The organism is Thalassococcus arenae (assembly GCF_019104745.1).
Lineage (GTDB): Bacteria > Pseudomonadota > Alphaproteobacteria > Rhodobacterales > Rhodobacteraceae > Thalassococcus_B > Thalassococcus_B arenae.
Genome location: NZ_JAHRWL010000002.1, coordinates 676488 through 730187, shown reverse-complemented (window position 1 = coordinate 730187; position 53700 = coordinate 676488). Strand labels below are relative to the sequence as shown.

The window sequence follows — 53700 nt, the reverse complement described above, 5'->3', positions numbered from 1 at the left end:
CAAGGCCGACGACATCCTGGCCACCATGACCGAAGGCCGGTTCCGGCACATGCCGGTGGTCGAGGACGGCAAGATGGTCGGGCTGATCACGCTGGGCGACGTGGTCAAGGCACGGCTGAGCGAGCTGGCCATGGAGAAAGACGCGCTGCAAGGCATGATCATGGGCCACTGAGCCGGGGTTGCAATCACGCGCGCAATATTGTTGCGTGCGCCTGACGCAGACCGACAGGAAAGACCCATGCGCATCGGCCTTTATCCCGGCACCTTCGATCCGATCACCCATGGCCATATCGACATCATCCGCCGCGCGGCGGGATTGGTCGACCGGCTGGTGATCGGCGTGGCGATCAACCGCGACAAGGGTCCGCTGTTTCCGCTGGAAGAACGCGTCGCGATGATCGAGGCGGAATGCCGTTCGCTTTCGGAACAGACCGGCACCGAGATCGTCGCACATCCCTTCGAGAACCTGCTGATCGACTGCGCCCGCGACGTGGGCGCCGGCGTCATCATCCGCGGCCTGCGCGCGGTGGCGGATTTCGAGTATGAATTTCAGATGGTTGGCATGAACCGGGCGCTGGACGACAGCATCGAGACGGTGTTCCTGATGGCCGAAGCCCGGCACCAGGCGATCGCCTCCAAGCTGGTCAAGGAAATCGCCCGGCTGGGCGGCGACGTGTCCAAATTCGTCACGCCGCCCGTGCGCCGGGCGCTTCAGCAGCGGTTCGGAACCGCCTAGCCGCCGTAGACGGCCTTGTAGGCGATCTTTTCCGCGTCTTCCGGAAAGATATTCAGATCCAGCGCCACATCGCGCGGCATCCGGCGGATTTCACCGACGGTCCGGTTGTAGAGAGTGCGCTTTTCCATCGAGCTGCGGATGGTCGAAAGGAACGATTGCATGGGGTAACTCCTTTCCTCGATACGAGTTCCTGATGCCGCTAACATATGATTGCTGCGACGCAGCACAATTGCAGCCTGGCAAGACCCGCCATGCAAAAGGTGCAAGGGAGACGCGGGTTTGTCCGGACAGGACCGGCCGGTCACCGCGTCGCCACAAACGCGATCGGGCGCCGCGATACTGCGCGGCGCCCGACCAATCCGTACGAAAATCGCCGATTTCAGGTCAGATCAGCTTGGCCATCGCCACGGCGGTGTCGGCCATCCGGTTCGAGAACCCCCATTCGTTGTCATACCAGCTGAGCACCCGGCACATCGTGCCGTCCATCACCTTGGTCTGGTCGGTGGCGAAGATCGAGCTGTGGGGGTCGTGGTTGAAATCCATGCTGACCAGCGGACGGTCGGTGAAGCCCAGAATGCCCTTGAGCGGGCCGTTCGCGGCGGCGCGGATCGCGTCGTTGATTTCCTCGGCGCTGGTGGCGCGGTTGGATTCGAAGGTCAGGTCGACGACCGACACGTTGGGGGTCGGCACCCGGATCGCGACGCCGTCCAACTTGCCGTTCAGTTCCGGCAGCACCAGGCCCACGGCCTTGGCCGCACCGGTCGAAGTGGGGATCATGTTCATCGCCGCGGCGCGCGCGCGATAGAGATCCTTGTGGAAGGTGTCCAGCGTCGGCTGGTCGCCGGTATAGGAATGGATCGTCGTCATGAAGCCGCGCTTGATGCCGACGGTGTCATTCAGCACCTTGGCCACCGGCGACAGGCAGTTAGTGGTGCACGACGCGTTCGACACCACGATGTGGTCGGATTTCAGCGTGTCGTGGTTGACGCCGTAGACGATGGTGGCATCCGCGTCCTTGCCCGGCGCCGAGATCAGCACCCGGCTCGAACCGTTTTCCAGATGCGCCTGGCAGGCTTCCTTGGAGGTGAAGATGCCGGTGCATTCCATGACGATGTCGACATCCGACCAGGGCAGGTCGGCGGGGTTGCGCAACGCCGTCACGCGGATCGGGCCGCGGCCCACGTCGATCGTGTCGGCGCCGGTCTTGACCTCGACCGGGAAACGGCCATGCACGCTGTCGTATTGCAGCAGGTGGGCATTGGTTTCGACCGGGCCCAGATCGTTGATCGCGACGACCTCGATATCGGTGCGCCCCGACTCGATGATCGCGCGCAGGACATTGCGGCCGATACGGCCAAACCCGTTGATGGCAACCTTCACACTCATGGCAGATCCCTTTCTCGCCTGGGGCGCGTTGTTAACGCTAACAATCAGATCGGGCAGGCCAAGTCAAGGCGACGCAGCGCGCGCCGCTAGCGCCAGAAAGCCAGCCATTCGATCAGGCTCATGAACTTCTTGGCCAGGAACACCAGGTGCTCCGTGCCGAAAAACAGGTAATCCACGCCGATCGCGGCCACGATCAGGACGCCCAGGATGATGGCGAGGGTGTTGGTCATGGCCCGCTCCGCGTTCACGGCCCCGTTCTGCCAGAGCCGCGGCGCGCTGTCACGGCTTGTCGAGGGCGGGATGGTCGAGCAGCGACTCGATGAAATGCGCCAGAAGCGCGCCGCGCCCCGACAGCCCGGCCTTGCGATAGACCGAACCCAGATGCGATTTCACCGTGCCCTCGGCCGATCCGCGCAATGCCGCGATTTCCGAGATCGTCATGCCCTTGATGGCCAGCGTGGCGACATCGGCTTCGGACGGGGTCAGCGACCAGTCGTTGAATTGCGCCTCCATCACGGCATGCAGCGCGCCCGCCGCGACCGAAACCTGCCGTTCCAGCCAGGCCTTGCGCCGCAGCAGCCGCATCAGCGCCCCGGCCTCGAAGACGACACCGGCGATCAGCGCCAGCACCGCGAACGCCTCAACCATGAAATGCCAGTGAACGAAGGGCGGCCAGCCCAGCACGAGTCCGTCACGCAGCACGTCCCACAGAAAGAACGCCGCGCAAAGGCTTTGCGCGACGATCAGGACAATCAGCGTGGCCGGCGTGTCATGCACTTTCATGGGTCGATTATTACGCCGTCCGGAACGGTTTTCACACCGGTCACCATGGCGCGGGGCAGGTTGATCCCGGTGCGCCGCGATTCCCAGATCACCGCGGCGACATGCAGCCCTATCGACAGGCCCGCCCAGACCACCAGGGCTTCGTGCAGTTCCTCGACCCAGGCGCGGCCCCAATAGGCATCCAGCGTCATCATGTGGCCGGTCAGCGCGATGGCCGCCACCGACAGCAGCAGGTTCCAGATCATCGCGGCACCCAGCGGGGAATGGCCCAGATGGGCCCGCCGGCGGGCCGTGGCGATGTCGGACAGGTGCCGCAGGATCCCCGCGGGGCTGAGCGGGAAACTGGCGAAACGCGCGTGGCGCGGGCCGACCAGGCCCCAGAGCAACCGCAGGCCGAGAAGGGCCGCGATCGCATAGCCCAACTGGGCGTGCAAGCGCGAGTCGTCTTCGATGACCAGGGCATTGGCGGCGAAACCGACCGCCAGGGCCCAATGAAAGACCCGAAGCGCCGGGTCCCAAACCTTGTGTTCGATCATGGTGGGGTTCTCCGTGGCGGGCGGCCGTTCGGCCGCCCGCAGGGCGCTCAGTCGTCGATCTTCTGGCGGACGATTTTCAGATCGGCGTCGAGATACAGTTCGAGCCGCTGGCCGTTCTTGACGGCATAGACCTCGATCAGGCCGTCTTCGGACTGGATCGACCGGACGTCGTAGCCCTGTTGGGTCAGGTGCTGCCGGATCTGGTCCTGTTTCGCGGGGTCGATGACGCGGTCGCCCGAGGCATGGGCGGCGCCGGCCATCAACGCAACGGCGATCAGCGGAAAAACGATGCGTTTCATGACATGTCCTTTCGGAAGTGACCCCGGGCCCGATGCCTGGGGTCGATGGTTCCGAAATGGACGGGTCGCGGCAAGCGCACCATTGCCCGCAAGGCCCAGACGGCCCGTCTGCGACCAAGGTTCAGGCGGCGGCGGGCGCCTTGGCGCGCATCAGCATCCCGAACAGGTCGCGCGGATCGTCGGGGTCGGCCAGCAGGTCGAGCGGCTGGTAGAGCCCGGTCTCGCGCGCCAGCCGATGCACCACGCGCAGGGCGCTGAAATCCTCGATGGCGAACCCGACGCTGTCGAACAGCGTGATCTGGCGGGCATCGCGGCGGCCCGGCTCGCGCCCCGCCAGCACCTGCCAGAATTCGGTGACGGGGTGGTCGGCGGCCAGTTGCTGGATCTCGCCCTCGATCCGGGTCTGGGGCGGGTATTCGACGAAGATCGACGCCCGGTGCAGGATCGCCTCGGCCAGTTCGGTCTTGCCGGGGCAGTCGCCGCCGATTGCGTTCACATGCACGCCGGCGCCGACCATGTTGTCGGTCAGCACGCGGGCGTTGCGCTTGTCGGCGGTGCAGGTGGTGAGGATCTGCGCGCCTTCGCAGGCGGCCTCGGGGGTGTCGCAGATGGTGACGGTCAGGCCGCGGCCCTGCAGGTTGGCGGCGCATTTGCGGCTGGCCGCCGGGTCGCTGTCGAACAGGCGCACGGCATCGATGCCGACCAGCGCCTGCATCGCCAGGCACTGGAATTCCGATTGCGCGCCGTTGCCGATCATCGCCATCACGCGGGCATCCTTCGGCGCCAGATGCTTGGCCGCCAGCGCCGACATCGCCGCGGTGCGCAGCGCGGTCAGCAGGGTCATTTCCGACAGCAGCAGCGGATAGCCCGTGGTCACATCCGCCAGCACGCCGAAGGCCGTCACGGTCTGCAAGCCCTCGGCGGTGTTCTTGGGATGCCCGTTGACGTATTTGAAGGCGTAATGGCTGTTGTCGGCGGTGGGCATCAGTTCGATCACGCCGACATTGGAATGCGCGGCCACGCGCGGCGTCTTGTCGAAATCCTGCCAGCGCAGGAAATCCTCGGCGATGGCATCGGCGAGGGCGGTGAACATTCGCGTCAGCCCGATCTTGTGGACGATCTGCATCATCTGGTCGACGGACACGAAAGGAACAAGGGCCTTGTCGGACGGGGTCATGGCGGGCCTCAGTAGATGCGCGGGGTGGGGCGGTCGAAGACGCGGCGGCCAAGCGCCGAGGCGCACAGATCGACCATCAATTGCGCGGTGCGGCCGCGTTCATCCAGCATCGGGTTCAACTCGACCAGGTCCATCGAGGTCATCAGCCCGCTGTCGTGCAGCATCTCCATCACCAGATGCGCCTCGCGCACCGTGGCGCCGCCGGGAACGGTGGTGCCGACCGCGGGTGCGACCGAGGGGTCGAGGAAATCGACATCCAGCGACACATGCAGCATGCCGCCAGCCCTGTCGACCGTTTCCAAGAAAGGCTTGAGCAGCCCGGCCACGCCGGTCTCGTCGATCTGGCGCATGTCGTGGCGGCGGATGCCGGTGTCTTCCAGCACCAGCCGTTCCTGCGCGTCGACCGAACGCAGCCCGATGATGCAGAGGTTTTCCTCGGGCACAGGATGCGGCACGGGCGGGAAGACCCCGAATCCCGGCCGGCCCGAGACATAGGCCAGCGGCGTGCCATGCAGATTGCCGGATTCGGTGCTTTGCGGGGTGTGGAAATCGGAATGCGCGTCCAGCCACAGCACGAATAGCGGCTTGCCCTGCGTGGCGGCATGGGCGGCGGCGCCATGCACCGTGCCCAGTGACAGCGCGTGATCGCCGCCCAGAAAGATCGGCAGGCCCTCGGCGCAGGCGGACTGCGCCGCGCGCGACAGGGCCGCGGTCCAGCCGACGGTCTGCGGCAATTGGAACAGATGCGCGTCCTCGGCGAGATCATTGGCATCCGGCGCGAGATTGCCCAGGTCGCGCACGTCGTGGCCCAGGTTGCTCAGTGCCCGGCCCAGGCCCGCGATGCGATAGGCATCGGGGCCCATCAGGCAGCCCTGGCGGGTCTTGCCGCTGTCCACCGGGGCGCCGATCAACAGGATCTTATTCGACATGTGTGAGTCGCCTTTCGTCGTCTTTGCGGGATAGTTGCCTGCGAAACGGGCAGGAAAACAGATGACAGAATGGCCGATCCGGGCGATGTTTCTGCAAAACGAAAGAACGGACGACCGAAATGGACAAAAACGACCACCGCCTGATCGCCGCGCTGCGCCACGATGCCCGGGCGTCGCTGTCCGACCTCGCCGGGCGTCTGGGGCTGTCGCGGACGACGATCCGCGCCCGCATCGACAAGCTGCGCCAAAGCGGCGACATCGTCGGCTTTACCGTGGTGCTCAAGGACGATGTGACGCGCGACGCGGTGCGTGCGCTGATGATGATCGGCATCGAGGGACGGGGCACCGATCGCATCCTGCGCCAGCTCGGCGGGTTTCCCGAGGTGCGCGCCCTGCACAGCACCAATGGCCGCTGGGACGTGATCGCCGAACTGGGCACCGACAGCCTCGAGGCTCTGGACGGCGTGCTGGCGCGGATCCGTCGGCTGGATGGCGTGGCCAATTCCGAAACCTCGCTGTTGCTCGCCACGAAAAAGGCGGGCTGAACGCCCGCCTCTTCATCTTGCCCGGAAACTCCGGGGGAGCCCGCCATCGGCGGGCGGGGGCAGAGCCCCCGAACCCGATCAGGCCCGGCGCCGCCGCCCACCGGCGCGGCGTCCGCTGCCACGGGCTTCGCCGCCCTGTTCGCCCGCGGGCTTGTTGAACGAAATCCAGGCGCCGCCATGGGGGTCGTTGTTGGTCAGCAGGTTGGCGGCGCGGATCGCCTCCATTTCCTTGCCCGGGCGCGGTTTGGTCGAACCCAGGCCGAACAGTGTGACGAAGGTTTCGTCATCCATGTCCGGCGGCAGCACAAGGCCGGCCGCCTCGATCTCGGCCTTCTTTTCGGCGATGGCCTTTTGCGTGACCGGCAGCGCCACGGGGTTCATGATCGCGGATGTCATGCCGGCACCCATCGCCATCGGTAGAAAGGCGTTGTTGATGCCGTGCCGGTTGGGCAGGCCGAAACTGATATTCGACGCGCCGCAGGTGGTGTTGACGCCCAGTTCCTCGCGCAGGCGACGCACCAGCGTGAACACCTGGTTGCCCGCCGTCGCCATGGCGCCGATCGGCATGACCAGCGGGTCGACCACGATGTCATGGGCCGGAATGCCGAAATCGGCGGCGCGTTCGACGATCTTCTTGGCGACGGCGAAGCGCACGTCGGGGTCTTCGGAAATGCCGGTATCGTCGTTGCTGATCGCCACCACGGGTACGTTGTATTTCTTGACCAGCGGCAGGACGAATTCCAGCCGGTCTTCCTCGCCGGTGACCGAGTTCAGAAGCGGCCGGCCCTCGCAGGCCTGAAGCCCGGCCTCGAGCGCGGCGGGCACCGAGCTGTCGATGCACAGCGGCACGTCCACCAGCCCCTGCACCAGTTCGATCATCTTGCGCATCAGGGGCGGTTCGGTTTCGTTCGGGTTGGGGTTCGAGTTGTAGACCACGCCCGCGTTGATATCGAGCACGGTGGCACCCGCCATGACCTGCGCCACGGCATCGGATTCCACGGTCGAGAAATCGCCCGCCTCGAGCTCGGCCGCCAGCTTCTTTCGGCCCGTGGGGTTGATCCGCTCGCCGATCACGCAGAACGGCTGGTCAAAGCCGATGATCGCGGTTTTGGTTTTCGACTCGACGATGGTGCGGGTCATGGTGCGGGTACTCCTGTCAGGCGGTCGAGAATGCTCTCAAGCGCGGTGTCGGTGAAATCGGTGATGCTGATATGGGCGCCGGCCTCGTGAAGGCGGGCGTCGGGCAGGCTGGAGCGAATGCCGACGGTATAGGCGCCCGACCGCCGCGCCGCCCGCAATCCTGCGGGGCTGTCCTCGAACGCGACGCAGCGGTTCGGCGCCACGCCAAGCGCATCCATCGCGGTCCGGTAGGGCAGCGGGTCGGGTTTGCCGCGGGCACATTCCTCGCCGATGACGATGGTCTCGAAGGCATCGTCCAGGCCGATGGCCGACAGCATCGCCTCGGCATTCGGGCGCATCGCGTTGGTGACCACGGCCAGACCCCAGCCGCGATCGCGGGCGCGGTTCACCAGCGCCGCAGCGCCCGGCATGGCCGGGTAGGGCCTGGGCAGGCGGTCGCGAAAGGCGGCTTCCTTGGCCTCGGACAGGGCCTGCGGGTCGGGTTCGTCGGGCAGGAATTCCGCGAAGAAATCGACGTTCAGGCGGCCATGGACATGGCGGGCATAAAACGCCTCGTCGATGGTGATGCCGCGCGGTTCCATCATCTCGCGGAAAACCGCGATATGGATCGGGTCGCTGTTCAGAAGCGTTCCGTCCAGATCGAATAGCAGCGCGGCATCGGGCATCGGTCAGCGGCCGGCGGGCTGGCCCGACGCGCCGCCATTGTCGATGGCCCATTGCGCATTGGTCTTGATCCCGCCCAGCGGGAAGAAATGCACGCGCTCGATGTTGAAGTCGGGATGCGCGGCCTTGTGTGCGGCCAGCCTGGTCAGCACCTCGGTCGGTTCGTAGGGCATCAGCAGCTTGGAGACGTCCATCGCGCGCTTTTGCAGCACCTTGAGCGACGGGCCGACGCCGCAGGCGATGGCGAACTTGATGAGTGTCTGCAATTTGGCAGGGCCCGCGATACCGATATGGATGGGCAGGGTGATGCCTTCGGAACGCAGACGGTCGGCCCAGGCGATGATCGGGCCGGCGTCAAAGGCGAATTGCGTGGCCAGGGCCATCTGAGCGTCGGTGCGTTCGGAAAACGCCTGCTTCCAGCGCAGCGCCTCCATCACCGTCTTGTCGCCGCCCTTGGGGTCGATGTCGCGGTTGCCTTCGGGGTGACCGGCGACATGCAGGCGCTTGAAGCCTGCCTGGTCGAACAGCCCGGTCTCCAGCAGTTGCATCGAGCTGTGAAAATCACCGTGCGGCTTTTCCACGCCGCCTGCCAGCAGCAGCGCCTGCTCGACACCCGCCTCGCCCTGGTAGCGCGCGATCCAGTCGGCCAGCGTGGCCTTGTCCTTGATGATCCGCGCCGGGAAATGCGGCATGACGGGATAGCCGTCGGCGGACAGGCGTCTGGCCGTGGCGACCATGTCCTCGATCGGGGTGCCCTCGATATGGGCGATGTAGACGCGGGTGCCCTCGGGCAGCAGGGCGCGGAAGTCCTCGACCTTCTCGGCGGTGCGCGGCATCACCTCGATGGAATAGCCTTGCAGAAAGGCTTCGAGCGCGCCGTTGGCGGGGGCCGCGGTGGTTTCGCGCTTGCGGAAATTCAAAAGAGCCATCAGCTCCTCCCAAAGCCTCATGGGGCGGTCACGCCCAGCCATCATTGGCGATCAGCGCCTTGATGCGGTCCTGATCGTATTCAGTATCCAGCCGCGCGGCTTCGCGCGCGGCCAGTTCGGCGGGCTCGCCCTCCATTTCGACCGGATCGGCCTTGCGCCATTCCGCAAGATAGGCGTCGGTCTCGGCGGCGCCGACCTTCATCGCGGCGCGGTCGATCGCCTGCTCGAACCGCTCGGGCAGCGGCATCTTGGCGCCGTTGCGGCCCTTGCCGACGATGACCTGGGCCGGGATGTCGCGCCAGTAGACGATGGTGACCGCGGGCATGCGCCTGATTCCTCCGTTTCGGTAGGGCCTCTTTACCGCCGCACCGGCACCGCGCGGCGTCGAATTTCGACAATCGCGGCCCCATGAGCGACCTGCACGGTAGTGCGGTCCGGACGGGGGGCCAAGGCCACACTCCGCTCGAATTTCCCATAAAGACCATGAAGACGCTTCATGATTCGCCCCATTGCTGCCAGATTGGGCGGATACCCCGGAAAACGTCCGAGCAGACACCACAACAGGGGACAGGACATGGTCATCGCTATCGATGCGCACAAGATCGCCTACATGGCGTTGCCCAAGGCCGGTTGTTCATCGGTCAAGGAAGCGCTTGCGCGTCTCGATCCCGACGTCGCGGTGCCGAAGGACGACGCCATCGGTGCCTACACCTTTCATGACGCCTATCCGACCCGGCGCTTTCGTCCGCATCGCTGGCAGGCGGTGTCGGATCACTGGCGGTTCTGCGTGATCCGCGACCCGGCCAAGCGGCTGATGTCATGCTACACCAACCGGGTTCTGCAATTCGGCGACCTGCGCAATTCGCGGCGGCTTCGCAAACTGCAGAGCGGCAGCGCCGCGCTGGAGCGCGAGCCTGGCCCCGACGCGTTCTTCCGCAATCTCGAAGCGTACAAAACCGTGTCGTCCTCGATCAAGCACCACGCAATGGGCGCCTGGCTGTTCCTCGGTCCCGAACTGCGCCCGCATTACGACCGGATCTACAAGACCGACGAATTGGACGTGCTGGCCCGCGACCTCAGCCGGCGCTGCGCCCGGCCGGTGCGGCTGCGGCGGCGCAATTCCTCGGAAGTCACCTTGCGAATCGAAGCGCTGGAAGGTGCGACCATCGATGCCTTGCGGCCCTTCCTGGACCAGGAATACGCCTACTTCGAAGGGTTTTACACAAACCCCCTGGGCAAGCGGCTTCGCCCGTCTTGCGCGATCCCGATCCGGCGCGTATCGTGATCGCAACTTGAAACTCGGAAAGGCGCTTCGATCATGGCGCCACAGCGTCCCACGGGTGCGGGCGCTTTCCCGAAACCGGTCGAGAGCCCTGCGCCAGAACGGCCCGATACCGAAGCGCTGTACGCGGCGCTGGATCTGGGCACAAACAGTTGCCGAATGCTGATTGCCCAACCCAAGGGCAGTCAATTCCATGTTGTGGACAGCTTTTCGAAATCGGTTCAACTGGGGCAGGGATTGGAGCGCACCGGCCGTCTCAGCCGGGCGTCGATGAACCGGACGATTTCCGCCATCCGGGTCTGCCAGCAGAAACTGACGCGCCACAAGGTCACGCGCATGCGCCTGGTGGCGACCGAAGCCTGCCGGCGCGCCCAGAACGCCCGCGACTTCATCCGATCGGTGCGCCGTGAAACCGGCCTGACGCTGGAAATCATCCAACCCGAGGAAGAGGCGCGGCTGGCGGTGATTTCCTGCGCGCCGCTGGTGTCCACCCGCACCGAGCAGCTTCTGGTGGTCGATATCGGCGGCGGGTCGACCGAGCTGGTCTGGATCGATCTGAGCGGGGTCGAACCGCGCGAACGACCGCGCGCCATCATGCGCCTGCATGCCGGTTTCCACACGCCCGACAGCCCGTTTCCGGCGGCCAAGGTGGTCGATTGGATCAGCGTGCCGCTGGGTGTCGCGACGTTGCGCGACCAGTTCTCGGATGTCGAGGACGACGCGGCCCGTTACGCGCTGATGAGCTGGTTCTTCGAGGAAAACCTGGCCGAATTCGCGCCCTACAAGGACGAACAGGCGCGCGAGGGCTTTCAGATCGTCGGCACCAGCGGCACGGTCACGACGGTGGCGGCGTCGCATCTGGGGCTGAAGCGCTACGACCGGACCAAGGTGGACGGGCTGCGGATGACCTCGGACCAGATCGAGGCGGTGATCCGGCGATATCTGGAGCTGGGTCCGGTCGGACGACGGCGCGATCCGCGCATCGGCCAGGACCGGCAGGCGCTGATCATGTCCGGCGCGGCGATCCTGCAGGCGCTCTTGCGGCTTTGGCCGACGGACCGGCTGTCGGTGGCCGACCGCGGGTTGCGCGAGGGGTTGCTTTACGCACAGATGTCGGCGGACGGGGTGCTGGAAGACGGGCCGCTTTAGGCGGGCGGGCGGCAGGTTCGCGGGGCACCGGTGCCGGGGGCGCTGCCCCCTCAGGACCGCGTTGCGGCCCTTTCACCCCCGGGATATTTCGGAACCGGAGAAGACAGGAGCGGCGCACGCCATGGCCAAGGGGCCGAAGAACACATCGGGACGCGGGCAGCGCGATCTCAAGGTCAAGGTCAAGACCGCGCGGGGCCGCAAGCTCAGCTCGACGCGCTGGCTGCAACGCCAGTTGAACGATCCCTATGTCAAGCGCGCCCGCGACGAAGGGTATCGTGGGCGCGCGGCCTACAAGATCCTGGAACTGGATGACAAGTACCGGTTCCTGGTGCCCGGCGCCCGGGTGGTGGACCTGGGTTGCGCGCCGGGTGGCTGGTGCCAGGTCGCGGTCAAGCGGGTGAACGCCCTGGGCGAACGTCGCGACAAGGCGCAGGGTCGGGTGCTGGGCATCGACCTGCAGGAGATAGACCACATCCCCGGCGCCGAGATCCATGTGCTGGATTTCCTGGCCGAGGGTGCCGATCAACAGGTCAAGGACTGGCTGGGCGGCAAGGCCGACGTGGTGATGTCGGACATGGCGGCGGCATCGTCCGGGCACAAGCAGACGGATCACATACGCATCATCGCGCTGTGCGAAGCGGCGGCGGAACTGGCCTTCGACGTGCTCGAGCCGGGCGGAACATTCGTGGCCAAGGTGCTGGCCGGCGGGGCCGAGGGCAGCCTTCAGGCATTGCTGAAGCAGCGGTTCGAAAAGGTGGCGAACGTCAAGCCACCGGCCAGCCGGTCGGATTCTTCCGAGAAATTCGTCGTCGCGACCGGTTTTCGCGGCTAGTCGGTCGGGCGCCGGACCAGCGAATCCTGCGCACGGTCGCGCAACTGCCGGATCATCGCGGCGGATAGCACCGGCAAGTCGGGGCCGGGCAGGGCGGCGCTGTCCTGGCACAGCTTCTGGCGGTGCAGATCGAACAGCCGGGCGCGGCGGGCGCGCAAAAGCGCCGGATCGTCGGAATGGGCGGTGCGTGGCATGAGACCCCGAGCGGCAGATGGCGAAGGCAGACAAGCAGGAATCCCTTTGTCGCCGGTAAAGACGGCCATTTTTGCGCGCCGCCGGGGCGATTTCCGGGCCAAGCCCGCTTGCGCCGCGTGCGCCGCTGGCGCAGTCTCCGCCGAAAGGCATGGGGGGACGATATGCCATTGGCCATGAACCGCGAGGTCTTCATCACCTGTGCCGTGACCGGCTCGGGCGGCACCCAGGATCGCAGCCCGCACGTGCCGCGTTCGCCCCAGCAGATCGCCGACAGCGCCATCGCGGCGGCGCGCGCCGGGGCCGCGATCGTGCATTGCCATGTCCGCGACCCCGAAACCGGCGCGCCGTCGCGTGATCTGGGGTATTACCGCGAAGTGACCGACCGCATCCGCTCTGCCGACACCGATGTCGTGCTGAACCTGACCGCCGGGATGGGCGGCGACATCGTGTTCGGCGGGGTCGAGAAACCGCTACCGGTGGCGGGGGGCACCGACATGGTCGGCGCAACCGAACGCGTGGCCCATATCGCCGAGTGCCTGCCCGAGATCTGCACACTGGATTGCGGCACGATGAATTTCGCCGAAGCCGATTACGTCATGACCAACACGCCCGGCATGTTGCGGGCGATGGGCCGGATGATGACCGATCTGGGCGTGAAGCCCGAGATCGAGGCCTTCGACACCGGGCATCTGTGGTTCGCCAAGAAGCTGGTCGAGGAAGGCGTGCTGGACGCGCCCGCCTTGGTGCAGCTGTGCATGGGCGTGCCCTGGGGCGCACCCAACGATCTCAACACCTTCCAGGCGATGGTGAACAACGTGCCGCCCGACTGGACATTCTCGGCCTTTTCGCTGGGCCGCGACCAGATGGCCTATGTCGCCGCCGCGGTGCTGGCGGGCGGGCATGTGCGCGTCGGGCTCGAGGACAACCTGTTTTTGGAAAAGGGCGTGCTGGCCACCAACGCGCAATTGGTCGAACGCGCCGTGGGCATCGTCGAACGGATGGGCGCCCGGGTGCTGGGGCCGCAGGAGGTGCGCGACCGGCTGGGGCTGGTCAAGCGCGCGCCGGCATGAAGACCGTCCTGGTCTACGGCGACAGCAACAGCCACGGCACGCGGCCGATGGCGCAGGCGGGCGTGTCGGTGCGCCACGGCCCGGCCGACCGCTGGCCATCGGTCATGGCCACTGCCCTGGGGCCGGACGTGTCGGTGATCTGCGAAGGGCTGCCGGGTCGGACCACCGTGCATAACGACAGCGTCGAGGGCGGCGCGCGCAACGGCGCCGCGGTGCTGCCGGCGATCCTGCATTCGCACAAGCCCATCGATCTGCTGGTCATCATGCTGGGCACCAATGACCTGAAGGCCCGCTTTTCCGTCACCGCCTGGGAAATCGCCCGTTCGGTCGAAAGGCTGGTCCTGATGTCCCGCGCCGAGGGCGTCAGCGGCGCCGAGATGATCGTCGCTCCTCCGCCGGTCCGCGAGACCGGCACGCTGGTCGATGTCTTTGCCGGGGCCGAAACGCGGCAGACCGGGCTGGCGGATCACATGCGCGCCGTTGCTGCGCAGCTGGGCTGCGCCTTTGTCGATGCGGGCGCCGTGGTGGCGTCATCGGACACCGACGGCGTGCATTGGGAGGCCGGTCAGCATCACCGGTTCGGCGCGCATATGGCGGGCGCAGTGGCCGACGCGCTGGAGGGTCGGGCGTGAGAGCGGCCGTCGCGGCCCTGCTGCTGGCCACGGCCTGCGCCGCGCCGCCGCCGGGCGCGCTGGTGCCCGTCACCGTGCCCTTGCGCAATCCGACGGCGCCCATCGCCTCGCAGGCCGATGCGACGCTGGCGCGTCTGCAAGGTGACTGGGTCGTGGTGCAGGGCGCAGGAATGACATCGGGCACCCGGATCGCCGTTGATGGCGGTGCGCTGCGGATGGCGGAAGTGACCCTGCCGCTGGCCGATTCCGGGCGGGGGCGGCTGACGCTGGGCGACCAGGCGGTCTGGGTGCACTGGATCGACATCGACGACCGCACCGCCGCGCTTGGTGCGCCGGACGGAAGCCGTGTCTGGATCATGGACCGCACCGGGAACCCCGGCGAGCGGCTGCGCGCGGCGCGGGAAATCCTTGACTGGTATGGCTACGATCTGAAGCGGATGGAGGGCCCATGAAACGTGCGGCGATCATCGGGGGCGGCGTGATCGGCGGCGGCTGGGCCGCGCGGTTCTCGCTGATGGGCTGGGAGGTGCGGGTCTTCGATCCCGACCCCGAGGCGGAACGCAAGCTGGGCGCGGTGATGGACAACGCGCGCCGCGCACTGCCGATGCTTTATGAAGCCCGAATGCCCGAACCGGGGCCCGTCACCTTTCACGGCACGATGTCCGACGCGGTCAGCGGCGCGGGCTATATCCAGGAAAGCGTGCCGGAACGGCTGGAGTTGAAACAGAAGGTCTATCAGACGCTGCAAGCGGCCTGCGACCCCGGCGCGGTGCTGGCATCCTCGACCAGCGGTTTCAAGCCGTCGGAATTGCAGGCCATTTCGGCGCGCCCCGAACAGATCCTGGTCGCGCATCCGTTCAACCCGGTCTACCTGTTGCCGCTGGCCGAGGTTGTTCCGAGCCCGAAGACATCGCCGGAAATCATTGAGCGTGCGAAGGAAATCCTGACCGGGATCGGCATGTTCCCGCTGCATGTCCGGGCCGAGATCGACGCCCATATCGCCGATCGTTTTCTCGAGGCGGTGTGGCGCGAAGCACTTTGGCTGGTCAAGGACGGCATCGCCACCACCGAGGAGATCGACGAGGCCATCCGCATGGGGTTCGGCCTGCGTTGGGGGCAGATGGGCCTGTTCGAGACCTACCGCATCGCCGGGGGCGAGGCGGGCATGCGGCATTTCATGGCGCAGTTCGGCCCGTGTCTGAGCTGGCCGTGGACCAAGCTGATGGATGTGCCGGAATTCAACGACGACCTTGTCGACCTGATCGCCGGGCAGTCCGACGCGCAATCCGGTGACCGCACGATCCGCGAGTTGGAACGCGAGCGCGACAACAACCTGGTCGCGATGCTGCGGGCGCTCAAGGGGCAGGGCAAGGCGGCGGGACGGCTGATCGCGGCGCATGACGACAGCCTGCGCCAGCCGCTGGAGGACACCGTGCCGATGGTGACGGTGCGCCGGATCGTTCCGGTGGACTGGACCGATGTGAACGGGCACATGAACGAAGGCCGCTATGGCCAGGTGTTCAGCGACGCCTCGGAAGAGCTGATGACCCATATCGGCGCGGACAAGGCCTATATCGCCGCGGGCCACAGCTATTTCACCGCCGAGACCAACATCAAGTATCACGCCGAAACCCTTGCCGGAGAGGCGATTTTCGTCGAAACCCGCGTGTTGCTGGGGCAGGGCAGGAAACTGCGGTTGGGGCACGCGATGAAGCGCGCCAGCGATGGCGCGCTGCTGGCGTCCTGCGACCAGTTCCTGCTGCATGTCTCGCTGGAGACGCGCAAATCCTGCGACCCGCTCCCCAAGGTGCGCGAGGCCGTCGAACGGCTGGCGCAAAGACACGAGGACGCCGCATGAACGATCCCAGGGCGTTTCTGACCGATCTGTTCGAAACCGCCGTTGCCGCCGCCGATCCGCTCAAGGCGCTCAGGCCGCATCTGCCGGACCGGCCCAAGGGCCGAACGGTCGTCGTGGCGGTGGGCAAGGGCGCGGCGCAACTGGCCGCGGCGTTCGAGGAATTGTGGGGCGCGCCGGTCGAAGGCGTGGTGGTCACGCGCTACGGCTATGCCGCGCCCTGCCGGTATCTGCCGGTGCTCGAGGCCGCGCATCCGGTGCCGGACACGGCGGGCATGGCGGCGACACAGGCGGCATTCGACGCGGTCGCGGGGCTGAGCGAGGACGACCTGGTCGTCGCGCTGATCTGTGGCGGCGGATCGGCCCTGTTGCCGGCGCCGGCCGAAGGTTTGACACTGGAGGACGAACAGGCGCTGAACCGTGCGCTGCTGGCCTCGGGCGCGCCGATCGGAGTGATGAACGCGATCCGCAAGCAGGTCAGCCGGATCAAGGGCGGGCGGCTGGCTGTGGCGGCGCATCCCGCCCGCGTGGTGTCGCTGGTGGTGTCGGACGTGCCGGGCGACGACCCGGCGCAGGTGGCCTCGGGCCCGACCGTGCCGGACGCGAAAGGCGTGGCCGATGCGCTGGCGCTGGTTGCTGCGCACCGGATCGCACTGCCGCAACCGATCCTCGACTATCTGAACGGGTCGCCACCGGAACCGCCCCGCCCCGACCACCCGGTTTTTGCGAGGAATTCTGTCCAAGTCATTGCTTCAGCGCGAATTTCACTTGAATCCGCCGCTGCGCGCGCCGAGGCGTTCGGCATCCCGGCGGTGATCCTGTCGGACGCCATCGAGGGCGAGGCGCGCGATGTGGGCCTTGTCCATGCCGCCATCGCGCGGGAATGCGCGACGCGCTGCCGTCCCTTCGTGCCGCCGGTGGTGATCCTGTCGGGCGGAGAGACGACCGTCACGCTGGGCCCGGAACCGGGCCGCGGCGGGCGCAACACCGCGTTCCTGCTGAGCCTCGCCGCCGCCATCGACGGGCTGGCCGGCATCCACGCGCTGGCCGCCGATACCGACGGGATCGACGGGTCGCAGGACAATGCCGGGGCCTTTGCCGATGGCACCAGCGCGGCGCGCCTGCGCGCGACCGGCACGACCGCGGCCGCCTATCAGGCCAAGGACGACCCCTGGGGCGCGTTCGATGCGATAGGCGACCTGTTCGCGCCTGGACCGACGGGCACGAATGTCAACGATTTCAGAGCGATCCTGGTTGAAGCTCAGTAAACATAGCCAAGCGCCGCCTCTTGTGCGTCGTCGACGGATGCGCGCAGGAAATCCAGGTCGGCATCGCTGAACGCCGTCGGCGTCGCAGGGCGCGGATCGATGGCAGGCAGGAATTTCGCACCCAGCCGTTTGACCACCGGTTTGAGGGGCTGCACCGGTGGTTCGGTGCCGAATCCGGCGCAGAGATCGGCCAGAAACGCATCGGGCGCGGCTTGCACCGCTTCGAGCCGGGCCAAGACCAATGCGCAACCGCGGTTGGCGAACGAAGACAGCGCCGCCAGCTTGGCCCGGCGCAGCGCGAACAGGTTGGCAAAGGGCAAACCGGTCAGTGGATGGCGGTCCTGCTGCAGGGGCCGGCCTTCGCCGCCAAGATCGGCCACCTGCGGAAAATAACGCTTGCGGTCGGCCACCGTGGTCCATTCGGCGCGGAGGAACGCCGGGAAATCCAGTGCCTGCATCGCGGGCGGGCAGTGCCATGGTTTGGCATGCATCGACAGCGCCCAGGCGCGCGCATCGCGCACCACGCAGATCACCGCGAAATCGGCAGGGATCGCCGTCATCTGCGCGAAACCGTGCTTCCAGCCAAGGTCTTCACGCGGGGTCAGTGCGGTGTTGCGGCCGACCAGCCGCTTGACGAAATTGGTGCCCGACGACCGTTCGCCGAAGACCTGAAACCGCGTCACCGGCGGCCCGTCACGCCGGATCAGCCAGCCTTTTTCGCCCAGGGAAACCGCGTTCATGCCACTGCCCGTTATTGTTTGCGCGCAACGATAGCGGCGCCCGCGACAGAAAGCGATTCTCTTGTCGCGGGGGCTGGGATAGTCTGCGGGAAAACAAAACGAGGTGAGCAGATGCAATCGGTGGCCGCCGCGCTGACCATGGTGCGCGACGACGCGTTTTTCCTGAAGGCCTGGCTGAACCATTACGGCCGCATGCTGGGGCGCGAGAACTGCTATATCGTCAACCACGGCCGCGGTGCCGAAGTCGCCGCACTGGCCCGGGGTTGCAACATCATCGGCATTCCCGGCGATCCACACCCGAATTTCGACATGAAGCGCTGGCGCTTGCTGAACAACCTCGTGCAGGGGCTGCGCTGTTACTACGACCATGTCATCGTCGGCGATGTCGACGAACTGGTGGTGATGGACCCCCAGACCGGGCAGACGCTGCTGGATTTCCTGCGCGACGCACCGTTGCGGCGGGTGGTGACGCCGGTGGGACTGGAGGTGATCCACCGTATCGACATCGAGCCCGATACGATCGACGGCGCGATCCTGGGGCCGCGCCGGCATGTCCGGCTGGCACCGCATTATTCCAAACCCTGCCTGATCAGCCACGGCGCAAAGATCGCCCGCGGCGGCCACTTTACCCAATACGACAAGCTTCACGTGCCACCGGGGCTGTACCTGTTCCACCTCAAGTTCTGCGATTTCGCCAATTACGTCGCCACGATGAACCAGCGCAACAAGGTGACCGAAGAGGTCGGCGTCGGCGTACAGCAGGCCGCCATCGGGCGGCACTGGTTCGCCGAGGCACGGGGCGAGGACCGGGCCGTGTTCGAGGCGTTTGCCGATCTCGAGATGCAGGACGGGTTCGACCTGGGCTGGGTGCGCAAACGGATGGAGCGCAGCTGGAAGCCGCGTGGCGAAACGGGTTTCTGGAATTTCGACCGACCCGACTATCCGATGCAGTTCCGGCTGCCCGAGCGGTTCGACGGGGTGATCTGAACGGCCGGCCGGACAGCGGCAGGCAAGACAAAAGCGGCGGACCGGGGGTCGCGCCGCTTTTCGACAGGTCGGTCGTACGGGATCAGCCGCGCGACGAGACGAAGATCGCCTTGTTGAAATCGACGCCCGGCAACGCGTCGCCCAGCGTCTGGGTCGCCGATTGCAGCACGCCGCGGGAATTGCTGTCCAGCATCCGGAAGCCCGCATCCCAAACGCCCGGAGGCGTGTAGATCAGCAGCACCGCGCCAAGCGCTCCGGCCAGGACCGATCCCGAGTTGCCACGCTTGGCGGCGGATTTCGCGAAGAACCGCAGCACGTGGATGCCCAGCATCACCGCCGAGATCATCAGCAGCGCCGCCAGCGCGCCGAAGACCCAGCTGTGCAACCTGGGGTCGAGCGCGCCCTGCGTCAGCGAGATTTCGATCGTGTCGCGATTGTTCGCGACGGTGATGACGATATAGACCCAGGCGAACCCCATCAGCACCGAAAGAACCGGACGGCGCGGCGTGGTGTCCTTGGCAGGCACGAGACCACCACCCGCATACACGGGATCGATGCGCTTGACGCGCTGGCGGAAGTCATCCTGGGTTTGCTTACGGAATGAACGTTTCATGCGGTAAGGTTTACGATGGGATTGCGGCAGGGTTAGGGATCGCTTGGCCAAGTCGTGCCACATTTCCCAAGCATGACGCCACGTTAACCATGATTACCGCCACATTAATGCCGTCAATTTTCATCGAAGGCGCCGCGACCACGATCAAGCGGCTGTCCCGGCGCGAATCATCTTAAGGTTTAAGGCGGCGGCACCTTTGAGCGCCGGTCCGATCAGCCCGGTTTGTGGCAGACCGCCTCGATGTTGTTGCCGTCGGGGTCCAGCACGAAGGCGCCGTAGTAATCCGCGTGGTAATGCGGGCGCAGACCCGGAGGGCCGTTGTCGCGGCCACCGGCCGCGCATGCCGCCTTGTGGAACGCGTCGACTTCGTCGCGCGATGCGGCGGTAAAGGCGACATGGCAGGGCGGTTGCTGCGGCGCGCCTTCGGTCAGCCAGAAGACTGGCCGTTCGCGGCCATACCCGACGACGCGGACGCCGCCGGTATGCGCCATGGGCACCTGCATGAGCAGCCGGGCGCCCAACGGCGCAAAGGCGGCGTCATAAAAGCCGCGGGCCGCTTCGAAATCCGCGACGCTGATCCCGGAATGATCGATCATGCCGTCTCTCCTCGACATCGCTTGGGTCGACCGGGCCGCTTGTCCCTGCCGGATGGTCAGTCAGAAAGCGCGGCAAGGATCCGTGCCCAGCTGCGGATGCCCTTGTGAAAGCTTTCGACGTCGTATTTTTCGTTCGGCGAATGAATCTGGTCGTCGTCCTTGCCCCAGCCGACCAGCATGGCGTCCATGCCCAGATGGGTCTTGAAGTACCCCGCGATGGGGATCGAACCGCCGCATCCGGCAAAGGCCGCGGGCACCCCCCATTCCTCGGCCAGCACGGTGCGGGCGGCTTCGAACGCGGCGTGGCCGGTGTCGATATGCGAGGCGGGCGAGGCACCATGGCCCGTGAAGGACACCTGGCAATCCGGTGGCAGCTGCGCCGTGACCCAGGCGCGGAACGCGTCGCGGATCGCGTGCGGGTCCTGCTGGCCGACCAGGCGGAAACTGACCTTGGCCGAAGCCCTGGACGGCAGCACCGTCTTGAACCCGTCGCCGGTATAGCCACCCCAGATGCCGTTGATCTCGGCGGTGGGGCGCGACCAGAGCATCTCGAGCGCGCTGCGCCCTTGCTCACCGGCCAGTTGCGACAGGCCGACATCGCCCAGGAACGCCGCATGGTCGAAATTCAGCGCCTGCCATTGCGCCGCGATATCATCGGGCAGTTCGGGCACCCCGTCGTAGAAGCCCGGCACCACGCAGCGCCCGGCATCGTCATGCAGCCCGCCCAATATGCGCGTCAGCACCCGGATCGGGTTCATCGCGGCACCGCCATACATGCCCGAATGCAGGTCCTTGTCGGGGCCGGTGATCGTCAGTTCTTCGCCCAGCAGCCCGCGCAGCATGGTGATGACCGCGGGCGCGCGGCTTTCGAACAGCCCGGTGTCGCAGATCAGCGCCAGATCGGCCCGAAGTTCGTCGGCGTTGTCCTTGAGAAACGGCACCAGCGAGGGCGAACCGGATTCCTCTTCGCCCTCGAACAGGAATGTCAGGCGGCAGGGCAGGGTGCCGTGCACCGCCTTCCAGGCGCGGCAGGCCTCGACAAAGGTCATCAGCTGGCCCTTGTCATCGGATGCGCCGCGGGCGCGGATCACGCGGCCCTTGGGCGTGTCCTCGATCGCCGGATCGAACGGGTCGCGGTGCCACAGCGCCAGCGGGTCGACCGGCTGCACGTCGTAATGGCCGTAGAACAGCACATGCGGGCCGTCGCCCGGCACATGGCCCACCACCATCGGATGGCCGGGCGTCGTGCGTTTGGACGCGTCAATGCCGATGCTGGCCAGATCGCGCACCAGCCAATCCGCCGCGCGGTCGCAATCCGCGGCATAGGCCGGGTCGGTCGAGATCGAGGGCAGGCGCAGCAATTCGAACAGGCGGTCAATGGCGGCGGGAAGGTCGGAATCGATACGGGCCAGTACGGCGTCGAGGCGCATGGTCATGTCTCCGGGATGGTCGCGCGGAGCGTAGCAACCCGTCCGGCGCTGTCCAGACCCTAGTGCGTGACGACCAGCAGCCCCAGCAGAACCAGCGTCGCGCCAAAGGTCTGGCGCAGGCCGAAGCCTTCGCCGATCCAGAACGCGTATCCCAGGACAAGCGCGGTTTCTGCGGCGATGATGACCACATAGACCAGCGCCAGGTCGAAGCGCCGCAGCAGGACGATTTCGGCCAGGAATGCGGCGAAGAAGCCTAGCGCGCACAGCCCGACGCCCAGCCAGATCTGCCCGGTCGCCGTGATTTTCATCCCGACCGTGGCGACGGCATAGCCAAGCGCGGTCATCAGAATCAGGCTGAGGATTCCTGGCGTGGGAATGGCAAAAAGCGTCATGGCAAAGCCTTGCAAAAGGAAAAAGCGGTCGGGGCGAAAATTCGCGATCGGAAGGGTCGACTGGAAAATATGCGGGAATTTTACCTGTTTCGGCTCGATCCGGACAGTATGGGAAACCTGCCCCCGAAAAATCGCGCCTTTCGGGTTGACCCAGATCAAGGCTGCGACCGAAGGTCTCCCTAGAAACGGTGGACATGAAACGGCCTGCCCGCTAGCTATTCACGAACTTGAATGCGGGTCTGTGCCGCATCCGGCCGCCGGAACCGGCTCATTCCGACGGCGGCCCACTGATCGAAGGAGGCCCCGGTGGACTACACCGCGAAACTCGACACCGCGCTCAACCGCCTTCACGAGGAAGGCCGTTACCGCACATTCATCGATATCGAGCGCAAGAAGGGCCAGTTCCCGCACGCCACCTGGCGCAAGCCCGACGGCACCGAGGCTCCGATCAGCGTCTGGTGCGGCAACGACTATCTGGGCATGGGCCAGCATCCGGCGGTCCTGAGCGCGATGCACGAGGCCATCGACGCCACCGGCGCGGGTTCGGGCGGAACGCGCAACATTTCGGGGACGACGGTCTATCACAAGCGGCTCGAGGCCGAATTGGCGGATCTGCACGGCAAGGAAGCGGCGCTGCTGTTCACCTCGGCCTATATCGCCAACGACGCGACGCTGTCGACGCTGCCCAAGCTGTTTCCGGGCCTCATCATCTATTCCGACGAACTGAACCACGCATCCATGATCGAAGGCGTGCGCCGCAACGGCGGCGCCAAGCGCATCTTCAAGCATAACGATCTGGCCGATCTGCGCGCCAAGCTCGAGGCCGACGACCCGGCCGCGCCCAAGCTGATCGCCTTCGAATCGATCTATTCGATGGACGGCGATTTCGGCCCGATCGAGGCGATCTGCGACCTGGCCGACGAATTCGGCGCCCTGACCTATATCGACGAGGTTCACGCCGTCGGCATGTACGGCCCGCGCGGGGCGGGGGTGGCCGAACGCGACCGGCTGATGCACCGCATCGACATCATCAACGGCACGCTGGCCAAGGCCTATGGCGTGATGGGCGGCTATATCGCGGCCTCGTACAAGATGTGCGATGCGATCCGGTCCTATGCGCCCGGCTTCATCTTCACCACCTCGCTGCCGCCGGCCGTGGCCGCAGGCGCGGCGGCCTCGGTGGCGTTTCTCAAGACATCCGAGGGACAAAAGCTGCGCGACCTGCACCAGGAACGTGCGGCGATCCTGAAGACCCGGCTGAAAGGCATGGGCCTGCCGCTGATCGACCACGGCAGCCATATCGTGCCGGTGATCGTCGGCGACCCGGTGCACACCAAGAAACTCAGCGACATGCTGCTGGATCGCTATGGCATCTATGTGCAACCGATCAACTTCCCCACGGTGCCCCGCGGGACCGAGCGTCTGCGCTTTACCCCGTCGCCGGTGCACGGCCCGGGCGAGATGGACAAGCTGGTCAAGGCGATGGATGCGCTGTGGTCCCACTGTGCGCTGAATCGCGCCGAACTCAGTGCATGAGCCGGTAAAACCTGTCTTTTCCCCCTGTCTGTGGTACTCTGCCCGCAATAAAAGCCCTGCACGAATCGTTGTAGGTGCGATAGGGGCAGAGCCGAGGCACGTGTTCGGGGTCGAGGGACGGCAGGAATGATCGGGCGTAAATCCGACAAGAAACCCGATGTGGAAGACGCAAAGCTGCGCAGCTTTGACGATTTCGATCTGCGCCTGGGTGACATCATGCGCGGCGAACGCGCCACCATGGGCAAATCGCTGCTGGATGTGCAGCGGGAATTGCGGATCAAGGCCAGCTACATCGCCGCGATCGAAAACTGCGATCCTTCGGCGTTCGACACCCCCGGATTCATCGCCGGTTATGTCCGATCCTACGCCCGGTACCTGGACCTGAACCCGGACGAAGCCTTTGCCCAGTTCTGCGCCGAAAGCGGATTTTCCGTCGCGCATGGCATGTCGCAAAAGGCGTCGACCATCCGCAAGCCTTCCGATCCCGATCAGCCGCCGCGCCCCAAGGCGCGCGATCCCTTTACCGACGGCAAGTTGCCGTTCGCCCCGCAGGCCGACAGCGTGCTGTCGCGGATCGAACCGGGCGCGATCGGATCGACGCTCGTGTTGCTGGGTCTGGTTGCGGGCATCGGCTATGGCGGATGGTTCGTGCTGCAGGAAGTGCAGCGCGTGCAGGTCGCGCCGGTCGAACAGACGCCGATCGTCCTCAGTGATCTGGACCCGCTGAACAGCCCTTCCGAAACCCCCGTCGCAGAGGGAACCGAAGCGCCCGCGGCGGCCGGCGTCTTTACGCCGCCAACAACCGAAGCCTTCGACCGTCTCTACCGGCCGCAGGCGCTGGACGTGCCGGTGCTGGTGGCCCGCGACGCGCCGATCTCGACCCTCGACCCCGAAAGCGTGGGGGTCTTCGCCCGTGCCGGACAGCCGGACGGGTCGGTCTGGAACGGGCGCCACGACGAAGCGCAGCGCCTGGCCGCACAGGACCGCGCCGATCCGGCGCCATCCGTGCTGCAACAACATGCCGGTGTGACACTGGTCGCGGTGCGGCCGGTGTGGATCCGGGTGCGCGACGACAACGGCGCCGTGCTGCGCGAGGGCATCCTGAACGCCGGCGATACCTGGCCGGTACCCGCCACCGCCGCTGCCCCTCGGGTGCAGGTCGGCGAAAGCGGCGCGCTCTACTTCGCCGCGCAAGGCAAGGTTCTGGGGCCGGCCGGTCCGCGCGGTTCGGTCACTGCGAATCTGCCGCTCGATGCGGCCGAACTGGTGGGGCGCTATGCCGAGGCCGAGGCGCCCGAAGGATCGGATCTGTCGCGCGTGCTGGCCGATCTCGGGCACATGCTGAACACCCCCGAACAGACCGTCGTCGCCACCGGCCCGACCGTGCCGCCGAAGGTCTACGAAGACGGCCAGCCTGCGGTCACGATCGTCGCAGTGCGCGAAGCCTGGGTGCGGGTGAAATCCGCCAGCGGCGCGACGGTCCACGAGACCATCATGCAGCCGGGCGAGGTATACACCGTGCCGCAGATGGAACAGGCGCCGACGATCCGCACCGGCGATGCGGGTGCGATCTTTTTCGCCGTGAACGGCCAGACCTACGGGCCCTACGGCAGCAACGGCCAGGTTGCGGACAACCTGGCGCTATCGGTCGATACCGTCACAACGCAGTTCGCCGCGACAGACCCTGCCATCAACGCCACGCTGGCCAAGACCGTCGCCGAACTGGGGGCCGTCGCCGCCCCGGCCGATCAGAACTGACTGCGGCCAAGCGCCGGTTGAACCGGCGCGATCGCGGCGCTACCTCTCGGACGAACCGGACCGACGCCCTGTCTGGCCAGAACTCTGGGCAGGGTGTAAGGTTTTCCTGACACATGGCCTTCCGGAGACGCCGATGAGCCTCAATCACGTCCGCCCCTGGCGCAACATCTACCGCCGCAAGTCGCGCCAGATCATGGTCGGGTCGGTGCCCGTGGGCGGCGATGCGCCGATATCGGTGCAAACGATGACCAACACCGTGACCACCGATGTTCCGGGCACCATCGCGCAGATCCAGGCCGCGGCCGAGGCAGGCGCCGATATCGTCCGCGTGTCGGTTCCGGATGAAGCGTCGTCCAGGGCGCTGCGCGAGATCGTCCGCGAAAGCCCGGTACCGATCGTCGCGGACATCCATTTCCACTACAGGCGCGGGATCGAGGCGGCCGAGGCGGGCGCCGCGTGCCTGCGCATCAATCCCGGCAATATCGGCAACCAGGACCGCGTGCGCGAGGTCATCAAGGCTGCCCGCGACCACAACTGTTCGATCCGGATCGGGGTGAACGCCGGCAGCCTTGAAAAACACCTGTTGGACAAATACGGCGAGCCGTGTCCCGACGCGATGGTGGAAAGCGGGCTGGATCACATCAAGATCCTGCAGGACAACGATTTTCACGAGTTCAAGATCAGTTGCAAGGCATCCGACGTGTTCATGGCCGCCGCCGCCTACCAGGCCCTGGCCGAGGCCACCGACGCACCGATCCACCTGGGCATCACCGAGGCCGGCGGGCTGATGACCGGCACGATCAAGTCGGCAATCGGCCTGGGCAACCTGCTGTGGATGGGCATCGGCGACACGATACGCGTGTCGCTGTCGGCTGATCCGGTCGAAGAGGTCAAGGTCGGCTACGAGATCCTGAAATCGCTGGGCCTGCGCCATCGCGGCGTGAACATCATTTCCTGCCCGTCCTGCGCAAGGCAGGGCTTTGACGTGATCAAGACGGTCGAGGCGCTGGAAAAGCGGCTGGAACACATAAAGACGCCGATGTCGCTGTCGATCATCGGTTGCGTGGTGAACGGCCCGGGCGAGGCGCTGATGACCGATGTGGGCTTTACCGGCGGCGGCAACGGCGCCGGCATGGTCTATCTGGCGGGCAAACAAAGCCACAAACTGTCGAACGACCAGATGATCGACCACATCGTCGAGCAGGTCGAGAAGAAGGCGGCCGAGTTGGAGGCACAGGCATCCGAGGCCCAGGCAGCGGAATAGGCGCCTAGCGCGCGGCCCGAAGATAGCGCTCCAACACGAAATCCGGCATGTGCCCGCGGATCAGCCTGTCGGGCATGACGTAGGACGGCACGGTGTCGAGCGTGAGATCGCCGAGCAAGGCCGCGCCGTCGGGCGTGCCCGCATCGATCACCGTCGCGTGCAGGCCAAGACGCTGCACAACCGCGTCGAGCTCGTCGGCGGCGGTTTCGCAGGTCGGGCAATCCGGACCGATGAACAGGGCGATCGCTGCATCTTCGGGTCCGAAAAGCGCGTCGTATCGCGCCCCGATCCGCCCAAGATCGGCGGCGATTTCTTCGGCATAGGCATCGGTCACGGACGGCGCCGGACCAGCTGGCGCCGTCAGGGCCTGCAAGCGATCGCGCAGGCTGCCACGGTCACCGGTCTCGGCCGCCGCGGCGCTTGCCGCGACCACAAGGACCAGCGCGATGCGCACCACTGGCTCAGCCGCGCTCGCCTGCCACGATCTGGCGCATCCCGTCCAGCGGCACGTAGCCGCGCACCATGCGTTCGCCCATCACGAAGCTGGGCGTGCCATTGATCTGCAACCTCTGTGCCAGCGCGCGGGTCTCGTCGATGCGGCGGGCGACCTCGGGGCTTTCCATCTCGGCCATGATCGCGTTCGCATCCAGACCCATCGTGTCCGCGATGCGCTGCAACGTCGCCTCGTTCGGCGCGCCTTCCAGTGCGATCAGCGCCTCGTGCACCGCCTTGTAGGCGTCCGGCCCGGCGGTGATCAGCGTCGCGATGGCAAAGCGCGACGACACCAGCGATGCGTCGCCCAGGATCGGGAATTCCTTGACGACGAAACGGATATTGCCATCGCTTTCGATCAGTTCGGTCACTTCGGGATGGGCGCGGCGGCAATAGCCACAGCGATAGTCGATGAATTCGACGATGGTGATATCGCCGTCGGGATTGCCGCCGACCCAGGAAAACCCGTCATCGAACAGGGCCGCGGCGTTGTCCTGCACAAGCGACACGTCCGCGGATGCCTGCGCCTCGGCCTCTTGCTGCTCCAGCACCGCGACCGCTTCCATGATGACCTGCGGGTTTTCCAGCAGATAGGCGCGCACCTGGGCTCCGAAAGCCTGTCGCTGTTCGTCTGTCATCGCGTCGAAGTCGATAACCGGCGCGGTTTCCGAGGCCAGCGCCGCGCTGCCCAGAAATCCCGCCAGCGCCAGCGCCAGAAAACCGGTCTTGTTCGTCGTGCCCGTCATCGTTCTTGCCTTTCCCGTTGTTTCAGCGCCGCTTCGCCCGCCGCGCAGCATCTAGCACATCCTGCGCCCGTTGCCATGGCCCGGACCCCTGCGGCAGCGCGCCTTCGGCGCGTTTGGCGTGGATTTCCGCGTCATCCAGACGCCCTTGCAGCGCATAGCGTTCCGCGGTGACGACCGATGCCATGGCGTTCTGGCCGCTGCGCGCATAGGCGACCGCCAGGTCGCGCAGGATCCGGGCATCGCCGAAATCGCGGTTGCGCGCCTGTTCGAGCACGTTCAGCGCGTCGGAATAGCGCCCGACCGCCAGCAGGGCGCGGCCGTAGCCCCCCAGGATCAGCGCCTCGCGCGGGGCCATGGCGGCGGCGGCGCGATAGACCTGCGCCGACGCCTCGAACTGGCGCGATTCCAGCAAGATCTGGCCCTTGAGTTCCAGCAGGTAGGGATCCTTGGTCCGCAGGGCCAGCGCGGCGTCGATGGCGGGCAGCGCCTTGGACAGGTTGGACTGGCGGTGATGGGCCACTGCCTCGCGCATCAGGGCGATGTCGCGGCTGGCGCTGTCCTTGGCGCGCCGCAGGGTCCAGTTCGGCGCACGCGAAAAGGCCGACAGCTTGCCCTGGATACGGGCGAACCAGTAATTCGCGGCGCCGTCCTGCACGGCCTGGCCGGTATGGCCGGCCACCAGCCCCTTGAGCGCGCGCAGCCGGTCGCTGGTCAAGGGATGCGTGCGCATATAGGGGTCCTGGCGGCTGACCGACAGCGCCTCCTGCCCGCGAAACAGCTCCTGTACCGCCACGGCACCGGCGGGATCGACGCCGGCACGAAGAAGGTAGCGAACCGAGGCGATATCGGCCGACGCTTCTTCGGCGCGGGTATGCGACAGGAACAGCCGCAGGGCCGAGCTTTGCGATCCGATGGCGATGCCTGCGGCCACCTCGCCACCGGCCTCGCCTCCGGCCGCGGCACCGGCCGCGGCGGCCAGGATCAGCCCCAGCCCCGCGGCATTGCGCGCAGCGCGCATGTTGCCCAGACGGCGGGTGATATGGCCGTTGGTGATATGTGCGGCCTCGTGCGCGATCACGGCCTGCAACTCGGCCGCGGTCTTGAGCTTCAGGATCAGGCCGGAATGCAGAAAGATGCGCTGCGTGTCGACGACGAAGGCATTCAGCGTGTTGTCGTCGATCACCAGGATTTGCACCTGGTTCGGGCTGAGCCCTGCGGCACGCAATACCGGATCGGCCAGTTGGCGCAGCGAATACTCGATATCGGCATCGCGCAACAGCGTGACGCCCGCCTGCAAGGGATACGCCATCATCAGCCACAGGCCGACCGTCAGGGCGAATAGCCGGGGAAGGATCATTGACGTGGGTTCCGCTTCGCTCGTAAGCCGTCGGGGGCACAATAGAGAGGTCAGGATGCGGAACTCAAGGCGCGGCGCCGTCGATCCCTTCATCGTGATGGACGTCATGGAAGCGGCCCGGCAGGCCGAGGAGGCCGGCCGTCACATCATCCACATGGAAGTGGGCCAGCCCGGCACACCGGCACCGCAAGCCGCCCGCGACGCGCTGGCCCGGGCGATGCAGTCCGACCCGCTCGGCTATACCGTGGCTTTGGGGCTGCCCGCCCTGCGGCAAAGGATTTCAAGGCTTTACGGCGAATGGTACGGTGTCGATCTGGACCCGCGCCGGGTGGTTGTCACGCCGGGATCTTCGGGCGGTTTCATCCTGGCCTTCACCGCGTTCCTCGACGGCGGCGACCGGGTGGCGCTTGGCGCGCCGGGCTATCCGTCCTACCGCCAGATCCTGCGCGCGCTCGACCTGGTGCCGGTCGAGGTGCAATCCTCGGCGGGAAACCGCCTGCAACCGGTGCCGGACGACCTGACCGCGCTGGACTGGCAGGGGTTGATGGTGGCCTCACCCGCCAATCCCACCGGCACGATGCTGGATCGCGCCGCGCTGGCCGCGCTGATCGGCAGTGCGCAGGACCGCGGTGCGGCGTTCTTTTCCGACGAGATCTACCACGGCATCGAATACGAGGCGAAGGCGGTCAGTGCGCTGCAGATCAGCGACGATGTCTGCGTGATCAATTCGTTCTCCAAGTATTTCAGCATGACCGGCTGGCGGGTCGGCTGGCTGGTCGTGCCCGAGGCCAATATCCGCCAGATCGAACGGCTGGCGCAGAACCTGTTCATCTGCGCGCCCCATGCCGCGCAGGTCGCGGCACTGGCGGCGATGGACGCGACCGAGGAATTGCAGGCCAACATGGCGGTCTACGCCCGCAACCGCGCATTGATGATGGAGGGGTTGCCCAAGGCCGGGTTCGACCGCCTGGCGCCACCCGACGGCGCCTTCTACGTCTATGCCGATGTCAGCCATCTGACCGACGACAGCCGCGCCTTCGCCGCCGAAATCCTGGAACATGCCGGCGTCGCGGTGACGCCGGGGCTGGATTTCGACCCCGAGCGCGGCGCCGGCACGCTGCGGTTTTCCTATGCCCGCGCCACCGCCGATATCGAGGAAGGGCTGGCGCGGTTGGCGGCCTTCATGGCGGCGCGCGGGTAGTCGTCTTTCCCCGTCCATCAGGGGTGCGAATCCCGCGTTCTGCATGCTAGTCTGCCGCCAATCGCGCGACGCGCGCAGGACAAGAGCATGAGCAGGCTTCTACTGACCCTCGTTATGGCCCTCTGGGCCGGACTGGCGGCTGCGCAGGCGCCGACGGCGCTGGCGCGCGCCGAGGCCGGTGCGGTGTCCGACACGCTGTGGGGGCGTACCGAGATCGCGCTCGAGCTGAGCCAGGGCGTGCCGTGGCGGGCCTATACTCTGACCGGGCCCGACCGGCTGGTCATCGATTTCCGCCAGGTCGACTGGTCGGGGCTGGATCCCGCGACCTTCGGCACCAGCCCCCGGATCGCCGCGATGCGCGCCGGGCCGCTGATGTCGGGCTGGTCGCGGCTGGTGGCCGAACTGGCCGAACCGATGGCCATCGACAAGGCCGCGCTGAACATCGACAAGACCAGCGGCAAGGCGCGGCTGTCGGTCAGCCTGCGCGGTATCGACCGTGCCGCGTTCGACGCCGGCGCCGGCGCGCCGGCCGATCCGACATGGGACCTGCCGCGCATCGCGCGCGCCGAACCCGCAACCACCGGCGGCGACGGCCGGTTGGTCGTCATGCTGGACCCCGGCCATGGCGGCATCGACCCCGGCGCACAGCGCGGTGACGTGACCGAAGCCGACCTGATGCTGCTGTTCGCCCGCGAATTGCGCGACGTTCTGATGCGGACCGGGCGCTTCGACGTGCGCCTGACGCGCGATGCCGACGCCTTCGTATCGCTCGAAGGCCGCGTGGCCGCCGCGCACGAGGCCGGCGCCGACCTGTTCGTCAGCCTGCATGCCGACGCGCTGGCCGAAGGGGTGGCGCATGGCGCGTCGGTCTACACCTTGTCCGAAGAGGCCAGCGACGCCGCTTCGGCCGCGCTGGCCGAACGGCACGACCGAGACGACCTGCTGTCGGGCGTGGATCTCACGCAATCGGACGACACCGTCGCGCAGGTGCTGATGGGTCTGGCGCGGCTCGACAACACGCCACGGTCGCAGGCGCTGGCGCGGCACCTGATCGACGGCATCGACAACGCGCTCGGACACGTGCACAAACGCCCGTTGCGGCAGGCCGGGTTTTCCGTTCTCAAGGCCGCCGATATCCCGTCGGTGCTGATCGAGGTGGGGTTCCTGTCGACCGACCACGACCTCAAGAACCTGCAGGACCCGGCCTGGCGGGCGGGCATGGCGGCAGGCATTCGCGACGGCATCGCGGCCTGGGCACTGGAAGACGCCGCGCTGGCGCGTCTGCGGCGGCAATGAGCGGGGCAGGGCCGGTTTGGCCCCCGTCGCCACGTTGTGTTTTGACGCCCCATCCCTGCGGGTATAATGAAGCCCGGCTTATGCTGTGGGAGCGACCGTGACTCGGTTCATCTTTTCCTTCTTCGGCGCGATTTTCAGCGTCCTGACCCTGGGCACGATGATGGTCGCCCTGACCGTCGGCGCGGTGTTCTGGATGTATGGCCGCGACCTGCCCAGCCATGACAGCCTGGCGCAATACACGCCGCCGACGATCAGCCGGATCTATTCCACCGAAGGCCAGGTGATCGACGAGTTCGCGCAGGAACGCCGCCTGTTCACGCCCGCAGACGAAATCCCGGATCTGGTGAAGCAGGCCTTCATCTCGGCCGAGGACAAGAATTTCTACGATCACAAGGGCTATGACGTGCGCGGCATCGCCGCGGCCGCGGTGCAGGCGGTGCAGTCGCGCGGACGCGACGTGCGCGGCGCCTCGACGATCACCCAGCAGGTGATGAAGAACTTCCTGCTCTCCGGCGATCGCCGCGCCGAACGCAAGATCAAGGAAATCATTCTTGCCGCCCGCGTCGAACAGGCGCTGAGCAAGGAAAAGATCCTCGAGCTGTATCTGAACGAAATCTTCCTCGGTCAGAATTCCTATGGCGTGACAGCCGCGGCGCAGACCTATTTCAACAAGACGCTGAACGAACTGGCACCGCACGAAGCGGCCTTTCTGGCGTCTCTGCCCAAGGCGCCCTCGGACTACCATCCGGTCCGGCAGAAGGAACGCCTGGTCGCCCGGCGCAACTTCGTGCTCAAGGAAATGTACGAGAACGGCTATATCGACCGTGCCACCTACGAGGCCGAGATCGCCACGCCGCTGAAATCGGTCCAGAACGGCGATTTCGAACCCTATCAGCGCGCCCTGCCGCCGCGCGACTATTTCACCGACGAGATCCGCCGGCAATTGTCCGAGGATTTCGGCGAAGACCAGTTCTTTTCCGGCGGCTATTCGGTCCGCGCGACGCTGGACCCGTCCATGCAGGTCGAAGCCGCCAAGGCGTTGCGCCGGGCGCTGGAAAACTACGACCGGTCGCTGGGTCGCTGGCGCGGCACCGGCAAGACGATCCCGGTCGAGACGCTGGCGGACGAAACCGCCTGGCGGGCGGCGCTGGCCGATGTCCGGGTGGCCCGCGACATCGACCTCGACGGGCCGTGGCTGGTGGCGGTGGTGCGCGAGGTGCGCGACCAGGAACTGGTGATCGGGATCGAGAATTTCACCCTCGGCGATCCGCGCGGCATGACCGTACCGCGCAGCGATACCAGCTGGTTCAGCGGCAACCTGTTCGACAATTTCGAACCCGGCGACGTGATCCATGTCCGCGAATACACCGAAGGCGGGCAATTCCTGCGCTGGAGCCTGCGCCAGGTGCCGCAGGTGCAGGGCGGCTTCATGGCGATGGACGTCAATACCGGCCGGGTGATCGCGATGCAGGGCGGGTTTTCCTACCAGCATTCGGTGTTCAACCGCGCCACCCAGGCGCTGCGCCAGCCGGGGTCCAGCTTCAAGCCCTTCGTTTACGCCGCCGCCCTGGACAGCGGCTATACCCCGGCGACCATCGTGGTCGACGCCCCGATCGAGATCGACACGCCGCAGGGGATCTGGCGGCCCAAGAACGCGTCCAACCAGTTCTACGGACCCACGCCCCTGCGCACCGGTATCGAACAATCGCGCAACCTGATGACCATCCGTCTCGCGCAAGAGGTCGGCATGGACACGGTGGCGCGCTACGCCGAGAAATTCGGCGTCTACGACAACATGGGCCGGGTGCTGGCCAACGCGCTCGGGTCGGACGAAACCACGCTGTTCAAGATCGTCGCGGCCTATGCGATGTTCGCCAATGGCGGCGAACGGGTGGAACCGACGCTGGTCGACCGGGTGCAGGACCGCTACGGCCAGACCGTCTACAGCCACGATGCCGAAGAAGGCAACCGGCGGGTCTGCGTCGATTGCACCGATGCGAACATCGCGCCGGGTCAAAGCCCGCGCATCGTCAACCAGCGCGAACGGGTGATGAACGCCGTCACCGCCTACCAGCTGACCACGATGCTTCAGGGCGTCGTCGATCGCGGCACCGCGCGGCGCACGGTCAACCTGCCGGTGCCGACCGCCGGCAAGACCGGCACCACCAACGACGCCAAGGACGTTTGGTTCGTCGGTTTCACGTCGAATATCGTGGCAGGCTGCTATATCGGTTTCGACACGCCCCGCAGCCTGGGCGAAGGCGCCTCGGGCGGTGGCCTGTGCGGCCCGGTCTTCAACCAGTTCATGCAGACGGCGGTGCAGAAATACGGCGGCGGCAAGTTCCGCGTGCCCGAAGAATGCCAGTTCATCAATATCGATCGCTTCACCGGCGCGCGCCTGTCGGACGGCGCCACCGGCGAGAACGTCGTGGCGGAATGCTTCCGCGAGGGCGAAGAGCCGATCTTCGGCATCCAGTTCGACGGCGGCTTTGCCATTTCCGGCGATTTCGAGCGGATCAACCCCGGTGGCCTGGACGCCGGTCGCACCGTCACCACCTCGACCGGGCGCAAGGTGCAGGTGGCCCCCAAGGCCAGCTTCGGAACGCTCAGCTCGGGCGGCCTGTACTGACAGTCACAGGCTGCGCAGACGGCCTGACGCGTCGATCACCGTGATCCGCGTCAGCGCGGCGTCGGCCTTGAGCCTTTGCAGGCGCTCAAGCGGCATGAAAACGGCCGCGGTCGACAGGGCATCGGCCAGCGTGGCGCTTGCCGCCTCGATCGATACCGTGGACCAAAGCGGGTCTTCGCCATGCGGTCCCAGGATGTGATGCGCGGTGCCAAGCCGCAAAGCACCGGGGCTGGACGTGGCGATCGCGCCGTCGGTCACACTGCGCTGACCGACCGCGCCGAAGACCGGATCGGCCAGCCCCAGCCGGTAGGGCCCGCCCAGGGCCGCCTGTTCGCCGATATCCACCAGCGTCCGGGTGAAACCACGCTGGCGCAGCAGGTCGCAGACCAGGTCGGTGGCGTAACCCTGCGCGATGCCGTTGAAGGTCAGGGCCTGGTGGCGGCCCAGAACGATCCCCGCCGCGTCGAACCGCACCCGCCGCCAGGCCACCAGCGACTGCGCCCAGGCGGTATCTGCGCCCGTGGCATGGGCGTGCCAAAGCGGTTGCACGGTCGGATCGAACAGCCCGCCGGTCAGCCGATGCGCCGCGTCCGCCTGCCGCATCAGCGCCAGGAACCGCTTGTCCGGGCGCCGCAGATGTCCGCTGCCGTTCAGCCGCGACAGGCTGGATGTCTCGCGGTACAGGCTGAACAGGTCCTCGATCCGGTCGAGCATCGCCGGGATATCGGCCAGCGTGCGGTGGGTTTCCCGCGGCGGGCCTTCCAACGTCACCGACACCTCGGCACCAAGCGCGAAACCGCGCCAGGTTTCGGCCCGGGCAAGGCCCGGCGCACAGGCAAAGGCCGCCGCCAGTGCCAGGAACCGACGGCGCCTCATGTCACCGGCACCTGGTTGGGATGGCCTGTCAGGCGCGGCGCACGGCTGCCGGCGCGGCCTTTCAGCACCAGCGGCACGCATTGCGTCGCGTCGTCATGGATGGTCACGCAATCAAGGCACTGGAAGCATTCGTTATACTGTATCTCGCCGGTCTTGCGGATCGCGCCGTACTGGCATTTCACCCGGCACAGCTGGCAGGGCGATCCGCATTCCACCCGCCGCGGAATCCAGCGCCGCAGCCGCAGCGCGCCACCGATCGCCATCAGCGCACCAAGCGGGCAGAGGTAGCGGCAGAAGCCCTTGAAGGTGACCATGCCCAGCACCAGCCAGCCCGCGGCATAGGCAACGTAATACCATTCGCGCACGAAGAAGGTGGTGATCGCGGTCTTGAACGGCTCGATCTCGGCGGCCTTGTCCATGTGGGACGGCGCGAACAGGGTCACCGCGACCAGCCCCGCCAGCGCGACGTATTTCAGCCATTTCAGCCGCTGGTCCCAGGCGCGCGACGGCTCCCACCGTGGCAGGCGCAGCAGCCGGCCCAGATGGTGGGCGAATTCCTGCATCGCCCCGAACGGGCACAGCCAGCCGCAGAACAGCCCGCGCCCCCACAGCACGAAACCCAGGATCGCCGCGCCCCAGACCAGCAGCGAGAACGGATCGTAGAGCAGGAACGCATAGGATCCGCCCGCCATCGCCGTCTGCAACCCCGCCAGCGGCGTGACGATCGACAGTTGACCCTGACCCCACCAGCCGACAAAGCCCAGCATCGCCGCCAGAAAGCCCAGCCGCAGCGGCGTATAGCCCGGCGCCCCCGCCAACCGGCCTTGCGCGAACAGCAAAAGCGGCAGCAACAGCATCAGACCGGCCGCCAGGATCACGAGGTCGGTCTGGCGCGCCCGCAGCGCTTCCTGGAACGGGGTCAGGCGTTGCACCGGCTCGGGGCGGACAAAGAACCGTTCCGGCGTGGCGTGTTCGGCGCGCAGCGTGACCGATCCGATCTCGGGCTGGAACATGCCGTGTTCGCGCACCACGTCGGCCGTCACCATCCACGGGCTGGCCGGGTCGAAGCCCAGCCGCCGGTCGGTGCGCAGGATCATCGCCACGCCGTCATGCAATGCATCCGGCACGCCCTCGGCCAGTTCGACGAACAGATCGGCATCGCGCAGCGCCACCGGGAATCCGCCCTGTTCCGCGCCCAGCAGATCGGGCGCGGTGTTGCGCACGAAATCCTCGGACACCAGGCCATGCCGGCCGGTTTCCACCAGCAGGATCGGTTCGTCGAAGGTCGAGACCGACATGAAGGCGTCCAGTTGCTCCAGCGTGTCGGGCGACAGCAGCGCGCGGGCGATCGACCGCGGCCCCAGGTCGGCCACCCAGAGATCCAGGTAGGGCGCATCGGGGTCGTCCAGCGCCTCGGGGTCATCGTCATCCCAGACCGTGCCTTCGAACAGCGCCTGCACCTCGGCATTGCTGACGGTGGTGCGGCGGATCAGGCCCTGTTCGACCAGGCTGTCCCAGTCATGCGTCTCGGTCACTTCGGGGTTGGGCGCGGCGGGCGGTCCGGCGGCGATCCCGCCCATCTTTTCGCGCGCCACCTGCAAGGCGGCGGCCAGGATCGATTCATGCGCGATGCGAACCGACGCCGTCGCCTTGGTCACGCCATCCAGATAGACCAGCCCGCTGCCGCTGCTGGCGCCGCCATAGGGCGTGCCGACCACCAGGCTGTCGGAAATCGAATGGCCGCGATATTGCTCGAAAAAGGCGTGGAACGGCGCTTCGCCCAGACCCGAGACGAAGATCGGTTCGTTGTGGCCCAGCAGCTTGGCATCCAGGAACCGGCCTTCGAGGTCCAGCACCACCAGCACGTTGATCGGGGCGCCGGAAAAGCCGGGCAGGGGGGCCATCGGTTCGGTCTGAAAGACGTACCCCGCATGCGCCCCGCCGGAATTCAGCAACTCGTAGACACCGTTTTCGCCGATCTGCTCGCCCAGGCCCATCGGCGCAAAGACATGTTCGGCCAGCACCTCGCGCGGGACCGCCTCGGCCAAAGCCGACAGGCTGGCCAAGAGCCACAGAACCAAGGCAAGAAACACGCGACGTCCCATGCCGCAAATCTACGCGCGCTGCCCTTCGGGCAGGTATGCGACCTTGGTGCTAGAGGCCCCGCCGGCCGCACATCGTAGAGTGCCCGGCAGGAGAGACCCCGATGCCGGATACCGCCCGCGCGCCGCTGCATGTCACCCTGGTTTCGCTGACCGGGCTGGGACTGGTCTGGCTGCTGGCCGCGTGGATCAGCGACGACCCGTCGATCCTGCCGGGTCCGGCCGCCGTGGCCGAGGTCATCGCCCGCGAGGCGCAGGGCGGCAAGCTGGGCTTTCACATCGTCCAGACGCTGCGCCGGGTTCTGCTGGCTTTCTGCCTGGCCATGGCGGTGGGCTGCGCGCTCGGCATCCTGACCGGTCTTTCGGCGCGCGCCAATCGCTGGCTCGATCCCTGGATCACCGTGTTTCTCAACCTGCCCGCGCTGGTCATCATCGTGCTGTGCTACCTGTGGATCGGTCTGAACGAGGTCGCCGCGGTGATCGCCGTGGCCCTGAACAAGACCGCGATGGTCGCCGTGACCATCCGCGAAGGTGTGCGCACCCTGGATCGCGGCGTGGGCGATATGGCGCGGGTCTATCGCATGACGCCGCTGGCGCGCCTGCGCCACGTGATCTGGCCACAGCTCGGGCCCTTCGTCGCCACCAGCACGCGCAACGGGCTGGCGGTGATCTGGAAGATCGTGCTGGTGGTCGAATTCCTGGGCCGCTCGAACGGGGTGGGGTTCCAGATTCACCTCTATTTCCAGCTGTTCGACACCGCCGGCGTGCTGGCCTATGCGCTCAGCTTCACCGCCGTGATGCTGGCCATCGAATACGGGCTGGTGCAACGCTGGGAACGTCGCAGCGCCGCCTGGCGCCATGTCTGAGCCGATGCGGGCTTGACGCCGGGCGCGGGGCAGGGCGGTATCGCGCCCGACACCGATGGGAGTTCCACCTTGGCCTACCTCTTTCCCCCCCGCCCGCAACCCGCCCTCAGCGTTCAGGGCACCGACGCGCTCTATCCCGTGGCCCGCATCTTTTGCGTCGGGCGCAACTATGTCGAACATGCCCGGGAAATGGGGGGCGAGGTCGACCGCGAGGCGCCGTTCTATTTCACCAAGTCGCCGCATCACATCGCGCTGACCGGAACGACCCTGCCATATCCGCCGGGCACCAGCGACTACCACCACGAGGTCGAACTGGTCGTGGCGCTCGGCGCGCCGCTGGTCGCCGCGACCGAGGCCGAGGCGATGGATGCGGTCTATGGTTATGGCGTCGGGCTGGACATGACCCGGCGCGACCTGCAGGCGCAGGCCAAGGACAAACGCCGGCCCTGGGACATCGGCAAGGATGTCGAAGGCTCGGCCGTCCTGGGCCCGCTGACACCCGCCGCCGATTTCGGCACACCCGGCCCGCAGCGCATCGCGCTGACGGTGAACGGCGAGACGCGGCAACAGGCGCATCTGTCCGACATGGTCTGGCCCGTCGGCCCGCTGCTGGCGCATCTGTCGGGGCTCTACACGCTGGGCGCGGGCGATCTGGTGATGATGGGCACCCCCGCCGGCGTCGGCCCGGTGCGCCCCGGCGACGCGCTCGAGGCCACTCTCGACGGCTGCGCGCCGCTGCACGTGGCGTTCAAGGCATAGGCGTCAAGACGGGCGTTGCGCGATCGGGCCTGTCGGCAGGTCTGCGGGACAACCCGGGCGTTCACCGCGTTTGCTGGAAGGGCCGTTTTGGTGCACGCAGGATGGACCTGAGCCCTGCCGGATATTGTGCAGGGTGCCTGCAAAGATCAAGGTGCCATCATGGCAACGGAACTGGATTTCTCCTTCGCTGCGCTGACCGTTCCGGCGAGACGGCACATCCGGGTGTTTCAGATCCACCAGTTTCTCGATCGTTTTGCCATGGGTTTGACGGTTGCCGTTGTTGCACTGGCGCTGACCGATCGAGGCATGGATCTTTTCCAGATTTCGCTACTCTTTGGTGTCTACTCACTAACGACCATGGCGATGGAACTCCCGTTCGGCGGATTGGCCGACACCATCGGACGCAAGCCGGTCTTTCTGGCAGCGGTCATCGCCAGCCTGGTCTCCCTCGCCCTCTTCCTCTCGACAAGCGATTTCCATGTTCTCGCGCTCTCATTTGCCTTCATCGGTTTTGGACGCGCGCTGCGCTCGGGCACGCTCGACGCCTGGTTCGTTGAAACCTTCAGGGCCGCTGCGCCGAATGCCGATGTTCAACCCGCCCTTGCAAAGGCGCAATGGGCCAATGCCATGGGCCTTGCCCTGGGGGCGGTTGTGGGCGGCCTTCTGCCCGATTTCTTCGGCTCGGTGGCACAGAAATCGGGTTTCAGTGTCTACGATGTATCCTACGCGGCGAGCTTGGCAGTGATGCTGGGCGTGTTCGTCTACACCTTGCTTGTTATCGTGGAAAAACCGCGCCCGCTGAACCCGCAGGCTCTGAAACACGGGTTCACCACGGTTCCTTTGGTCATCAAGGATGCCGGTCTTCTCGCCCTCAGACATCCGACTTTGTCGGTGCTTCTGGCGGCTCTGGCGTTTTTCCTGATGGCGACCAACCCGGTCGAGGTGATCTGGCCGACCCATGCCAAGCCCATGTTGGAGGAAGGCTATGCAAACACGGTCATCGGTGTCCTGACCGCTGCCTATTTCTTCTCGATCGCGTTCGGCGCGTGGCTGTCGCCGCGCATCAGTCGGATCTTCAGGCGGCGGCACGCCGTTACCCTTGCGGTGGCTTTTGCCTGCATGGCCGGCGTTCAGATCGCCTTGGCTTTGCAGGGCGGTATTGTCGGATTTCTGTTGGTTTTCATTGTGTATTCCGTCGTCCTTGGCGTATCCGAAACACCCGCCAGCAGTATTCTGCATGGATGCGTGGAAGACCGCCAGCGATCCACGATGCTGTCTTTGCGGTCGCTGATACAGCAACTCGGGGCCGCTCTGGGCCTGATACTGGCGGGCGCCATCGCCGATGTTTACTCCACACCCACGGCATGGATTGTCGGCGCCGCGTTTCTTGTCATTGCCGTGATCCTGATCGGCATCCTTGCCAAAAGGCTTGCCGCAGAGCGTGGATAGCGGCCCTTCGAGCGACCTGCGGCATCGGTCGGAACGGGCTCGAAACCACAATCCGCCACCGAACGCCCGCACCGCGCATCGCCATCGGGGCAGGGGATTGGTAGGCCCGGAGGGACTCGAACCCCCAACCAAGGCGTTATGAGCGCCCTGCTCTAACCAATTGAGCTACAGGCCCACCGTGGTCCCTGACTACCAGAGCGCGGTCACGCGTCAAGCCGTGCGATTGCAGGCCTGCGCGGGATGCGCTAAGCGCGGCGCAACGGCAGCAGGAGACATCCGATGAGCGACGGCAAGAATGGCCTCACCTATGCCCAGGCGGGCGTCGATATCGACGCCGGCAACGCGCTGGTCGAACGGATCAAACCCGCCGCCAGGCGCACCAGCCGCCCCGGGGTGATGTCAGGCCTGGGCGGGTTCGGCGCGTTGTTCGACCTCAAGGGCGCGGGCTATTCCGACCCTGTCCTGGTCGCCGCGACCGATGGGGTGGGCACCAAGCTGCGCATCGCCATCGATACCGGCCATGTCGACGGCGTGGGCATCGACCTGGTGGCGATGTGCGTCAACGACCTGGTCTGCCAGGGTGCCGAGCCGCTGTTCTTCCTGGATTACTTCGCCACCGGCAAGCTGGATACCGACAGGGCCGCGCGGGTGATCGAAGGCATCGCCGAGGGCTGCGTGCGTTCGGGCTGCGCGCTGATCGGCGGCGAGACGGCGGAAATGCCGGGCATGTACCCGGCGGGCGATTTCGACCTCGCGGGCTTTGCCGTGGGCGCGATGGAACGCGGCGCGGCCCTGCCCGACGGCGTCGCCAAGGGCGACGTTCTGCTGGGCCTCGCCTCGGACGGGGTGCATTCCAACGGTTATTCGCTGGTGCGCAAGATCGTCGAGGTCTCGGGGCTGGGCTGGGACGCCGATTGCCCCTGGAGCGACGGCTCGCTGGGTGCCGCGCTGCTGACGCCGACGCGGCTCTACGTCAAGCCGGCGCTGTCCGCCATCGCCACCGGCGGCGTGCATGCGCTGGCCCATATCACCGGCGGCGGCCTGACCGAAAACCTGCCCCGCGTCCTGCCCGAAGGCCTGGGCGCCGAGATCGACCTTTCCGCCTGGCGCATGCCCGGCGTCTTCGCCTGGCTGGCCGCCACCGGTGGGATCGCGGGGCCCGAGATGCTCAAGACCTTCAATTGCGGCATCGGCATGGTGGTCGTGGCCGGTGCCGACAGTGCCACGGCGGTGACGGCGGCGCTGCGCGAGGCGGGCGAAACGGTCATCCCGTTGGGCACGGTCGTCGGCGGGCGCGGCGTAACCTACACCGGAACGCTGGCTTGAAGCGCGTCGCCATCCTGATTTCCGGCGGCGGGTCCAACATGGTCAGGCTGGTCGAGGCGATGACCGGCGACTGCCCCGCACGTCCCTGCCTTGTGCTCGCCAACGTCCCGGGGGCGGGCGGCCTGGCCCGGGCGCAGGCGCTTGGCGTGCCGACGGCACTGGTCGATCACAAGCCGTTCGGGCCGGACCGCGCCGGGTTCGAGACGGCGCTGACGGCCGAACTGGACAAGGCGCAACCGGACATCATCGCCTTGGCGGGGTTCATGCGGGTGCTGACCGAACGCTTCGTGACCCGCTGGCAGGGCCGGATGCTGAACATCCATCCCTCGCTCTTGCCGAAATATCGCGGGCTGAACACCCATGCCCGCGCCATCGAGGCCGGCGATGCCGAAGCGGGCTGCACCGTGCACGAGGTCACCGCCGAGCTGGACGACGGCCCGATCCTCGGTCAGGCCCGCGTGCCGATCCGGCCCGGCGACACGCCAGAGACGCTGGCCGCACGGGTGCTGGAACAGGAACACCGGCTCTACCCGGCCGTGCTGTGCCGGTTCGCCGCGGGCGACCGGCGGCCCTTGCGGGTGCCCTGAGCCGATATTGCAAAGCGCGGCGACCTCGCTAAAGTCGCCGGACATCAAAAATAGCGGCACGACCGCACGATACGATTGCGAGGCCCGATGCAGACCCTGACGACGACCGAAGAGCTGGCGGCGTTCTGTGACCGGGCCAGGGACGTGCCATATGTCACGGTCGATACCGAGTTCCTGCGCGAACGCACCTATTATTCCAAGCTCTGCCTGGTCCAGCTGGCCCTGCCGGGGTCCGGCGACGGCGACGCGGTTCTGGTCGACCCTCTGGCGGATGGGCTGTCGCTCGACCCGCTGATCGCGCTGTTCCGCAATCGCGACGTGGTCAAGGTGTTCCATGCCGCCCGCCAGGATCTCGAAATCTTTTACATCGACCACGGCGTGATCCCCGAACCGCTGTTCGACACCCAGGTCGCGGCGATGGTCTGCGGCTTCGGCGACCAGGTGGGCTATGAGACGCTGGTCAAACGCATCGCCAAGGCGCAGCTCGACAAATCCTCGCGCTTTACCGACTGGTCGCGCCGGCCGCTCACCGATGCCCAAAAGACCTATGCGCTGGCCGACGTGACGCATCTGCGGCTGATCTACGAGTTTCTCAGCGACAAGCTGCACCAATCGGGCCGCGACCACTGGGTCGCCGAGGAACTCGCCACCCTGACCGATCCCGAGACCTACATCACCCGCCCCGAAGAGGCGTGGATGCGGATCAAGACGCGATCGTCCTCGCCGCGTTTCCTCGCCATCGTGCGCGAACTGGCCGCGTTCCGGGAAACCCATGCGCAATCGCGCAACATCCCGCGCAACCGCGTGTTCAAGGACGATGCCCTGGTCGAACTGGCCTCGACGAAACCGGCGACGATGAACGATCTCGGCCGCTCGCGGCTGCTGCTGCGCGAGGCCCGGCGCGGCGATATCGCCGACGGTATCCTGGCCGCGATCAAGGCCGGTATGGACTGTCCCAAGGACAAGCTGCCGGTGGCGCCCGCCGACAAGGGCAAGCAACAGGTCAATCCGGCTCTGGCCGATCTGCTGCGCGTGCTGCTCAAGGCCAAGACGGAAAATGCCGGGGTCGCGTCGAAACTGATCGCGCCATCCGCCGACCTCGACGCCATCGCCGCCGGACAGCGCGACGTGCCGGCCCTGACGGGCTGGCGCCGCGAAGTGTTCGGCGACGATGCGCTTCGGTTGTGCCGTGGCGAAATCGCGCTGGCCGCGAAAGGCAACCGCGTCGAGGTGATCGAGGTGCGCGCCTAGCGCCGCGTGACGCGGGCGTTGGACGCGCCGGCCACCCGGATCGCACGGATGCCGGCCAGGTCCTGGTCGGTCAGCCACAAGGCCGCGGTCACCGTCCGTGCGTTCGGGCCGGTATCGCGGGGCCCGGCCTGTTGCAGGGCGTTCAGCGTGTAGGACAGTGTGCCGGCCTCGCCGGCTTGTTCATCTTCGATCAGTCGCACGTCGAAGGGCCCAACCCTTTCGGCGACCCCCGTCACCCGCAGGATCGCGCCGCCCGGTCGGCGTTCGATCAAGAGTTCGGTGATTTCGGCAACCGGGCGCCCGCGATAGGCATCGTCCTGTTCGTCCCGGAACAGGCTGGCGCGGCGGCGCGGGATCAGCGGGTTCACGGTGCCGGTCCCGTCGGTGACCGCCTCGGGCTGACTGCGCCCGAACCAGTTGAACGGGTTCAGCCGCGAGTCGCGGACCGAACCGCAGCTGGTCAGGATGAAGGCAGCCAGGATCAGCGTGGCGGTCATTCGGAACATGCGCGGCCCCCTTGCCGGAAATTTCCCTTGGCGTAGCGCATCGCAGCGCCGATGAAAAGCGCCAAGGGGTGCTGGACCATCGCCGCCACGGCGACTAGATCGAAGACAAAGGAGATGACGCGATGGCCCAGGCAAGGTTCGAAGAGGTGGTCGAGGATTTCGAGTTTCTCGAGGACTGGGAAGACCGCTACCGCATGGTGATCGAGATGGGCAAGGCGATGCCGCCGATGCCGGACGCGCTCAAGGTGCCCGCCACCAAGGTCGAGGGCTGCGCCAGCCAGGTCTGGCTGCACATGCATCCCCAGGACGGGGCCTTTCATTTCCAGGGCGACAGCGACGCGATGATCGTGCGCGGGCTGATCGCGCTGCTGCACCGCCTGTATGACGGGCTGCCGCTGACGCAGGTTCCCGCCGTCGATGCCCGCGCCGAACTCGGTCGCCTGGGCCTTCACGATCACCTGTCGGCGCAGCGCTCGAACGGCTTGCGGGCGATGATCGAACGGATCCGGAACGAGGCGCGGGCGGTGGCCGGGTAAGTATGGGGGCGCTGCCCCCGTCGCCGCTGTTAGTTTTCACCGGGTTTGATACCCCCGTTTCACCGGGTTTGATACCGGAAGACAGTCGAAGAGGGTCTCCTATCCCGGATGGGAATTCGGCTTGGCGCGGCGACGGTGGCGGTTCCACCAGTCGTTGATCGCGGTCTTTCGCACCCGGCGAGCGTCGGGAAATACTTCGGCTACCGCGTCTTCGAGCTGGGGAAAGGTCAGGTGGTCTATCCGGGCGAGGATGAAGGCGCGCAACTCGGGGTCCGCGTCGATCTTGGCGGGGCGACCAGGACGGTGCGCCCGGCGATGTTCGGCGGCGGCAGACGACACCTTGGCGCCGGTCTGAAACGGGGTTTGAACGCCGTCTTCAACCGACCGTTCCAGGCAGGTTTGAACGTGGGCGAGGATGCCACTTGCATCCCGGCAAAGCTGCGCCGCCTCGCTCAGCGACTTGCGCAGGTTCGCGATGCTTGGCGGGCTGTCGGTCATTGGCCCACCGCCTCGCGCAGGTAATTTTCGATTGTTTGCAATATTGCATTTTCGTCCTCGGGACCGATGCCCAGGAACGGCCGCGCCGGGATGTCGCCCCAGGGAATGGACATGAAGAAGTCCCGGCCGTTCTTGTCCTTGCCGATGCGGGCACCGAATTCGCCCTGCTTCGCACCGAAATGCATGACCGCTGCATATATCGCGTCCGATCCCCAATCGACGCCATCTGGCCGAGCCTGATGGTTGATGTTGTCCATCAACCTGCTGGACGTGCCAATCAGCGGGTTCATAGGGACCGACTCGCTCCCCTCTGTCCTGCGGTACTTTTCGATGGTCGCCATGGATTTGGGCGCCCAGGCGCTGCCATCGGGTGCCTGACCCTTAAGGAAGTTCGCCTTGGTTCTGGCCTCCATCAGCATGCCGATATCCTCGAACAGCGGCGTCATGTCTTCCAGCGCGTCGGCCGCTGCCGACAGCGCCACGGTGATCTCGTCGATCTGGATTTTTTCACGGATCATGGTTATGTTTCCTGTCGGCGTGGTGTGCCCCGATGGGTAAGGGGATTGGGCGTTTTGCCGCTCAATGGATGCTGGTTCAAGTCCAGCCCCACGTCGCTCAGACCATCAACTCGATCCAGCCGCATTGCGGTCCGGCGGCGTGGACCCGTCCGGTGGGATTTTCAAGGATCGGACCACAGTCGTGTAGCTGCATCGCACCGCCCGGCAAATCGACGCCCGGCTGCGGCCTTCGGCCGCGAGCGCGTGAATGAGCCAAACGCGCGGTACCGGAACATTGACCTGGTTCGAAGGCAGACGTCGGCCGAGCGCCCTCATCAGGTCGGGACCGATCATCGCTTCGACCTCGGACCTGCCCTTTGGGTCGTTCGGAAAGTAGAGCGACGGGGCACCGCCGAATTCCAGCAGAAACCGCAAGGCCAGTGCTGGCCCAAGAACCTCCACGTAGGGCGCGACATGTGCCGGCGGACGCGGATAGCGGATTGCAGGCGCGGGTGCCGTCGGATTATCGTCGCGATGCGGGTGTGACACGGTGATATTCTCGCGGCCGTAGCACGGCCTTTGGGTCGGAGCGCAATGCAGGGTTCCCGGGCAACCGGACGCGAGGCCCTGCCACCCGCACCCTATTCAAGTGCAGGCGCCCCGGTGGGATGGAGTAAGCCGGGACGCCTGCGGCCCGCGCGGGACAGGGCGCGGATCGAATGGGGCAGGACCGTTCAAGGACCGCCCCCATGGGTCAAGCGAAGCGTTCGGGCGACAGCCCCAGCTGTTCGCAAAGCAAAGCGACGGCCGGATCGTCGGCTTTCGCTTGGTCTTTGTCGGACGGTACGCCGCGCGCATGCGCAAAGCGCGTCCGGTCGGTCAGATGGCGGAACGGCGCCGGGCTGGCGGCGAGGAATTCGTCGAAACTGGCCTCGTCCGCAATGCAGAGTTCCAGCGCCCAGGACTTCGCTGCGGGCGTGATATGGCCATCCCGCAAGGCGGCGTCCACCTTTGCGCGAGCGCTGTTCTCGCTGGCCGCCTGGACGGTGGTGCGCGTCTTGGCCATGGCTTCCTGGTAGGCCTTCATCGGCACGTAGTCACGCGGGTTCGGCTTGGCGTCCTTCGTCGCTTCGAGCCTGGATTTGAACGCGCTCAGGATCGCGGTTTCGTCCGCGTCGCCCTCGATGTCGAGGAGATCGGCGAGCTGCGCCATGAATTCGGTCGGGTCCATCCTGTTCTCCTCGCTGGCCAGGGCGGTGATATGCAGCGCCGGGTTGTGGACCAGCCCGGCACCCTTGATCTTGACGAGACGGCCCGTGTCCTTCTCCACCATCATGGACGGGCTCAGGAAACGGTATTCGCGGGCGCGGATCAGGGCGCGGGCGCGGTCGGTCCAGTCCACGCGGCCCCAGATGCCATCCGCGCGCACCGCGAGTTCCTTGATCGAGCCTGCCGCCGGGACCGGACCCGAAAGCTTGGCTTCGGGCTTTTCGTTCTGGTGTTCGTAATCGACCGGGAGTTCGATCCCGCCCGCCCTGAAGGTCGCCAGAACCGCTTCGGGCTTGTCGTTGACGAAACGCCGACCGTCGCGCGCGGTGACCTTGCCCGCCGGTACGAGCTGCACCCAGTCCGGGGCATCCGGTAAGGCGTGGTCGAAAGCGACGGAAATCGTGTCCGACATGGTCAGACCGCGCGCGCGAGAGCGGCGTCGAACCGAACCCACACGCCTTCGCTGGTGGCTTCATCGACCACACCCGCTTTCGAACGGGTACCGGCCCCATCGCTGGCGGCGACCGTCTGGTCATCGACGATGTAGCAGGCCGCATCCTCGTCACCCGCCGCCACCGCGTCGCCCTCGGCATTGGCCATCAGGAACACGCCCGCGCGCCACTTGATGGTCGCATCGCCCGCTGCACCGCCGGTATTGTCCACCCCCTCTTCCGCGCGACCGACGCCGACACAGCCGGTCGCGGTTGCACCAGGGCGCAGCATGCCGTCCACGTCGCGCATCAGCATCGCCCCTTTGTGGATGCGCACGTTCGCCGCCACCGGCCCTTCGCGCATGTCGCCCAGGCGGGAAGGCGTGTTCCGATCTGTCGTCAGAGCTGCCATGTCCGGTCCTCCGCTCAGGCTTCGAGCCAGGGCGTGACGATCAAGTCAGCCGTGGCCTTGTAGGGGTTGGAACCGCCACCGTCCTTGGTTTCGGTGTTCAGCAGGTGCAGCGCGGCGTCTTCGAGCGCCGGGGGAACAACCAGGGCCGTGGGCTTGATGCCCAGCAAGCGGCCTTCGTCGCTACGGAAGTTCATCATCGCGGCGCGCGCCGCCGCATAGTTCGCCTCGGTCAGGTCGTTCACGCTGCCATAGCCGAGCTGCCAGAGGCCGAACCCGGCATTCACCCGCGCCCGGACGCCATAGAGGTATTCGTCGTTGATGAAGACGTTGGTATCATCGGCGCGGGTGAGCTGCGTGAATTCGTACTTCTCGCGTTCCTGCCAGATGATCGGCTTCACCGGTTTGGACGTGTCCAGCAGGAACCAGGCCGCGCCGCCGCCGGTGGCGTCCATGTTGCTGACCGTGACCGGGTTGCCGTCTTTGTCCTTCGACGGATGATCGGTATCGAAGAAGTTCTGACCGTCGAAACACTGCGTCTCGAACCCGGCCGCCAGGAGCGCGAAGATCAGCTCTTCCGGGTGCGTGCGCGCGCCCTGACCCATGAGCTGGAAGGCGGGCTTGAACACGCCGAGCTTGTCGTCGGAGATGTTGTCGCGCGGGATGGCCACCGTGCTTTCGAACTTCCGGTTCCGGATCGTGAACGCATGGGCCATCAGCCCCTTCACATGGCGCGGCCCGATCCATTCCCGCAATTGCGGCACCGCCCCGATCCACCCGTAGGTTTCCTCGCTGCCCGAGCTGGCGACCGTCATGGCGATCTTGTCCCAGTTCACTTCCGCCGCGAGATAGGCGTCGGTGTAGCTGGCCTTGAAACCCTTGTAGACCAGATCGAGGTTGCTTTCGTTGATCAGCATGAAGCCCTGTCCTTCGACTTGCGCCACGGCGATTGGTGGCAAGTATCTGGAAGGACCATGGCAAGAGCGGAAAACCCCGAACACCGGCACGGATGTGCGTGAGAACCGGAATTCGAGGGGAAAATCGGCGGATTGCGCGGACAAGTGCGCGCGGCTCCGACGCAAAGGGCCAAACGAGGCGATTTGAACCCCTTTTAAATACCCGTCTCGCGCTTTCTGGGGTCAGGGTGCCAATAGCGAAAGGGCCGCTCTGCGGGCCTCTCCGGGCGTCTCAGCGCCGGTCGTAAAAAGGGCGGTGCTCTCACACCGCCCCGTTCATCGCCGAGAGATGCACCAGGCTACGCGGCGCGGGCCTTCATCGCCTTCAGCGCGGCGATCATCTTCCCGGCCATTTCGGCGGTGACGAAGCGCAGGCTGGACACATGCCACTTGTTCGCCAGCCATTTCTTGAGCTCGTCTTCACCGGCCTGGCGCCGGGTGTATTCCGACCACAAGGCGCGGATCAGTTCGATCTGGGCAAAGCTCGCCATTCCGGGCCGGTCGCCATAGTCCTTGCCCTTCGCCGAAAGCGGGGTGAAGCCGCAATACTCGAAGAAGCCCATCATCGCGTCGAACCCGTCGCGGTCGAGGTCGTTGACGCTGGTGACGCCGGCGATCTGTGCCAGGGCCGGGCGAAGCTGATCCTCGGTCCAGCCGAGCTTGCGCGCCGCCACCCAGAACAGCTTGCGCTGGTTGTCGCTGATGCTCATTCCGCTGCCCCCCGGAGCCTTATCCCGAACATGGCCAGTACATCCCCGGCTTTTGCCTGGCGCTGTTCCAGGGCCAAGCCGAGAAGCCGAAGGGTCGCGCCCAGGCGGGCATCATTCGCCGAGAACGCGCCGTGGTCGATCCCGTCCGCCAGAAGGTCGAAGGCAGATGCCGCTTCCCAGAGATAGGCACCCACGTTGTCCGCCGCCGATGAAACCGCTGCGAATTCGTCCTTGGTGAAGTCCAGTTTGAGCCGATGCTGGACCGTCATGCCTTCAATCCTTCGCTTTGCCGCCTCCGCATGGTCTTCCTCGGCCGTCTTGCCTGGAACGTAGAGGGCGCGGCCCTCACGCGCGTTCTTCACACGATAATCTTCGTCCTTGCTCATTGCCTTGGACCTTTCTGCATGGATGCCGCCGCATGGATATGCGCCAACACGATCCGGTTGTTTGTTTCCGCCAGGTCGATGTCCGACTGGAAAAGCGCAACGATCCGGGCCAGCTCCGCACCGTCTTGCGGTGAGGCATCGGGTCTGCCGAGGATATCGCGTATCTCGCCCAACCAGGTATGGGCGACGGCCGGGAATTCCGTGAGCGCTTGCAGCGCTTGAAGGAAAGTGACGTCGGGAGCGTTCTGCATTACCCGTCCCCCCGCGCCGACAGACCCAGATAGAGCAACGCCGCCTTGACGTCCGCCGCCGCGATCCGGCGCCCTTCCGCGCGGATTTCCGCGTGTTGCAGGGTGCGCTTCACGTCCCCGATGCCACCGTGACGCTTGGCCATGGCTGCAAGGGCGTCGACCACGGCGCTATCGGTGACACCGCGCGAAGCGGCGAACATCGCCACGTCGGGCTTCGGAATGGAACGGATCTCGACCGGCCGAACCATGCGCCGCCGAAGCTGCGGAACCGAGCCAATCGCGTCTGCAAGCGACAGGTCGCCGCAAAACACCACGGAGAAGGAGCCTTCCTCCGCCATCGCGCGCAGCCATTCATAGGCGTCGAAGTTGAAACCGCCGCGAGGGTTGTAATTGGCCAGGTATTGCGCCTCGTCCAGGATCAGAACACGGCCAAACCCGATGGCCTCGGTGATCCGTTGACGGTCCTCGCGCATCCGGCGGCTGTTCGGCACACCCATCTCGAGGTGCTGCATCAGCGCTGCGGCAAGGTCCCAGATGCGCCCTTCACCCGCGACGATATCGAGCTTGATGGCCTCGGGGTTGTTCTGGATGAACCGCAGCAACGTTTCCGATTTGCCGCAGCCGGGAATGCCCGCGACCATGGTCAGAGTGCCGGGTTCGTCCGCCACGAGCTTGACCGACCGCAAGATGTCGGTCGCGGTCTGGGTCATGACCAGACCGGGCGCCTGGCGCGCCTCCGGGGGCTTGATGATATGCAGATGCTCTGCCATTCTTCTCTCCGCTTAGCTACGCGGGCTTTCGCCCGCTGGTGAATGGCCAGTGGCGTGTTGCAGCACGTCACTGGCCGCTAACAAGGCGCCCCGGGTCGAACCCGTGGGCACGGTCGAAATCCTTGATAACCCCGGACAACTCGTCTTCGGTTTGCGGTTCCGGCGCCTGCTCGCGAAGCGGAGCGCCGAACCGCCCGCCAACCACCTTGCTCGGCGCGGGCGGGGGCGTGTCGTCGGCCTTTGCCGCCGCATCCAGCGCAGCCATGGCGCGCGCATAGTCGGGGCCGTCCAGGTAGTCGTTGGCGTCCTCTGCCGCCTTGACCGCCTGCCGCGCCGCCTTGCGGTTGCGCGCCGCCTCGCGAATGCCGTCCGCGCTGTCGTAGGCACCGCGCTTCACGGGTTCGATCCCCCGGCAAATCAGGTTGCCGTTGTCGTCAAAGGCGATGGCTGGCGCGCTGAAATCGTCCGGGTCGCGGCCCAGCAGGATTTTCCGCCCGGTGTCGTGGAAGCGGATCAGCGCCTCTTGCGTCTCCGGCCCGCCATAATGCCAGCCATTGGCGGCCACACGCCCGGTGCGGTCCACCGCCACCGGCTTCCAGATCAGACCGGCGAGGTAGAGCTGTTCCGCGGTCGGACGCCGCACCGGGCGCCCAAGCGCCTCCCGTTGCGCCAGCCCGTCGCGCAGGATGGCGTCGTAGGACCGGCCGCGCGCGCCCTGGCTGCGCCGTCCGGTTTCCCGATTGTGGCGCCCGATTTCCCGTGCCAGAACCGCCTTCGCCGTCTCAACCGGAACCGGGACCACCTTGGGCGTCGGGCTGGCGCCCGGCGCGTGACCGGCATGGGCGCCCTTGAATTCCGGCCCATCGTCCACCGCCCGCGACAGCGTGGCGAATATCCGCTCCGCGATCTTGGCTTGTGCGTTTCCGGGCATGGCAAAGCGCAGCTTGATGCCCATGATCTGGCAAAGGCCCATCGGCTGGATGCCCTTCGGCGCGCCGTTGCGGAAGCGGTGCGGATTGCCGCCCGCCACCAGGTGCCCGGCAAAGGCCGAACCGTTGTCGGTATAGAGCGTGTCGAAGATCCCGTAGCGCTGACATACCCGCTTAACCAGGCGCACCGTCGCCGCCGCGTTTTCGGATGGGGCAAGCTCCCAGTCCAGCACCGTGTTCGAGGCCGCATCCACCAGGACCAGCAGGGTCGGCCGGGTCGGTTTCCCGTCGCCCCAATCGACCCAGAAATCCTGTGTCCGCCCGTCCAGAGAAACCTCTTGCAGCGCCAGCAGGCTTGTCTTGTCGCGCATAGCCGGAAGGCTCAGCCGCTTGGCCGTGTCGTCCTTGCCGAAACTCGCGGCAAGCTGTTGTGCCCCGCTCAGCGCAGCCCAACGCCTGTAGAAGGTCGGGTAGGACGGCACAGCCCACCCGGCGACCCGGCCCGCGTCCCGCACCCGCCGCCATGCCTCGATCAGGGGCCAGTCGGGTGCCGCGTCCCGGATCATCGTCAAGAAGAAACGCCACGCCTCCGGGCTCATGTCCGCGCGCTGCGCCGTGGCCTTGTAGACGTCCAGCAGTGCGGGCGCGTAGTTGATCGGATTGACCCCTTCAACACCCCGTTGAAACCGCTTCAAAGACGCCGTCGACGTGCCCTTGTCACCGAACTTCTCGCGCACCAGGGCGAACCGCTCACCCTCCTTCACGCCCTGCTCACGCAGCGCGGTCAGCAGCGTCGCGATGGCCGCTTTCCGCTCCGCCCGAGCCCGCGCCTTGGCAGGCTGCGCCATGAACGCCTCATGCGCCGCATCGTCCCGCGTGCCCGGCTCCAGGTGCAGATTGTCCAGCTCCCGATGCCACCAGGCGAGGCGCACGTCCTCGGGTAGATCGGAGAGGTTAAACAAGAACCGCTTGCCGCAAAGTTCGGTGTCAACTGACTTTGAGACCAGCCACTTACGGACACCCATGTGTGTATCCGGAACACCCTTCATCCCGATGATATCAGCGACGGCGAGCTTCACTTTTCGACGGCTTCCGCGAGGCTGAGGAAGCGCGTCAGGAGCGCTTGGCTTTTTGGTCCTTTGCGTTGACCAGAAAGCGCAGCGGAGACAGCGGAACGATGCAGCCGATGTTGCTTGCAAAGCGCATTGAGCGATGTGCCGTTGGCGACAAGTCGAGCCCGCACGGCTTTCAAATAATCGGGAGACGGTGTATCGCTTTGCAACATGACGCCCTCTTATCGACTGAGTGTGTCGCAATGCAACATCTATGACGCAATGCGTCATGTCAAGGACGTTCGATGGCAAAGGATGCGGAAGGTATCATTGTGGCGCTCAAGCGCCGCTTCCGAGTAGAGACCGACCAGGGCTTGGCGGACCGATTGAAACTCGGGCGGAGCACGGTAGCGAGCTGGCGAAGACGGGGCAGTGTTCCCGAGCGCTACGCACGGTTCGCAGATCGGACTGAATTTGACCTGTTTGGGCTCGGAGTTGGTGATTGGGATGCGCAAGAGCGTGCAGCTTCCGTGTTGGCGATGATGCGGATGCACAACGGCTATCTGAAGGAGATATCCAACTATCCCGATTTCCTGCGCAGAGGTGGGGGCATAATCTTCAACAGCTATACGCTTCATTTAGAGAACGCATTCCTTGACCTACAGAGCGCTATGGAAACGCAGGGCATCGATGACCCTTGGAAGTGTCTGAATTTGATGGTGTACCAAGAGTACTTTGAAGAGGGTCAGCCCATCGGCGCTGAGAAGCAAACCGGCAACTGAATTCGTTTCTGATCCGTGCAAAGCCCCACTGAAATCATTGACTTTTTTCGCCGAGAACC

The 53700-nt window shown here is 66.2% G+C and carries 60 protein-coding genes and 2 tRNA genes (1 of these 62 cut by a window edge); 27 read left to right on the top strand and 35 right to left on the bottom strand.

The window, feature by feature from the left end; all coding sequences use genetic code 11:
* On the top strand, positions 1-172 hold the 3' end of the coding sequence (locus KUH32_RS14865; protein WP_217779383.1) for a CBS domain-containing protein. Its footprint begins 263 nt before the window's first position; only the last 172 of its 435 coding nucleotides appear in the window; the start codon falls outside the window, past its left edge; its stop codon occupies positions 170-172.
* A gap of 66 nt (positions 173-238) precedes the next feature.
* Complete coding sequence (coaD, locus tag KUH32_RS14860) at positions 239-736, top strand: pantetheine-phosphate adenylyltransferase (RefSeq protein WP_217779382.1); 498 nt, start codon at positions 239-241, stop codon at positions 734-736.
* Here coaD and KUH32_RS14855 read toward each other — a convergent pair.
* The 8 genes from KUH32_RS14855 to rocF form a co-directional block, all read right to left on the bottom strand.
* Complete coding sequence (locus KUH32_RS14855) at positions 733-897, bottom strand: hypothetical protein (RefSeq protein ID WP_217779381.1); 165 nt, start codon at positions 895-897, stop codon at positions 733-735. The genes coaD and KUH32_RS14855 overlap by 4 nt on opposite strands.
* Before the next feature lie 223 nt (positions 898-1120).
* A complete protein-coding gene (gap, locus tag KUH32_RS14850; protein ID WP_217779380.1) occupies positions 1121-2122 on the bottom strand; it encodes a type I glyceraldehyde-3-phosphate dehydrogenase in 1002 nt (333 codons plus the stop codon).
* Between the two features lie 86 nt (positions 2123-2208).
* Positions 2209-2352 (bottom strand): hypothetical protein, encoded by a 144-nt coding sequence (locus KUH32_RS14845; RefSeq protein WP_217779379.1) that lies wholly within the window; start codon positions 2350-2352, stop codon positions 2209-2211.
* Between the two features lie 49 nt (positions 2353-2401).
* Positions 2402-2905, bottom strand: coding sequence for a helix-turn-helix transcriptional regulator (locus KUH32_RS14840; RefSeq protein ID WP_217779378.1), 504 nt, complete (start codon positions 2903-2905; stop codon positions 2402-2404).
* Positions 2902-3441 carry a cytochrome b/b6 domain-containing protein gene (locus KUH32_RS14835; protein ID WP_217779377.1) on the bottom strand — a complete coding sequence of 180 codons (540 nt, stop codon included), beginning with the start codon at positions 3439-3441 and terminating at the stop codon, positions 2902-2904. The genes KUH32_RS14840 and KUH32_RS14835 overlap by 4 nt, the downstream gene beginning before the upstream one ends.
* Before the next feature lie 47 nt (positions 3442-3488).
* Positions 3489-3740: a PepSY domain-containing protein gene (locus KUH32_RS14830; RefSeq protein WP_217779376.1), complete on the bottom strand. Its 252-nt coding sequence runs from the start codon at positions 3738-3740 to the stop codon at positions 3489-3491.
* 121 nt (positions 3741-3861) lie between these two features.
* A complete protein-coding gene (gene ocd, locus KUH32_RS14825; RefSeq protein WP_217779375.1) occupies positions 3862-4917 on the bottom strand; it encodes an ornithine cyclodeaminase in 1056 nt (351 codons plus the stop codon).
* Positions 4918-4925: 8 nt separating this feature from the next.
* Complete coding sequence (gene rocF, locus KUH32_RS14820; RefSeq protein WP_217779374.1) at positions 4926-5846, bottom strand: arginase; 921 nt, start codon at positions 5844-5846, stop codon at positions 4926-4928.
* A 119-nt stretch (positions 5847-5965) separates the two neighbouring features.
* On the opposite strand from rocF, the gene KUH32_RS14815 reads away from it, so the two are divergent.
* Positions 5966-6391, top strand: a complete 426-nt coding sequence (locus KUH32_RS14815; RefSeq protein WP_217779373.1) for an Lrp/AsnC family transcriptional regulator — start codon at positions 5966-5968, stop codon at positions 6389-6391.
* A gap of 78 nt (positions 6392-6469) precedes the next feature.
* Here the strand turns inward: KUH32_RS14815 and KUH32_RS14810 are convergent, their stop codons facing one another.
* The 4 genes from KUH32_RS14810 to KUH32_RS14795 are packed head-to-tail and all read right to left on the bottom strand — an operon-like array spanning position 6470 to position 9448.
* A complete protein-coding gene (locus KUH32_RS14810; protein WP_217779372.1) occupies positions 6470-7531 on the bottom strand; it encodes a methyltetrahydrofolate cobalamin methyltransferase in 1062 nt (353 codons plus the stop codon).
* Complete coding sequence (locus KUH32_RS14805; RefSeq protein WP_217779371.1) at positions 7528-8196, bottom strand: HAD family hydrolase; 669 nt, start codon at positions 8194-8196, stop codon at positions 7528-7530. Before KUH32_RS14805 ends, KUH32_RS14810 begins: the two co-directional genes overlap by 4 nt.
* Before the next feature lie 3 nt (positions 8197-8199).
* On the bottom strand, positions 8200-9123 hold the full coding sequence (locus KUH32_RS14800; protein WP_217779370.1) for a methylenetetrahydrofolate reductase: 924 nt from the start codon (positions 9121-9123) through the stop codon (positions 8200-8202).
* Positions 9124-9151: 28 nt separating this feature from the next.
* Positions 9152-9448: a virulence factor gene (locus KUH32_RS14795; protein ID WP_217779369.1), complete on the bottom strand. Its 297-nt coding sequence runs from the start codon at positions 9446-9448 to the stop codon at positions 9152-9154.
* A 249-nt stretch (positions 9449-9697) separates the two neighbouring features.
* Between KUH32_RS14795 and KUH32_RS14790 the strand changes: the two genes are divergently transcribed.
* The 3 genes from KUH32_RS14790 to KUH32_RS14780 all read left to right on the top strand — a co-directional run bounded on the left by KUH32_RS14790 (position 9698) and on the right by KUH32_RS14780 (position 12386).
* On the top strand, positions 9698-10408 hold the full coding sequence (locus KUH32_RS14790) for a sulfotransferase family 2 domain-containing protein (RefSeq protein ID WP_217779368.1): 711 nt from the start codon (positions 9698-9700) through the stop codon (positions 10406-10408).
* 33 nt (positions 10409-10441) lie between these two features.
* Entirely contained in the window at positions 10442-11554 is a 1113-nt protein-coding gene (locus tag KUH32_RS14785) for a Ppx/GppA phosphatase family protein (RefSeq protein WP_217779367.1), read from the top strand.
* Between the two features lie 121 nt (positions 11555-11675).
* Positions 11676-12386, top strand: a complete 711-nt coding sequence (locus KUH32_RS14780; protein ID WP_217779366.1) for an RlmE family RNA methyltransferase — start codon at positions 11676-11678, stop codon at positions 12384-12386.
* Here the strand turns inward: KUH32_RS14780 and KUH32_RS14775 are convergent.
* Complete coding sequence (locus KUH32_RS14775; protein ID WP_217779365.1) at positions 12383-12580, bottom strand: hypothetical protein; 198 nt, start codon at positions 12578-12580, stop codon at positions 12383-12385. The two genes, KUH32_RS14780 and KUH32_RS14775, sit on opposite strands and share 4 nt — an antisense overlap.
* A gap of 162 nt (positions 12581-12742) precedes the next feature.
* Between KUH32_RS14775 and bcoG the strand changes: the two genes are divergently transcribed.
* The 5 genes from bcoG to KUH32_RS14750 are packed head-to-tail and all read left to right on the top strand — an operon-like array spanning position 12743 to position 17406.
* Entirely contained in the window at positions 12743-13651 is a 909-nt protein-coding gene (gene bcoG / locus KUH32_RS14770; protein ID WP_217779364.1) for a 3-dehydrocarnitine:acetyl-CoA trimethylamine transferase BcoG, read from the top strand.
* Positions 13648-14283, top strand: a complete 636-nt coding sequence (locus KUH32_RS14765; RefSeq protein WP_217779363.1) for an SGNH/GDSL hydrolase family protein — start codon at positions 13648-13650, stop codon at positions 14281-14283. The genes bcoG and KUH32_RS14765 overlap by 4 nt, the downstream gene beginning before the upstream one ends.
* Positions 14280-14735: a lipocalin/fatty acid-binding family protein gene (locus tag KUH32_RS14760; protein WP_217779362.1), complete on the top strand. Its 456-nt coding sequence runs from the start codon at positions 14280-14282 to the stop codon at positions 14733-14735. Before KUH32_RS14765 ends, KUH32_RS14760 begins: the two co-directional genes overlap by 4 nt.
* On the top strand, positions 14732-16141 hold the full coding sequence (locus KUH32_RS14755) for a carnitine 3-dehydrogenase (RefSeq protein ID WP_217779361.1): 1410 nt from the start codon (positions 14732-14734) through the stop codon (positions 16139-16141). The genes KUH32_RS14760 and KUH32_RS14755 overlap by 4 nt, the downstream gene beginning before the upstream one ends.
* On the top strand, positions 16138-17406 hold the full coding sequence (locus KUH32_RS14750) for a glycerate kinase type-2 family protein (protein ID WP_217779360.1): 1269 nt from the start codon (positions 16138-16140) through the stop codon (positions 17404-17406). The genes KUH32_RS14755 and KUH32_RS14750 overlap by 4 nt, the downstream gene beginning before the upstream one ends.
* Here KUH32_RS14750 and KUH32_RS14745 read toward each other — a convergent pair.
* Positions 17400-18146 carry a hypothetical protein gene (locus KUH32_RS14745; protein WP_217779359.1) on the bottom strand — a complete coding sequence of 249 codons (747 nt, stop codon included), beginning with the start codon at positions 18144-18146 and terminating at the stop codon, positions 17400-17402. The genes KUH32_RS14750 and KUH32_RS14745 overlap by 7 nt on opposite strands.
* A gap of 111 nt (positions 18147-18257) precedes the next feature.
* Between KUH32_RS14745 and KUH32_RS14740 the strand changes: the two genes are divergently transcribed.
* Positions 18258-19133 (top strand): glycosyltransferase family protein, encoded by an 876-nt coding sequence (locus KUH32_RS14740; protein WP_217779358.1) that lies wholly within the window; start codon positions 18258-18260, stop codon positions 19131-19133.
* An 82-nt stretch (positions 19134-19215) separates the two neighbouring features.
* On the opposite strand, the gene KUH32_RS14735 is transcribed toward KUH32_RS14740, so the two are convergent.
* The 4 genes from KUH32_RS14735 to KUH32_RS14720 form a co-directional block, all read right to left on the bottom strand.
* Positions 19216-19746 carry a hypothetical protein gene (locus tag KUH32_RS14735; protein ID WP_217779357.1) on the bottom strand — a complete coding sequence of 177 codons (531 nt, stop codon included), beginning with the start codon at positions 19744-19746 and terminating at the stop codon, positions 19216-19218.
* 212 nt (positions 19747-19958) lie between these two features.
* Positions 19959-20342 carry a VOC family protein gene (locus KUH32_RS14730; RefSeq protein WP_217779356.1) on the bottom strand — a complete coding sequence of 128 codons (384 nt, stop codon included), beginning with the start codon at positions 20340-20342 and terminating at the stop codon, positions 19959-19961.
* Between the two features lie 56 nt (positions 20343-20398).
* Positions 20399-21772, bottom strand: coding sequence for a M20/M25/M40 family metallo-hydrolase (locus tag KUH32_RS14725; RefSeq protein ID WP_217779355.1), 1374 nt, complete (start codon positions 21770-21772; stop codon positions 20399-20401).
* Between the two features lie 59 nt (positions 21773-21831).
* Positions 21832-22164, bottom strand: a complete 333-nt coding sequence (locus KUH32_RS14720; RefSeq protein WP_217779354.1) for a 5-aminolevulinate synthase — start codon at positions 22162-22164, stop codon at positions 21832-21834.
* A gap of 306 nt (positions 22165-22470) precedes the next feature.
* Here KUH32_RS14720 and hemA point away from each other — a divergent pair, with 306 nt between their 5' ends.
* The 3 genes from hemA (at position 22471) to ispG (ending at position 26722) form a co-directional block, all read left to right on the top strand.
* Positions 22471-23700 carry a 5-aminolevulinate synthase gene (gene hemA, locus KUH32_RS14715; RefSeq protein ID WP_217779353.1) on the top strand — a complete coding sequence of 410 codons (1230 nt, stop codon included), beginning with the start codon at positions 22471-22473 and terminating at the stop codon, positions 23698-23700.
* A 126-nt stretch (positions 23701-23826) separates the two neighbouring features.
* Positions 23827-25458 (top strand): helix-turn-helix domain-containing protein, encoded by a 1632-nt coding sequence (locus tag KUH32_RS14710; RefSeq protein ID WP_217779352.1) that lies wholly within the window; start codon positions 23827-23829, stop codon positions 25456-25458.
* Between the two features lie 133 nt (positions 25459-25591).
* Positions 25592-26722: a flavodoxin-dependent (E)-4-hydroxy-3-methylbut-2-enyl-diphosphate synthase gene (gene ispG, locus KUH32_RS14705; protein ID WP_217779351.1), complete on the top strand. Its 1131-nt coding sequence runs from the start codon at positions 25592-25594 to the stop codon at positions 26720-26722.
* A 4-nt stretch (positions 26723-26726) separates the two neighbouring features.
* Here the strand turns inward: ispG and KUH32_RS14700 are convergent, their stop codons facing one another.
* Genes KUH32_RS14700 through KUH32_RS14690 form a run of 3 tightly spaced genes read right to left on the bottom strand, consistent with a single transcriptional unit; the run spans position 26727 to position 29317 of the window.
* Positions 26727-27176 (bottom strand): hypothetical protein, encoded by a 450-nt coding sequence (locus KUH32_RS14700; protein WP_348541124.1) that lies wholly within the window; start codon positions 27174-27176, stop codon positions 26727-26729.
* 7 nt (positions 27177-27183) lie between these two features.
* Positions 27184-27960: a DsbA family protein gene (locus KUH32_RS14695; protein WP_217779350.1), complete on the bottom strand. Its 777-nt coding sequence runs from the start codon at positions 27958-27960 to the stop codon at positions 27184-27186.
* A 22-nt stretch (positions 27961-27982) separates the two neighbouring features.
* Positions 27983-29317, bottom strand: coding sequence for a M48 family metalloprotease (locus tag KUH32_RS14690; protein ID WP_217779349.1), 1335 nt, complete (start codon positions 29315-29317; stop codon positions 27983-27985).
* 55 nt (positions 29318-29372) lie between these two features.
* Here KUH32_RS14690 and KUH32_RS14685 point away from each other — a divergent pair, with 55 nt between their 5' ends.
* From KUH32_RS14685 to KUH32_RS14675, 3 genes are all read left to right on the top strand, one after another.
* Complete coding sequence (locus tag KUH32_RS14685) at positions 29373-30518, top strand: pyridoxal phosphate-dependent aminotransferase (protein ID WP_217779348.1); 1146 nt, start codon at positions 29373-29375, stop codon at positions 30516-30518.
* 87 nt (positions 30519-30605) lie between these two features.
* Positions 30606-31814 carry an N-acetylmuramoyl-L-alanine amidase gene (locus KUH32_RS14680; protein ID WP_217779347.1) on the top strand — a complete coding sequence of 403 codons (1209 nt, stop codon included), beginning with the start codon at positions 30606-30608 and terminating at the stop codon, positions 31812-31814.
* A gap of 97 nt (positions 31815-31911) precedes the next feature.
* A complete protein-coding gene (locus KUH32_RS14675) occupies positions 31912-34443 on the top strand; it encodes a penicillin-binding protein 1A (protein ID WP_217779346.1) in 2532 nt (843 codons plus the stop codon).
* A 3-nt stretch (positions 34444-34446) separates the two neighbouring features.
* Here KUH32_RS14675 and KUH32_RS14670 read toward each other — a convergent pair whose 3' ends face one another.
* Both KUH32_RS14670 and KUH32_RS14665 read right to left on the bottom strand, forming a co-directional pair.
* On the bottom strand, positions 34447-35319 hold the full coding sequence (locus tag KUH32_RS14670) for an FAD:protein FMN transferase (RefSeq protein ID WP_217779345.1): 873 nt from the start codon (positions 35317-35319) through the stop codon (positions 34447-34449).
* A complete protein-coding gene (locus KUH32_RS14665; protein WP_217779344.1) occupies positions 35316-37424 on the bottom strand; it encodes a 4Fe-4S binding protein in 2109 nt (702 codons plus the stop codon). The genes KUH32_RS14670 and KUH32_RS14665 overlap by 4 nt, the downstream gene beginning before the upstream one ends.
* Before the next feature lie 101 nt (positions 37425-37525).
* Here KUH32_RS14665 and KUH32_RS14660 point away from each other — a divergent pair, with 101 nt between their 5' ends.
* From KUH32_RS14660 to KUH32_RS14650, 3 genes are all read left to right on the top strand, one after another.
* Positions 37526-38287, top strand: a complete 762-nt coding sequence (locus KUH32_RS14660) for an ABC transporter permease (RefSeq protein WP_217779343.1) — start codon at positions 37526-37528, stop codon at positions 38285-38287.
* A 69-nt stretch (positions 38288-38356) separates the two neighbouring features.
* Positions 38357-39046: a fumarylacetoacetate hydrolase family protein gene (locus KUH32_RS14655; RefSeq protein ID WP_217779342.1), complete on the top strand. Its 690-nt coding sequence runs from the start codon at positions 38357-38359 to the stop codon at positions 39044-39046.
* A 159-nt stretch (positions 39047-39205) separates the two neighbouring features.
* Positions 39206-40495 carry an MFS transporter gene (locus KUH32_RS14650; protein WP_217779341.1) on the top strand — a complete coding sequence of 430 codons (1290 nt, stop codon included), beginning with the start codon at positions 39206-39208 and terminating at the stop codon, positions 40493-40495.
* A 98-nt stretch (positions 40496-40593) separates the two neighbouring features.
* Here the strand turns inward: KUH32_RS14650 and KUH32_RS14645 are convergent.
* Positions 40594-40670 (bottom strand) — tRNA-Ile (locus tag KUH32_RS14645).
* A gap of 104 nt (positions 40671-40774) precedes the next feature.
* Between KUH32_RS14645 and purM the strand changes: the two genes are divergently transcribed.
* The 3 genes from purM (at position 40775) to rnd (ending at position 43659) form a co-directional block, all read left to right on the top strand.
* Positions 40775-41821 carry a phosphoribosylformylglycinamidine cyclo-ligase gene (purM, locus tag KUH32_RS14640; protein ID WP_217779340.1) on the top strand — a complete coding sequence of 349 codons (1047 nt, stop codon included), beginning with the start codon at positions 40775-40777 and terminating at the stop codon, positions 41819-41821.
* Positions 41818-42408: a phosphoribosylglycinamide formyltransferase gene (purN, locus tag KUH32_RS14635; RefSeq protein ID WP_217779339.1), complete on the top strand. Its 591-nt coding sequence runs from the start codon at positions 41818-41820 to the stop codon at positions 42406-42408. Before purM ends, purN begins: the two co-directional genes overlap by 4 nt.
* 87 nt (positions 42409-42495) lie before the next feature.
* Entirely contained in the window at positions 42496-43659 is a 1164-nt protein-coding gene (rnd, locus tag KUH32_RS14630; RefSeq protein WP_217779338.1) for a ribonuclease D, read from the top strand.
* On the opposite strand, the gene KUH32_RS14625 is transcribed toward rnd, so the two are convergent.
* Positions 43656-44165, bottom strand: a complete 510-nt coding sequence (locus KUH32_RS14625) for a hypothetical protein (protein WP_217779337.1) — start codon at positions 44163-44165, stop codon at positions 43656-43658. The genes rnd and KUH32_RS14625 overlap by 4 nt on opposite strands.
* A 122-nt stretch (positions 44166-44287) precedes the next feature.
* Between KUH32_RS14625 and KUH32_RS14620 the strand changes: the two genes are divergently transcribed.
* Positions 44288-44701: a SufE family protein gene (locus tag KUH32_RS14620; RefSeq protein ID WP_217779336.1), complete on the top strand. Its 414-nt coding sequence runs from the start codon at positions 44288-44290 to the stop codon at positions 44699-44701.
* A 99-nt stretch (positions 44702-44800) separates the two neighbouring features.
* On the opposite strand, the gene KUH32_RS14615 is transcribed toward KUH32_RS14620, so the two are convergent.
* Both KUH32_RS14615 and KUH32_RS14610 read right to left on the bottom strand, forming a co-directional pair.
* Complete coding sequence (locus tag KUH32_RS14615) at positions 44801-45199, bottom strand: hypothetical protein (protein ID WP_217779335.1); 399 nt, start codon at positions 45197-45199, stop codon at positions 44801-44803.
* A complete protein-coding gene (locus tag KUH32_RS14610) occupies positions 45196-45717 on the bottom strand; it encodes a phage virion morphogenesis protein (RefSeq protein ID WP_217779334.1) in 522 nt (173 codons plus the stop codon). Before KUH32_RS14610 ends, KUH32_RS14615 begins: the two co-directional genes overlap by 4 nt.
* Before the next feature lie 16 nt (positions 45718-45733).
* On the opposite strand from KUH32_RS14610, the gene KUH32_RS14605 reads away from it, so the two are divergent.
* Positions 45734-45813 (top strand) — tRNA-OTHER (locus KUH32_RS14605).
* A 637-nt stretch (positions 45814-46450) separates the two neighbouring features.
* Here the strand turns inward: KUH32_RS14605 and KUH32_RS14600 are convergent.
* The 8 genes from KUH32_RS14600 to KUH32_RS14565 form a co-directional block, all read right to left on the bottom strand.
* Positions 46451-47377 (bottom strand): phage protease, encoded by a 927-nt coding sequence (locus KUH32_RS14600; protein ID WP_217779333.1) that lies wholly within the window; start codon positions 47375-47377, stop codon positions 46451-46453.
* Positions 47378-47379: 2 nt separating this feature from the next.
* The gene (locus KUH32_RS14595; protein WP_217779332.1) at positions 47380-47808 is read right to left on the bottom strand and encodes a hypothetical protein; all 429 of its coding nucleotides are present in this window, start codon (positions 47806-47808) and stop codon (positions 47380-47382) included.
* 14 nt (positions 47809-47822) lie between these two features.
* Complete coding sequence (locus KUH32_RS14590; RefSeq protein WP_217779331.1) at positions 47823-48722, bottom strand: Mu-like prophage major head subunit gpT family protein; 900 nt, start codon at positions 48720-48722, stop codon at positions 47823-47825.
* A gap of 338 nt (positions 48723-49060) precedes the next feature.
* Positions 49061-49471, bottom strand: a complete 411-nt coding sequence (locus KUH32_RS14585; protein ID WP_217779330.1) for a regulatory protein GemA — start codon at positions 49469-49471, stop codon at positions 49061-49063.
* Positions 49468-49857, bottom strand: a complete 390-nt coding sequence (locus tag KUH32_RS14580; protein ID WP_217779329.1) for a hypothetical protein — start codon at positions 49855-49857, stop codon at positions 49468-49470. Before KUH32_RS14580 ends, KUH32_RS14585 begins: the two co-directional genes overlap by 4 nt.
* Positions 49854-50108 carry a hypothetical protein gene (locus tag KUH32_RS14575; protein ID WP_217779328.1) on the bottom strand — a complete coding sequence of 85 codons (255 nt, stop codon included), beginning with the start codon at positions 50106-50108 and terminating at the stop codon, positions 49854-49856. The genes KUH32_RS14580 and KUH32_RS14575 overlap by 4 nt, the downstream gene beginning before the upstream one ends.
* On the bottom strand, positions 50108-50878 hold the full coding sequence (locus KUH32_RS14570; RefSeq protein WP_217779327.1) for an AAA family ATPase: 771 nt from the start codon (positions 50876-50878) through the stop codon (positions 50108-50110). Before KUH32_RS14570 ends, KUH32_RS14575 begins: the two co-directional genes overlap by 1 nt.
* A gap of 67 nt (positions 50879-50945) precedes the next feature.
* Positions 50946-53006 carry a transposase domain-containing protein gene (locus KUH32_RS14565; RefSeq protein WP_217779326.1) on the bottom strand — a complete coding sequence of 687 codons (2061 nt, stop codon included), beginning with the start codon at positions 53004-53006 and terminating at the stop codon, positions 50946-50948.
* Positions 53007-53164: 158 nt separating this feature from the next.
* On the opposite strand from KUH32_RS14565, the gene KUH32_RS14560 reads away from it, so the two are divergent.
* Positions 53165-53641 carry a helix-turn-helix domain-containing protein gene (locus KUH32_RS14560; RefSeq protein WP_217779325.1) on the top strand — a complete coding sequence of 159 codons (477 nt, stop codon included), beginning with the start codon at positions 53165-53167 and terminating at the stop codon, positions 53639-53641.
* The last annotated feature ends 59 nt before the right edge of the window (positions 53642-53700 follow it).

Bases quoted from the DNA above. Each gene is read 5' to 3' on its own strand.
- coaD (WP_217779382.1), top strand. From the start codon at position 239: ATGCGCATCGGCCTTTATCCCGGCACCTTCGATCCGATCACCCATGGC.
- KUH32_RS14855 (WP_217779381.1), bottom strand. From the start codon at position 897: ATGCAATCGTTCCTTTCGACCATCCGCAGCTCGATGGAAAAGCGCACT.
- gap (WP_217779380.1), bottom strand. From the start codon at position 2,122: ATGAGTGTGAAGGTTGCCATCAACGGGTTTGGCCGTATCGGCCGCAAT.
- KUH32_RS14845 (WP_217779379.1), bottom strand. From the start codon at position 2,352: ATGACCAACACCCTCGCCATCATCCTGGGCGTCCTGATCGTGGCCGCG.
- KUH32_RS14840 (WP_217779378.1), bottom strand. From the start codon at position 2,905: ATGAAAGTGCATGACACGCCGGCCACGCTGATTGTCCTGATCGTCGCG.
- KUH32_RS14835 (WP_217779377.1), bottom strand. From the start codon at position 3,441: ATGATCGAACACAAGGTTTGGGACCCGGCGCTTCGGGTCTTTCATTGG.
- KUH32_RS14830 (WP_217779376.1), bottom strand. From the start codon at position 3,740: ATGAAACGCATCGTTTTTCCGCTGATCGCCGTTGCGTTGATGGCCGGC.
- ocd (WP_217779375.1), bottom strand. From the start codon at position 4,917: ATGACCCCGTCCGACAAGGCCCTTGTTCCTTTCGTGTCCGTCGACCAG.
- rocF (WP_217779374.1), bottom strand. From the start codon at position 5,846: ATGTCGAATAAGATCCTGTTGATCGGCGCCCCGGTGGACAGCGGCAAG.
- KUH32_RS14815 (WP_217779373.1), top strand. From the start codon at position 5,966: ATGGACAAAAACGACCACCGCCTGATCGCCGCGCTGCGCCACGATGCC.
- KUH32_RS14810 (WP_217779372.1), bottom strand. From the start codon at position 7,531: ATGACCCGCACCATCGTCGAGTCGAAAACCAAAACCGCGATCATCGGC.
- KUH32_RS14805 (WP_217779371.1), bottom strand. From the start codon at position 8,196: ATGCCCGATGCCGCGCTGCTATTCGATCTGGACGGAACGCTTCTGAAC.
- KUH32_RS14800 (WP_217779370.1), bottom strand. From the start codon at position 9,123: ATGGCTCTTTTGAATTTCCGCAAGCGCGAAACCACCGCGGCCCCCGCC.
- KUH32_RS14795 (WP_217779369.1), bottom strand. From the start codon at position 9,448: ATGCCCGCGGTCACCATCGTCTACTGGCGCGACATCCCGGCCCAGGTC.
- KUH32_RS14790 (WP_217779368.1), top strand. From the start codon at position 9,698: ATGGTCATCGCTATCGATGCGCACAAGATCGCCTACATGGCGTTGCCC.
- KUH32_RS14785 (WP_217779367.1), top strand. From the start codon at position 10,442: ATGGCGCCACAGCGTCCCACGGGTGCGGGCGCTTTCCCGAAACCGGTC.
- KUH32_RS14780 (WP_217779366.1), top strand. From the start codon at position 11,676: ATGGCCAAGGGGCCGAAGAACACATCGGGACGCGGGCAGCGCGATCTC.
- KUH32_RS14775 (WP_217779365.1), bottom strand. From the start codon at position 12,580: ATGCCACGCACCGCCCATTCCGACGATCCGGCGCTTTTGCGCGCCCGC.
- bcoG (WP_217779364.1), top strand. From the start codon at position 12,743: ATGCCATTGGCCATGAACCGCGAGGTCTTCATCACCTGTGCCGTGACC.
- KUH32_RS14765 (WP_217779363.1), top strand. From the start codon at position 13,648: ATGAAGACCGTCCTGGTCTACGGCGACAGCAACAGCCACGGCACGCGG.
- KUH32_RS14755 (WP_217779361.1), top strand. From the start codon at position 14,732: ATGAAACGTGCGGCGATCATCGGGGGCGGCGTGATCGGCGGCGGCTGG.
- KUH32_RS14750 (WP_217779360.1), top strand. From the start codon at position 16,138: ATGAACGATCCCAGGGCGTTTCTGACCGATCTGTTCGAAACCGCCGTT.
- KUH32_RS14745 (WP_217779359.1), bottom strand. From the start codon at position 18,146: ATGAACGCGGTTTCCCTGGGCGAAAAAGGCTGGCTGATCCGGCGTGAC.
- KUH32_RS14740 (WP_217779358.1), top strand. From the start codon at position 18,258: ATGCAATCGGTGGCCGCCGCGCTGACCATGGTGCGCGACGACGCGTTT.
- KUH32_RS14735 (WP_217779357.1), bottom strand. From the start codon at position 19,746: ATGAAACGTTCATTCCGTAAGCAAACCCAGGATGACTTCCGCCAGCGC.
- KUH32_RS14730 (WP_217779356.1), bottom strand. From the start codon at position 20,342: ATGATCGATCATTCCGGGATCAGCGTCGCGGATTTCGAAGCGGCCCGC.
- KUH32_RS14725 (WP_217779355.1), bottom strand. From the start codon at position 21,772: ATGCGCCTCGACGCCGTACTGGCCCGTATCGATTCCGACCTTCCCGCC.
- KUH32_RS14720 (WP_217779354.1), bottom strand. From the start codon at position 22,164: ATGACGCTTTTTGCCATTCCCACGCCAGGAATCCTCAGCCTGATTCTG.
- KUH32_RS14710 (WP_217779352.1), top strand. From the start codon at position 23,827: ATGATCGGGCGTAAATCCGACAAGAAACCCGATGTGGAAGACGCAAAG.
- ispG (WP_217779351.1), top strand. From the start codon at position 25,592: ATGAGCCTCAATCACGTCCGCCCCTGGCGCAACATCTACCGCCGCAAG.
- KUH32_RS14695 (WP_217779350.1), bottom strand. From the start codon at position 27,960: ATGACGGGCACGACGAACAAGACCGGTTTTCTGGCGCTGGCGCTGGCG.
- KUH32_RS14690 (WP_217779349.1), bottom strand. From the start codon at position 29,317: ATGATCCTTCCCCGGCTATTCGCCCTGACGGTCGGCCTGTGGCTGATG.
- KUH32_RS14685 (WP_217779348.1), top strand. From the start codon at position 29,373: ATGCGGAACTCAAGGCGCGGCGCCGTCGATCCCTTCATCGTGATGGAC.
- KUH32_RS14680 (WP_217779347.1), top strand. From the start codon at position 30,606: ATGAGCAGGCTTCTACTGACCCTCGTTATGGCCCTCTGGGCCGGACTG.
- KUH32_RS14670 (WP_217779345.1), bottom strand. From the start codon at position 35,319: ATGAGGCGCCGTCGGTTCCTGGCACTGGCGGCGGCCTTTGCCTGTGCG.
- KUH32_RS14665 (WP_217779344.1), bottom strand. From the start codon at position 37,424: ATGGGACGTCGCGTGTTTCTTGCCTTGGTTCTGTGGCTCTTGGCCAGC.
- KUH32_RS14660 (WP_217779343.1), top strand. From the start codon at position 37,526: ATGCCGGATACCGCCCGCGCGCCGCTGCATGTCACCCTGGTTTCGCTG.
- KUH32_RS14650 (WP_217779341.1), top strand. From the start codon at position 39,206: ATGGCAACGGAACTGGATTTCTCCTTCGCTGCGCTGACCGTTCCGGCG.
- purM (WP_217779340.1), top strand. From the start codon at position 40,775: ATGAGCGACGGCAAGAATGGCCTCACCTATGCCCAGGCGGGCGTCGAT.
- rnd (WP_217779338.1), top strand. From the start codon at position 42,496: ATGCAGACCCTGACGACGACCGAAGAGCTGGCGGCGTTCTGTGACCGG.
- KUH32_RS14625 (WP_217779337.1), bottom strand. From the start codon at position 44,165: ATGTTCCGAATGACCGCCACGCTGATCCTGGCTGCCTTCATCCTGACC.
- KUH32_RS14620 (WP_217779336.1), top strand. From the start codon at position 44,288: ATGGCCCAGGCAAGGTTCGAAGAGGTGGTCGAGGATTTCGAGTTTCTC.
- KUH32_RS14615 (WP_217779335.1), bottom strand. From the start codon at position 45,199: ATGACCGACAGCCCGCCAAGCATCGCGAACCTGCGCAAGTCGCTGAGC.
- KUH32_RS14610 (WP_217779334.1), bottom strand. From the start codon at position 45,717: ATGATCCGTGAAAAAATCCAGATCGACGAGATCACCGTGGCGCTGTCG.
- KUH32_RS14600 (WP_217779333.1), bottom strand. From the start codon at position 47,377: ATGTCGGACACGATTTCCGTCGCTTTCGACCACGCCTTACCGGATGCC.
- KUH32_RS14595 (WP_217779332.1), bottom strand. From the start codon at position 47,808: ATGGCAGCTCTGACGACAGATCGGAACACGCCTTCCCGCCTGGGCGAC.
- KUH32_RS14590 (WP_217779331.1), bottom strand. From the start codon at position 48,722: ATGCTGATCAACGAAAGCAACCTCGATCTGGTCTACAAGGGTTTCAAG.
- KUH32_RS14585 (WP_217779330.1), bottom strand. From the start codon at position 49,471: ATGAGCATCAGCGACAACCAGCGCAAGCTGTTCTGGGTGGCGGCGCGC.
- KUH32_RS14580 (WP_217779329.1), bottom strand. From the start codon at position 49,857: ATGAGCAAGGACGAAGATTATCGTGTGAAGAACGCGCGTGAGGGCCGC.
- KUH32_RS14575 (WP_217779328.1), bottom strand. From the start codon at position 50,108: ATGCAGAACGCTCCCGACGTCACTTTCCTTCAAGCGCTGCAAGCGCTC.
- KUH32_RS14570 (WP_217779327.1), bottom strand. From the start codon at position 50,878: ATGGCAGAGCATCTGCATATCATCAAGCCCCCGGAGGCGCGCCAGGCG.
- KUH32_RS14560 (WP_217779325.1), top strand. From the start codon at position 53,165: ATGGCAAAGGATGCGGAAGGTATCATTGTGGCGCTCAAGCGCCGCTTC.